Annotated in this window: 51 protein-coding genes and 1 pseudogene (2 of these 52 only partly in view); 20 read left to right on the top strand and 32 right to left on the bottom strand. The window is 73.0% G+C overall.

The genetic code is table 11. The annotated features are described in order from the left end of the window. Window positions 1-2,038 carry the 5' portion of a HelD family protein gene (locus ACNYC2_RS08415; protein WP_419706589.1) on the bottom strand. It extends 14 nt beyond the left edge of the window, so only the first 2,038 of its 2,052 coding nucleotides appear in the window; its start codon is at window positions 2,036-2,038; its stop codon lies beyond the left edge, outside the window. A gap of 125 nt (window positions 2,039-2,163) precedes the next feature. Next, window positions 2,164-2,592, bottom strand: coding sequence for a DUF1801 domain-containing protein (locus ACNYC2_RS08410; RefSeq protein WP_419706588.1), 429 nt, complete (start codon window positions 2,590-2,592; stop codon window positions 2,164-2,166). Between the two features lie 89 nt (window positions 2,593-2,681). Between ACNYC2_RS08410 and ACNYC2_RS08405 the strand changes: the two genes are divergently transcribed. Then, entirely contained in the window at window positions 2,682-3,572 is an 891-nt protein-coding gene (locus tag ACNYC2_RS08405) for an aminoglycoside phosphotransferase family protein (protein ID WP_419706587.1), read from the top strand. Between the two features lie 40 nt (window positions 3,573-3,612). Beyond that, window positions 3,613-4,323, top strand: a complete 711-nt coding sequence (locus ACNYC2_RS08400; RefSeq protein ID WP_419706586.1) for a DUF4241 domain-containing protein — start codon at window positions 3,613-3,615, stop codon at window positions 4,321-4,323. A gap of 16 nt (window positions 4,324-4,339) precedes the next feature. Here ACNYC2_RS08400 and ACNYC2_RS08395 read toward each other — a convergent pair whose 3' ends face one another. From ACNYC2_RS08395 to ACNYC2_RS08370, 6 genes and pseudogenes are all read right to left on the bottom strand, one after another. Next, the gene (locus ACNYC2_RS08395; protein WP_419706585.1) at window positions 4,340-5,272 is read right to left on the bottom strand and encodes a threonine/serine dehydratase; all 933 of its coding nucleotides are present in this window, start codon (window positions 5,270-5,272) and stop codon (window positions 4,340-4,342) included. Beyond that, window positions 5,269-6,024, bottom strand: a complete 756-nt coding sequence (locus ACNYC2_RS08390) for a nucleotidyltransferase domain-containing protein (RefSeq protein WP_419706584.1) — start codon at window positions 6,022-6,024, stop codon at window positions 5,269-5,271. The genes ACNYC2_RS08395 and ACNYC2_RS08390 overlap by 4 nt, the downstream gene beginning before the upstream one ends. Continuing rightward, a complete protein-coding gene (locus ACNYC2_RS08385) occupies window positions 6,021-6,707 on the bottom strand; it encodes an NUDIX hydrolase (RefSeq protein WP_419706583.1) in 687 nt (228 codons plus the stop codon). Before ACNYC2_RS08385 ends, ACNYC2_RS08390 begins: the two co-directional genes overlap by 4 nt. Before the next feature lie 62 nt (window positions 6,708-6,769). Beyond that, window positions 6,770-7,564 carry an alpha/beta fold hydrolase gene (locus tag ACNYC2_RS08380; RefSeq protein WP_419706582.1) on the bottom strand — a complete coding sequence of 265 codons (795 nt, stop codon included), beginning with the start codon at window positions 7,562-7,564 and terminating at the stop codon, window positions 6,770-6,772. A 107-nt stretch (window positions 7,565-7,671) separates the two neighbouring features. Next, window positions 7,672-7,926: a TetR family transcriptional regulator C-terminal domain-containing protein gene (locus ACNYC2_RS08375; RefSeq protein WP_419706581.1), complete on the bottom strand. Its 255-nt coding sequence runs from the start codon at window positions 7,924-7,926 to the stop codon at window positions 7,672-7,674. 65 nt (window positions 7,927-7,991) lie between these two features. Next, window positions 7,992-8,306 (bottom strand): annotated as a pseudogene (locus ACNYC2_RS08370) (TetR family transcriptional regulator); the annotation flags it as partial. 102 nt (window positions 8,307-8,408) lie between these two features. On the opposite strand from ACNYC2_RS08370, the gene ACNYC2_RS08365 reads away from it, so the two are divergent. The 5 genes from ACNYC2_RS08365 to ACNYC2_RS08345 all read left to right on the top strand — a co-directional run bounded on the left by ACNYC2_RS08365 (window position 8,409) and on the right by ACNYC2_RS08345 (window position 17,460). Further along, window positions 8,409-9,350: an alpha/beta hydrolase gene (locus ACNYC2_RS08365; RefSeq protein ID WP_419706580.1), complete on the top strand. Its 942-nt coding sequence runs from the start codon at window positions 8,409-8,411 to the stop codon at window positions 9,348-9,350. A 59-nt stretch (window positions 9,351-9,409) separates the two neighbouring features. After that, a complete protein-coding gene (locus ACNYC2_RS08360; protein WP_419706579.1) occupies window positions 9,410-10,027 on the top strand; it encodes a hypothetical protein in 618 nt (205 codons plus the stop codon). A gap of 342 nt (window positions 10,028-10,369) precedes the next feature. Beyond that, window positions 10,370-11,500, top strand: coding sequence for a multicopper oxidase domain-containing protein (locus ACNYC2_RS08355; protein WP_419706578.1), 1,131 nt, complete (start codon window positions 10,370-10,372; stop codon window positions 11,498-11,500). 33 nt (window positions 11,501-11,533) lie between these two features. After that, window positions 11,534-15,538 (top strand): ThuA domain-containing protein, encoded by a 4,005-nt coding sequence (locus ACNYC2_RS08350; RefSeq protein WP_419706577.1) that lies wholly within the window; start codon window positions 11,534-11,536, stop codon window positions 15,536-15,538. Between the two features lie 29 nt (window positions 15,539-15,567). Further along, window positions 15,568-17,460 (top strand): OmpL47-type beta-barrel domain-containing protein, encoded by a 1,893-nt coding sequence (locus tag ACNYC2_RS08345; RefSeq protein ID WP_419706576.1) that lies wholly within the window; start codon window positions 15,568-15,570, stop codon window positions 17,458-17,460. 93 nt (window positions 17,461-17,553) lie between these two features. On the opposite strand, the gene acnA is transcribed toward ACNYC2_RS08345, so the two are convergent. The 4 genes from acnA to ACNYC2_RS08325 form a co-directional block, all read right to left on the bottom strand. Next, window positions 17,554-20,295 carry an aconitate hydratase AcnA gene (acnA, locus tag ACNYC2_RS08340; RefSeq protein WP_419706575.1) on the bottom strand — a complete coding sequence of 914 codons (2,742 nt, stop codon included), beginning with the start codon at window positions 20,293-20,295 and terminating at the stop codon, window positions 17,554-17,556. 131 nt (window positions 20,296-20,426) lie between these two features. Further along, a complete protein-coding gene (locus ACNYC2_RS08335; RefSeq protein ID WP_419706574.1) occupies window positions 20,427-21,224 on the bottom strand; it encodes an SGNH/GDSL hydrolase family protein in 798 nt (265 codons plus the stop codon). Window positions 21,225-21,272: 48 nt separating this feature from the next. After that, a complete protein-coding gene (locus tag ACNYC2_RS08330; protein WP_419706573.1) occupies window positions 21,273-22,673 on the bottom strand; it encodes a class I SAM-dependent RNA methyltransferase in 1,401 nt (466 codons plus the stop codon). An 18-nt stretch (window positions 22,674-22,691) separates the two neighbouring features. Beyond that, window positions 22,692-24,689 carry an APC family permease gene (locus tag ACNYC2_RS08325; RefSeq protein WP_419706572.1) on the bottom strand — a complete coding sequence of 666 codons (1,998 nt, stop codon included), beginning with the start codon at window positions 24,687-24,689 and terminating at the stop codon, window positions 22,692-22,694. A gap of 86 nt (window positions 24,690-24,775) precedes the next feature. Between ACNYC2_RS08325 and ACNYC2_RS08320 the strand changes: the two genes are divergently transcribed. Both ACNYC2_RS08320 and ACNYC2_RS08315 read left to right on the top strand, forming a co-directional pair. Beyond that, window positions 24,776-25,429 (top strand): potassium channel family protein, encoded by a 654-nt coding sequence (locus ACNYC2_RS08320; protein ID WP_419707793.1) that lies wholly within the window; start codon window positions 24,776-24,778, stop codon window positions 25,427-25,429. After that, window positions 25,429-26,112 (top strand): potassium channel family protein, encoded by a 684-nt coding sequence (locus ACNYC2_RS08315; RefSeq protein ID WP_419706571.1) that lies wholly within the window; start codon window positions 25,429-25,431, stop codon window positions 26,110-26,112. Before ACNYC2_RS08320 ends, ACNYC2_RS08315 begins: the two co-directional genes overlap by 1 nt. Here the strand turns inward: ACNYC2_RS08315 and ACNYC2_RS08310 are convergent. From ACNYC2_RS08310 to dut, 4 genes are all read right to left on the bottom strand, one after another. Beyond that, window positions 26,109-26,870: a DUF3159 domain-containing protein gene (locus ACNYC2_RS08310; protein WP_419706570.1), complete on the bottom strand. Its 762-nt coding sequence runs from the start codon at window positions 26,868-26,870 to the stop codon at window positions 26,109-26,111. The two genes, ACNYC2_RS08315 and ACNYC2_RS08310, sit on opposite strands and share 4 nt — an antisense overlap. 55 nt (window positions 26,871-26,925) lie before the next feature. After that, window positions 26,926-27,306, bottom strand: coding sequence for an OB-fold nucleic acid binding domain-containing protein (locus tag ACNYC2_RS08305; RefSeq protein WP_377225539.1), 381 nt, complete (start codon window positions 27,304-27,306; stop codon window positions 26,926-26,928). 25 nt (window positions 27,307-27,331) lie between these two features. Beyond that, window positions 27,332-28,057 (bottom strand): DUF3710 domain-containing protein, encoded by a 726-nt coding sequence (locus ACNYC2_RS08300; protein ID WP_419706569.1) that lies wholly within the window; start codon window positions 28,055-28,057, stop codon window positions 27,332-27,334. A gap of 140 nt (window positions 28,058-28,197) precedes the next feature. After that, window positions 28,198-28,674 carry a dUTP diphosphatase gene (dut, locus tag ACNYC2_RS08295; RefSeq protein WP_419706568.1) on the bottom strand — a complete coding sequence of 159 codons (477 nt, stop codon included), beginning with the start codon at window positions 28,672-28,674 and terminating at the stop codon, window positions 28,198-28,200. A gap of 121 nt (window positions 28,675-28,795) precedes the next feature. Here dut and ACNYC2_RS08290 point away from each other — a divergent pair, with 121 nt between their 5' ends. Further along, complete coding sequence (locus ACNYC2_RS08290; protein WP_419706567.1) at window positions 28,796-29,239, top strand: DUF3093 domain-containing protein; 444 nt, start codon at window positions 28,796-28,798, stop codon at window positions 29,237-29,239. A 76-nt stretch (window positions 29,240-29,315) separates the two neighbouring features. Here the strand turns inward: ACNYC2_RS08290 and ACNYC2_RS08285 are convergent, their stop codons facing one another. Then, complete coding sequence (locus ACNYC2_RS08285) at window positions 29,316-29,615, bottom strand: DUF4193 domain-containing protein (protein WP_116675819.1); 300 nt, start codon at window positions 29,613-29,615, stop codon at window positions 29,316-29,318. A gap of 310 nt (window positions 29,616-29,925) precedes the next feature. Next, the gene (locus ACNYC2_RS08280) at window positions 29,926-30,789 is read right to left on the bottom strand and encodes an inositol monophosphatase family protein (protein ID WP_419706566.1); all 864 of its coding nucleotides are present in this window, start codon (window positions 30,787-30,789) and stop codon (window positions 29,926-29,928) included. Between the two features lie 135 nt (window positions 30,790-30,924). Between ACNYC2_RS08280 and sepH the strand changes: the two genes are divergently transcribed. Next, a complete protein-coding gene (gene sepH, locus ACNYC2_RS08275) occupies window positions 30,925-32,100 on the top strand; it encodes a septation protein SepH (RefSeq protein WP_419706565.1) in 1,176 nt (391 codons plus the stop codon). Window positions 32,101-32,103: 3 nt separating this feature from the next. Here sepH and ACNYC2_RS08270 read toward each other — a convergent pair whose 3' ends face one another. From ACNYC2_RS08270 to ACNYC2_RS08250, 5 genes are all read right to left on the bottom strand, one after another. Next, the gene (locus tag ACNYC2_RS08270; protein ID WP_419706564.1) at window positions 32,104-32,910 is read right to left on the bottom strand and encodes a hypothetical protein; all 807 of its coding nucleotides are present in this window, start codon (window positions 32,908-32,910) and stop codon (window positions 32,104-32,106) included. Continuing rightward, complete coding sequence (locus ACNYC2_RS08265) at window positions 32,907-33,776, bottom strand: transporter substrate-binding domain-containing protein (protein ID WP_419706563.1); 870 nt, start codon at window positions 33,774-33,776, stop codon at window positions 32,907-32,909. The genes ACNYC2_RS08270 and ACNYC2_RS08265 overlap by 4 nt, the downstream gene beginning before the upstream one ends. A gap of 102 nt (window positions 33,777-33,878) precedes the next feature. Beyond that, the gene (locus ACNYC2_RS08260) at window positions 33,879-34,520 is read right to left on the bottom strand and encodes a thymidine kinase (protein WP_419706562.1); all 642 of its coding nucleotides are present in this window, start codon (window positions 34,518-34,520) and stop codon (window positions 33,879-33,881) included. Between the two features lie 23 nt (window positions 34,521-34,543). Further along, window positions 34,544-35,737 (bottom strand): alkaline phosphatase family protein, encoded by a 1,194-nt coding sequence (locus ACNYC2_RS08255; protein ID WP_419706561.1) that lies wholly within the window; start codon window positions 35,735-35,737, stop codon window positions 34,544-34,546. Then, window positions 35,734-36,318, bottom strand: a complete 585-nt coding sequence (locus tag ACNYC2_RS08250; RefSeq protein ID WP_116675824.1) for a DUF5998 family protein — start codon at window positions 36,316-36,318, stop codon at window positions 35,734-35,736. The genes ACNYC2_RS08255 and ACNYC2_RS08250 overlap by 4 nt, the downstream gene beginning before the upstream one ends. Window positions 36,319-36,387: 69 nt before the next feature. On the opposite strand from ACNYC2_RS08250, the gene ACNYC2_RS08245 reads away from it, so the two are divergent. Further along, window positions 36,388-39,207, top strand: a complete 2,820-nt coding sequence (locus tag ACNYC2_RS08245) for a GNAT family N-acetyltransferase (protein WP_419706560.1) — start codon at window positions 36,388-36,390, stop codon at window positions 39,205-39,207. Between the two features lie 17 nt (window positions 39,208-39,224). On the opposite strand, the gene ACNYC2_RS08240 is transcribed toward ACNYC2_RS08245, so the two are convergent. Further along, entirely contained in the window at window positions 39,225-39,680 is a 456-nt protein-coding gene (locus ACNYC2_RS08240) for a hypothetical protein (protein WP_377133562.1), read from the bottom strand. Window positions 39,681-39,858: 178 nt separating this feature from the next. Here ACNYC2_RS08240 and ACNYC2_RS08235 point away from each other — a divergent pair, with 178 nt between their 5' ends. The 5 genes from ACNYC2_RS08235 to ACNYC2_RS08215 all read left to right on the top strand — a co-directional run bounded on the left by ACNYC2_RS08235 (window position 39,859) and on the right by ACNYC2_RS08215 (window position 45,413). Further along, complete coding sequence (locus ACNYC2_RS08235) at window positions 39,859-42,336, top strand: DNA gyrase/topoisomerase IV subunit A (protein WP_419706559.1); 2,478 nt, start codon at window positions 39,859-39,861, stop codon at window positions 42,334-42,336. A 90-nt stretch (window positions 42,337-42,426) separates the two neighbouring features. Beyond that, window positions 42,427-42,807: a YciI family protein gene (locus tag ACNYC2_RS08230; RefSeq protein ID WP_419706558.1), complete on the top strand. Its 381-nt coding sequence runs from the start codon at window positions 42,427-42,429 to the stop codon at window positions 42,805-42,807. A 13-nt stretch (window positions 42,808-42,820) separates the two neighbouring features. Continuing rightward, window positions 42,821-44,173, top strand: coding sequence for a DUF6596 domain-containing protein (locus ACNYC2_RS08225; protein ID WP_419706557.1), 1,353 nt, complete (start codon window positions 42,821-42,823; stop codon window positions 44,171-44,173). Window positions 44,174-44,400: 227 nt separating this feature from the next. Further along, a complete protein-coding gene (locus tag ACNYC2_RS08220; RefSeq protein ID WP_419706556.1) occupies window positions 44,401-44,889 on the top strand; it encodes a GNAT family N-acetyltransferase in 489 nt (162 codons plus the stop codon). Next, window positions 44,886-45,413 (top strand): O-acetyl-ADP-ribose deacetylase, encoded by a 528-nt coding sequence (locus ACNYC2_RS08215; protein WP_419706555.1) that lies wholly within the window; start codon window positions 44,886-44,888, stop codon window positions 45,411-45,413. The genes ACNYC2_RS08220 and ACNYC2_RS08215 overlap by 4 nt, the downstream gene beginning before the upstream one ends. Window positions 45,414-45,456: 43 nt before the next feature. On the opposite strand, the gene ACNYC2_RS08210 is transcribed toward ACNYC2_RS08215, so the two are convergent. From ACNYC2_RS08210 to ACNYC2_RS08200, 3 genes are read right to left on the bottom strand one after another with little or no spacing between them, the layout of a single operon-like run. Next, on the bottom strand, window positions 45,457-46,146 hold the full coding sequence (locus ACNYC2_RS08210; protein WP_419706554.1) for an HAD hydrolase-like protein: 690 nt from the start codon (window positions 46,144-46,146) through the stop codon (window positions 45,457-45,459). A 20-nt stretch (window positions 46,147-46,166) separates the two neighbouring features. Further along, on the bottom strand, window positions 46,167-47,723 hold the full coding sequence (locus ACNYC2_RS08205) for a multicopper oxidase family protein (protein ID WP_419706553.1): 1,557 nt from the start codon (window positions 47,721-47,723) through the stop codon (window positions 46,167-46,169). Next, a complete protein-coding gene (locus ACNYC2_RS08200) occupies window positions 47,720-48,166 on the bottom strand; it encodes a hypothetical protein (protein ID WP_419706552.1) in 447 nt (148 codons plus the stop codon). The genes ACNYC2_RS08205 and ACNYC2_RS08200 overlap by 4 nt, the downstream gene beginning before the upstream one ends. A gap of 146 nt (window positions 48,167-48,312) precedes the next feature. Between ACNYC2_RS08200 and ACNYC2_RS08195 the strand changes: the two genes are divergently transcribed. Together ACNYC2_RS08195 and ACNYC2_RS08190 are read left to right on the top strand one after the other, a co-directional pair. After that, a complete protein-coding gene (locus ACNYC2_RS08195) occupies window positions 48,313-49,482 on the top strand; it encodes a sensor histidine kinase (protein WP_419706551.1) in 1,170 nt (389 codons plus the stop codon). Between the two features lie 8 nt (window positions 49,483-49,490). Continuing rightward, entirely contained in the window at window positions 49,491-50,144 is a 654-nt protein-coding gene (locus ACNYC2_RS08190) for a response regulator transcription factor (protein WP_419707792.1), read from the top strand. A gap of 33 nt (window positions 50,145-50,177) precedes the next feature. Here the strand turns inward: ACNYC2_RS08190 and fgd are convergent, their stop codons facing one another. Both fgd and ACNYC2_RS08180 read right to left on the bottom strand, forming a co-directional pair. Further along, the gene (gene fgd / locus ACNYC2_RS08185; protein WP_419706550.1) at window positions 50,178-51,179 is read right to left on the bottom strand and encodes a glucose-6-phosphate dehydrogenase (coenzyme-F420); all 1,002 of its coding nucleotides are present in this window, start codon (window positions 51,177-51,179) and stop codon (window positions 50,178-50,180) included. A 78-nt stretch (window positions 51,180-51,257) separates the two neighbouring features. Continuing rightward, window positions 51,258-52,484, bottom strand: coding sequence for an MFS transporter (locus ACNYC2_RS08180; protein WP_419706549.1), 1,227 nt, complete (start codon window positions 52,482-52,484; stop codon window positions 51,258-51,260). A 92-nt stretch (window positions 52,485-52,576) separates the two neighbouring features. On the opposite strand from ACNYC2_RS08180, the gene ACNYC2_RS08175 reads away from it, so the two are divergent. Then, on the top strand, window positions 52,577-53,476 hold the full coding sequence (locus ACNYC2_RS08175; protein ID WP_419706548.1) for a LysR family transcriptional regulator: 900 nt from the start codon (window positions 52,577-52,579) through the stop codon (window positions 53,474-53,476). A gap of 7 nt (window positions 53,477-53,483) precedes the next feature. On the opposite strand, the gene ACNYC2_RS08170 is transcribed toward ACNYC2_RS08175, so the two are convergent. The 3 genes in view from ACNYC2_RS08170 to ACNYC2_RS08160 are tightly spaced (at most 5 nt apart) and all read right to left on the bottom strand, a layout consistent with a single transcriptional unit that may run on beyond the window. Beyond that, window positions 53,484-54,431 carry a hydroxymethylglutaryl-CoA lyase gene (locus ACNYC2_RS08170; protein WP_419706547.1) on the bottom strand — a complete coding sequence of 316 codons (948 nt, stop codon included), beginning with the start codon at window positions 54,429-54,431 and terminating at the stop codon, window positions 53,484-53,486. Beyond that, the gene (locus ACNYC2_RS08165) at window positions 54,424-56,514 is read right to left on the bottom strand and encodes a biotin carboxylase N-terminal domain-containing protein (protein WP_419706546.1); all 2,091 of its coding nucleotides are present in this window, start codon (window positions 56,512-56,514) and stop codon (window positions 54,424-54,426) included. Before ACNYC2_RS08165 ends, ACNYC2_RS08170 begins: the two co-directional genes overlap by 8 nt. Before the next feature lie 5 nt (window positions 56,515-56,519). Further along, window positions 56,520-57,179 carry the end of a carboxyl transferase domain-containing protein gene (locus tag ACNYC2_RS08160; protein ID WP_419706545.1) on the bottom strand. 906 nt of this gene lie beyond the right edge of the window, so the window shows 660 of its 1,566 coding nt (coding positions 907-1,566); its start codon lies beyond the right edge, outside the window; it ends in the stop codon at window positions 56,520-56,522.

The following is a 57,179-nucleotide window of genomic DNA, read 5'->3' as shown; positions in this document are numbered from 1 at the left end:
CGAGACGGCGGGTTGGGCGGGTGAGCGCGACGTAGAGGTCGCGCTCGCCGCCCGGCCGGGCGTTCCGGATGCCCTCCGGGTCGGCCACCACGACGGTGTCGAACTCCAGGCCGCGCACCTGGGAGACGGGCACCACACGGACAGCCGTGCCGTCGAGCGCCGCCGCCAACCCGGCGACCGCGGTGTCAGCGGCCACGACGGCGACGAGCGCCTCCGGGTCCGACTCCGCCTCGGCTCGCACCTCCGCGACGACGGCGGGCACCAGGTCGCCGTCCGCCGTCACCCGGCGCGGCTCGTCACCGTTGCGCACCGCCACGGCGGGCGCCTGGTGCGGGGCGATCTGCGCGAGCAGCGGCGCCGCCGCGGCCAGGACCTCGGCGGTGGTGCGGTAGCAGACGGTCAGGGTGCGCACGTCCGCCCGCTTGGCCAGGTCGCTGCCCAGCGCGTCGGCCCAGGACGCCGCGCCGGTGGCGGGCCCGGCCTGGGCGAGGTCGCCGACCACGGTCATGGACCGGCCGGGGCAGCGGCGCAGCACCGAACGCCACTGCATGGGCGTCAGCTCCTGCGCCTCGTCCACCACCACGTGCCCGTACGTCCGCGCGGGCGGGCCGTTGAGCAGGTGCTCCGCCTCGTCGAGCAGCGGCAGGTGGGCCGCGGTCCAGGCGCCCTCGGGTGCGCCTTCGACGGTGAGCTCCGGGCGCTGGTCGAGCACGTCGAGGACGACGTCCGCCGCCTCGAGCCGCGGCCAGGCGGCCTCGACCGCCCGCTCGAGCGCGAGGTCGTCGGCGAGCTCGGCCCGCAGGGCGCCGGGGTCGAGCTCCGCCACCGCGGCGGCGTGCCCGAAGGCGCCGCCCTCGTCCGGGCCGAACCCGAGCCGCTCGAGGTCCTTCGCCGCCGCCTTGTCGACGTTGACGCCGCCCGTCAGCACCTCGATGTCCTCGTCCAGCTTGGCGAGCATGATCCGGGCGCGCGCCTGCACCTCGTCGGACACGAAGTCCACGACGAGGTCCTTGAACAGCGACCGGGCCTGGTTGTGCGGCAGGCCGGCGCCGCCCGCGGTCGCCCGCGCCTCGGCCAGCGCGTGGGCGTCCATGGTGATCGCGTCGCCGTCGACCAGCACGGTCAGCGTGCCCGCCGGGGCCTGGTAGGAGCGGACCGTCTCGGCCAGCTCGTCGGCCAGCCGCACGTCGCCGGCGGCGCGGCGCAGCTCGTGGCCCACCGCCGGGACCGTGTCGACGTCCACGCCGAGGGCGTCGGCGACGAGGCGGTCGGCGGTGCTCATCGCCACGTCGTTCTCGCCGAGCGACGGCAGCACCTCGGCGATGTAGTCGAGGAAGCGCGAGTTGGGGCCCAGCACGAGCACGCCGTCGGCCCGCGCCTCCTCGAAGCCGGCGAGGACGTAGGCGGCGCGGTGCAGGGCGACCACGGTCTTGCCCGTGCCCGGTCCGCCCTCCACGACGGTGACGCCGCGGTGCGCGGACCGGATGATCGCGTCCTGCTCGGCCTGCAGCGTGGACACGACGTCGCGCATCCGGCCGGTGCGCCGGGCGCCGATGGCCTCGAGCAGCGGTCCGTCCCCGACGAGGTCCTCCGGGCCGGGCTCCGCGCCGTCCAGGAGCTCGTCGCTCACGCGGGTGACCTTGCGGCCCTCCAGGCGCAGGTGCCTGCGCCGGTGCAGCCCCATGGTGTGCGCGGCGGTGGCGGCGTAGAAGGGGCGCGCGGCGTCGGCGCGCCAGTCGACGAGGAGCTGGTCGTCGCCGTCGCTCAGGCCGGTGCGGCCGATGTGCAGGGTGCGGCCGTCGGCGTGGTCGATCCGGCCGAAGCAGAGGTGGTGCTCGGCAGACCCCAGCGTGCGCGCCCGGCGGTTGAGCATGCGGACACGCACCTCGCGGGTGAACGCCTCCTCCGGGTCCGTCGACGACGCGCGTACGGCGTCGTCGAGGTCCGCGCTCACGCGGGCCACCTCGCCGTCCAGCCTGGCGTACATGGCGTCGACGTGATCCTGCTCGGCGGACTGCTCGATCTGGCGTTGCTGCACCGGGTCTCCTTCGTGTTGGCCTGGGGGTCAACGCAAAGGAATCACGGAACGTTCCCGGCCATCTAACACACTCCTTGACAAGTACCGACACGCCTGAGACCGCACGACCACGGTCCCGGGAGCCGTCAGGACTCCGCTGCCCGCTGCCCGAACGTCCCGTCGGTGACGGTCGCCCAGGAACGGCGCACGATCTCCTCGAGCACCGCGAGATCGACCTGCTCCAGGTCCTTCAGGTAGAGGCAGCTGACGCCGGTGGTGTGCGGGCCGAGCCCGGCCAGCAGCTCCTCGTGGGCGCCGACGCCGTCCGCCAGGTACACGGTGGTGGCCGCCTTGCGGGGCGCGAACCCCGTGGCGGGCGCATGCCCGGAGCGGCCCGTCGGGTACTCGTACCGGTACTCGCCGAACCCGATGATCGAGGTGCCGAACATGCGTGGCGGCGCACCCGTGACGCGCTCCATGAGGTCCCGCAGGGTCTGCGCGTCGCGCCGCCGGACGGCGGAGGGCACGGCGTCGACGTAGGCGGCGGGGTCTTCGTCGGTCCAGGTGGTTGCCATGCTTCCAGTATGGCCATACCGGTACCGTTGACCGCTCGGCACGCACCGGCCGGGCCCCGCCGCGCACGACACCAGACGAAGGAGCCGCCGTGGTCGCCGCCGACCTCGACGTCACAGTCGACCTCAGCCGAGAGCTCCTCGAGGAGCAGCACCCGGACCTCGCCGGCCTGCCGCTGGAGCTGGTGGCGAACGGCTGGGACAACGTGATGATCCGCCTGGGTGACGACCTCGCGCTGCGCCTCCCCCGGCGCGAGCTCGGGGCGCAGCTCATGCGCAACGAGCACCGGGTACTCCCGCTGCTCGCCCCGCGGCTGCCCGTGCCGGTCCCCGTCCCGGTCCGCACCGGCGCGCCCAGCGCGGCGCTCGGCTACCCGTGGCCCTGGGGCGTCGTGCGGTGGGCCGACGGCGTCCCCGCGGCCACCGTCCCGGCGGCGGAGCGCACACCGTGGGCCGAGCACCTGGCGCGCGTCTTCGTCGCGCTGCACCAGCCGGCGCCCGAGGACGCCCCGGGGAACAGGTTCCGCGGGATCCCCGTCGCGGAGCGGACGGCGACCTTCGAGGACCGCGTCACCCTGCTCCCCGAGCGGTTCCGGGACCGGGCGGACGACCTGTGGGCCGACGCCGCCGACGCCCCCGGCTACGGCGGCGTCCCGGTGTGGCTGCACGGCGACCCGCACCCGGCCAACCTGGTGGCCGACGGCGACCGGCTCTCCGCCGTGATCGACTTCGGGGACGTGACCAGCGGCGACCCGGCGTCGGACCTCGGCGCGATGTGGCTGACCTTCGACGCCGAGGGCCGGGACCGCTTCCGCCGGGTGGTCGACGCCCAGGCGCGGGACGGCCGCGGCTGGGACGCCGGGATGTGGCGCCGCGCGCGGGGCTGGGCGCTGCTGTACACGACCATCTGCTTCTCCTACCCGGACACGCACCCGATCATGGTCGGCGTCGGGGAGCACGCGATGGAGCAGCTGTTCGGCTGAGCGATGCCTGGCTGTCAGTGACTCCGGCTACCTTCCTCGCATGTCCTACTTCAGGCCCCTCTTCGCCCTCCTGCCCGGCATCCCTGACGGCACGCCCTACCCCCAGACGGTGCACGACCTCGGCGTCCTGCACGTGCCGTCGGGGCGGGTCGAGGCGTCCGACCCGTACGTCACCCTGGGTGACGGCCTCGCCACCACCGTGCCGCCGGGCTCCTACCCGGTGCGGGTCACGGTCGCCGACGTCTCGGAGGACCGGGACGGCAGCCACCCGCGGGAGGCGTACCTGTCCCTCGTGATCTCCGACGCCGCTCCCGTCGCCGAGGTGCGGCTCGTCTCGCCCGACGGCGCCGAGCCGCCCACCGGCGACGAGTTCTACGGCGTCGGCGTCGACGCGGGGACGGTGGCCTTCGCGGACGCCGGGGCGGTCACCGCCTGCATGCCGCCCCGGGACGCCGACTGGTACGAGGACCTCTTCGACAACGGCACCGACCGGTCCTGGTTCGCGCTCCAGGACGACCCCGACCACTACCGGAACGGCTGCGCCAACATCACCCTGCCGCTGGCCACCGCCGGCGAGAACATCGTGCTCAGCCACTCCGGCTGGGGCGACGGCTTCTACCCGGTGGTCAGCACCCACGACGCCGAGGGGGCACTCCTGGGTCTGCACATCGACCTCCTGGTCGCCGGGCCGGAGGACGACGAGGACGAGGACGAAGGCGCCGAGGAGGCCGCGGTCACCGTCAGCGCGTGAACGGTACGGCCGCGGGTCAGAACCGCACGGCAGTCGTGTTGGCCCCGCACACCAGCACCGCTACCCGTTCCCCCGGCTCCGGCACGTAGCTCCCGGACAGGACGGCGGCGAGCGCCGCCGCGCCGCCCGGCTCGGCCACGACGCGGGCGGTGTCCCAGAGGGAGTGCTGGGCGGACGCGATGGCGTCGTCGGTGACCAGCACCGACTCGGCGACGAACTGCTGGGCCAGCGGGAACATGAGGCGGCCCACCTGCCTGGGTGCCAGCGAGTCGGCGGCGATGCCCTCGGTGGGCGCGTCGACCGGCTCGCCGGCGGCGAGCGCGCGGTGCAGCGTCGGCGAGCCCTCTGGTTCGACGGCGACGACCTTGACGTCGCCGCGGAACCAGGCGGAGATGCCGCCGATGAGCCCGCCGCCGCCGACCGCGACGAGCAGCGTGTCGACGTCGGGCAGGTCCTGGCCGATCTCCAGCCCGAGCGTGCCCTGGCCGATCAGCGTCTCGGGCTGGTCGTAGGCGTGCACCGTCATCGCGCCCGTGCCGGCGACGAACTCCTCGCTCGCGGCGAGCGCGTCGGCGTACCGGTCGCCGCCCACGACGAGCTTCGCGCCGTAGCCGCGGATGCGGTCGGCCTTGGCCGGCGAGGTCACGCTGGGCACGAAGATCGTGGCGAGGATGCCGAGCCGGGCGGCCGCGTAGGCGACGGCGGCCCCGTGGTTGCCGCCCGAGGCGGCCACCACACCGGCGTCGGGCACCTCGCGGGTGAGCAGGCTGGTGAACGCGCCGCGCGCCTTGAACGAGCCGGAGTGCTGGAGGCACTCGAGCTTGAGCGACACAGGGTGCGCGGGGCGGCCGAAGTCCGCCAGGTCGACGTCCAGCACGGGGGTGTGCCGCACGTGCGGGCGGATCAGGGCCTCGGCGGCGCGGATGGCGTCGCGGGTCACGTCGGTCATCGGGTGCTCCTGAGATCTTCGAAGGCTCCAGCCAGCCGGTCGGCCAGAGCGGGGTCGTGCCGCGCCGCCTCGGCGTGGATCGCATGGACGGCCGCCTCGTGGGTCGCCCGCAGCCCGGCGGTCCCGGTCCCGGTCACGGCCGCACGGATACCGGCGAGCACGTCCAGCTCGGCGGCGGGCAGTCCGTCGACGCCGCGGCCCTGGTGCGGGCTGAGCCCGTGCCGCAGGCAGGCGAGCGAGACGAGCTGTTCGCGGACGCCGTCGAGCATGGTCACGGCCTGCCAGCGGCGGCCACGGGCGATGGCGGACCGGGCGTGCAGCGCGTGCAGCCACGCCAGGCCGATCAGCCGTTCCGGGTCGGGCGGTGGCAGGTGCGCGGGCGGGTTGGTCTCGCCGAACAGGAGCCGGAATCCTTCGACCGTCTCGCGGAACCGCTCGTACGGCCAGAAGGACACGTCCACCTGCAGCGACCCGGCGAGCAGGAACACGCGGTAGAGCACGCCGTCGGCCACGACGTCGAGGTGGTGCACGGCCCCGTGGGCCGCGTACATGGACTCCGTCCACCGGGCCGCGACGTCGGCCGGGTCGGCGTCGGCGGCGACCCGGAGCACCAGGTCGATGTCCGACCACTCGTCCTCGCGCCCCGTGGCGCCGGAGCCGACGAGCGCGGCGGCCGCCACGGCGTCGTCCGCCCGGGCGGTCTCCACGAGGGCGTCGCGCACGGCGTCGCGGGTGCGGGTCGTGAACCTCACGAGATGCCGAGCTCCTTGGTGCGGTCCCAGTCCTCGGTCCAGCCGAGCTGGTCGAACATGGCGTCCAGGATCCCGGCGGTGAACCCCCACACGAGGTGGGTGAGGTCGCCGTCGTGCACGTGGAAGCCCGGGCCGCGCCAGGTCTGGTTGCCGCGGCGCAGCACGGTGGTGAAGCGGTTGGCGGGGTCCAGCAGGTCGGCCACGGGGGCGCGGAAGACGTGCGCGGACTCGGCGGCGTCGACGACGCCGACGGGTGTGGGCCGGGCCCACCAGCCGAGCACCGGGGTGACCACGTGGTTGCTGACCGGCATGGGCAGCTCGTCGAACGCGCCGAGCACCTCGACGCCTGCCGGGTCCAGCCCCGTCTCCTCGACGGCCTCGCGCAGGGCGGCGGCCACGGCGTCCTCCCCGTCGTCGGCGCGTCCGCCCGGGAAGGCGACCTGGCCGGCGTGGCTGCGCAGCGTCGCGGCCCGCGCGAGCAGCAGCACGTCGAGGTCGGCGGGCACCGCGAGGTCGTGGTCGTCCCGGTCGGTGGCCAGGTCGTCCAGGACGCCGAACAGCACGAGGACCGAGGCGGGACGGGCTTCGCTCGTGAAGCCACCGCGCGCGTGCCGCCACGGCCCGTCGAAGCCCTGTTCGGCGAGCGCGACCAGCTGCTTGCGTGCGGATGCGGAGGAGCTCACTGCCCGACCTTAACTCCGGTTCCCGAGGCCCCCGCACAGAGGAACGTTCGCAAGAGGAACGCTCACCAGAGGAACGACCGGATGGCGGCCGACACGGCGGCGGCACGGTCGCGGTGCACAGCGTGCCCCGCGCCCACCACCATCCGCACCCGCACGCTCGGGTTGCGGATCATGAGCTCGACGCCGGTGGGAGACGGGAACAGGGCGCCGTGCGCGGGGTCGGCGCTCAGCACGAGCGTGGGGACCACGAGGCGGCTGATGACGCCGGTGTACCGCCACGGCGTGTTGTCCCGCAGGGTGCGCGCCACCGCCGTGGCGTCGGCGGCCTTCGCGGCGTCCGCGACCGCCGTGACGTCGCGCCGGTCCCAGGCCGGGTGCGCCGCCTGCACCGCCCGGGGCGAGCGCGGGTGGACTGCCTCGGCGATCTCCACCGCCGCGCCGGTCTCGAACCGGTCGTCCGGGATGTCGAGCGCGGGGTCGAGCAGCACCAGGCGGCGCGCGAACCTGCGGTCGGAGCCGGCGTCGGCATCGGCGGCCAGCGCACCGAGCAGGCCCCCGAGGCCGTGTCCCACCACGAGGTCCCAGCCGGTGCCGAGAGCACGTACGTCGGCGACGTGGTCGGCGAGCAGGTAGGAGTCGGCGCGCGGGCTCGTCCCGTGGCCCCGCAGGTCGGGGGCGAGCACCTCGTAGCCGTCCGCCGCGAGGGTCTCCGCGAGCTGCCACCAGGTGGCGCCGGCCGACACGGTGCCGTGCAGCAGGAGCGCCCTCCCGGGTCCGGCGCCCCAGCGGGTGGTGGCGAGCGGGACGGCCGCAGGTGGGACGGACGCGTCGTCAGGACCTTCGTTCCGCAGCACCATGAACAGAGGGTAACGAGCACATGTATACCGGCTTGAAACATTTGGCCATCGCTCGACACCGCAGGTCAGAGCGGCAAGATCGGCGCCGCGGGATCAGCGCCGCAGGATCAGCGCAGCGCGGCCGGGGCAGCCCCGTGCGCCACCAGGAGCGCCCGGACCGCCGCTTCGGTCCGCCCGTACACGGCGTCGTCGCCGTACAGGAGCGAGCGGTCGTTGGCGGCGTTGAGCAGCGCGTTGACCTCGAACTCGACCTGGTCGGGGTCGGTCCCCGGGGACAGCTCGCCGGCGTCGACCGCCGTGCGCACCTGGTGCCGGACGTACGACTCCCAGGACCGCTGGGCCGCCACGACCGCCTCCCGCACGGCCCCCCCTCGCGCATGTCGAACTCGACCTCGACCGTGCGGAAGAAGCACCCCCCGCGGAACACGCGCGTGCGGGAGTACTCGGTCCAGGCCAGCACCAGTGCCCACAGCCGTGGCAGGCCCCGCGGAGCGGAGCGCGCCGGGACGACCACGTGGTCGCGGTAGATCTCCGCGGCCCGCTCCACGGCGGCGAGCTGGAGCTTCTCCTTGGACCCGAACAGCCCGGCGATAGCGCTCTTGTTCACGGGCGCGGAGGCGGCGAGCGTGCCGAAGGACAGCGCGTCGAGCCCGCTCACCGACGCCTCCTGCACCGCGTGGTCCAGCACCGCGCGGCGCGTGCGGTCACCCCGGGCACGGCGCAGGTCGGTAGTGAGATCCATGAAAGAGAGTGTACGACCGTTCGCACATCCGATAGTGTGCGAACGATCGTACAGATTGTTCAGCCAGCCGCAGCCAGTCTCAGCCAGCCCCGGAGGTCTTCCGTGTCCCAGACACAGCGCGCCACCCGCGCGACGTTCCGTACCCTCGGCCGCACCGCACCGCCGCTCGCCCTGGCCCTCGGCTCGGTCACCTACTGGCGGCCCGGCCCCCCGGTGCCGGTCCGGCTCGCCGACCGGCAGGTCCACGACTCCGCCCGCCGCGGCACTCTCGCACACCGCCCCACATTCCGCGGCGGCGTGCGTCGGACCGCCCAGGTCGCCACCTACTCCTGGGGCGAGCCGGGCGCGCCCGGCGTCCTGCTCGTCCACGGCTGGCGCTCCCGCGCCTCGGCGTTCGGCCGGATCGTCGAGGACCTCACCGCCGCCGGGCTCCGGGTCGTCACCTACGACGCCCCCGCCCACGGCGACTCCGGCGGGCGCGGCCGTACCGGGCTCGACGACCTCGACATCATCCGCCGGCTGTCCGACGCCGAGAACGCACCCTGGGCGGCAGTGGTCGGACACTCGCTCGGCGTGCTCGCTGCCGGGATCGCCTTGCACGAGGGTGTCCGGGCCGAGCGGTTCACCGGCATCTCCGCCCTCACGTCGGTCCGCTCCGCCACCGACTGGTTCGTCCGGGTGTCGGGACTCCCCCTGGGCGCTGCGGGACCGCTTCGCGACCGCCGTCCAGCGCTACGGACTGCCCGGCCACCCCGACGTCTACGAACGCTTCGACCTGCTGGCGCGCACCGTACCGGCGTCGGTCCCCGCGCTCTGGATCCACGACGCCGGGGACCGCATGAACCCGCACGTCCTGTCCGAGCAGCTCCACGAGGCCCACGCGGCGACGAGCGAGCTCTTCACGACCACGGGGCTGGGGCACAACAAGATCCTCGGCGACCCGGTGGTCCGGTCCAGGATCCTCGACCACCTGGCGGCCCCGGCGTCCGCGTGACCACCCGCTCGGGGGCCCAACCCCATCCAAATGCACAAATACTTCCCTGACCTGCGAAAACACCCTACGCTGATGCCCGGTCTGCGCCGGTTCTGCGAAGGGGATCACCATGCAGTACGCGAGCGACCACGCCCTCGCGGCGGCGGCTACGGGCGTCCTCGCGGCGCTGTGGTTCGCCTGGACCGTCCGGCACTCCGGGCCCTGGACCCGCCTCCTGCCGGTAGCGGGGGTCGTGGCCGCCTGGGGCGTCGTGGTGATCGCCGTCGTCACCGCCGTGCGCGCCTGGCCCGACGGCACGGTGGTGACGGGCCGGGTGGTGGCCATCTACGTCGCGGCGCTCCTGGCCCACGGCGGCCTGACCCGGCTGTGCACCGGGCTGATAGCCAGCAAGTACCGGCGGGCGGTGGCGGCCGCCAAGGACGAGGACAAGGCCGGCGTCACCGCGGGCAAGCCGCGGCTCCACCTGATCCCGACGGTCGTCGCGCTGTCCACGGCGATCCAGGTGGCGATCATCGCCAACACGCTCGACGTGCCCTTCCTGTACCTGGGCGCCGCGGCGGGGATCCTCGCGGCCCTGGCGGCCTGGCCGCTCGCCTGGGTGCTGCGCACCGTCACCAGACCGCGCGGCCCGCGTCCGACGGCGGCACTCGCCCACCCGCTGACCGGGCTGCTCACCGGCGCGATCCTGGTCGTGACCGCCGTGTGGGTGCTGCTACCTCCCCCGTAGCCGCCCACACAGAAGTCTGACGCTGTTCCTTCAACTTTTGCTTGACACTCGGCATAAGTCGCCATAGGTTCGCAAAGCCACCTTGTGGTGCACAACACGCATGCGAGCCATCTCATGTCTTTCCGACACGGGTGGCCGCATGGGTCATGAGGGCGTGACCGTCGCCGCTGACGGTCACGAGCCAACGTCCTTGGAGGGAACGACGATGTGGTCCACCTTCGTGACAACGCTGTCACCCACGGCGTCGCCGCCGACGGCCTCGCGCGCCTGAGCCCCCATACCTCCTGATCCCTGTCTCGCCGGGCCCGCATCCGCATGCCCGGCGGTGTCGAACGGAGACGCATGCCTGAGAACAACGCTGAAACCCGATCCCCGCAGAGCCCATCCACGCAGAGCGCCGTATCCCGCCGCTCGATCCTGACCGGCACGCTCGCCGGGCTGATGGCGCCGACCGCGGCGCTGGCGCTCGGCGCGGACACCGCCGCCGCGGCGGGGACCGGGATCGTCCGCCCGCTGGGCACCACCCGGCACATCACCATCTACGCGGAGCCGCTGCCCGGCGGCCTCTACGGCTACGGGCTCACGCCCGGCAAGGCGACCATCCCCGGCCCCCTGCTGGAGATGTGGGAGGGCGACACCCTCCAGATCGAGCTGGTGAACAACACCGACAAGCGCCTGTCCATCCACCCGCACGGTGTCGACTACAAGACCGAGTCGGACGGCAGCCCGTTCAACGACTCCTTCAACGAGCCCGGCGAGACCCGCACGTACACCTGGGGCAGCCACGTGCAGACCCAGCTGGACGACGGTCACTGGCTGCCCGGCAGCGCCGGCTACTGGCACTACCACGACCATGCGCTGGGCGGCGAGCACGGCACCGCGGGCCTGCGCGCCGGCCTGTACGGCGGGCTCGTCGTGCGGCGCAGGGGCGACATCGTGCCCGACCGCACCTACACGGTCGTGTTCAACGACATGACCATCAACAACAAGACAGCCCCCGACACCCCGATGTTCGAGGCGAACCTCGGCGAGACCGTCGAGTTCGTCGCGATCGGGCACGGCGACCAGCTCCACACCTTCCACCTGCACGCCCACCGCTGGGCGAACAACCGGACCGGCTACCTGACCGGACCGGACGACCCGAGCCAGGTGATCGACACCCGCGACCTCAACCCGGGCGACTCGTTCGGGTTCCAGGTGAAGGCCGGCCAGAAGGTCGGCGCGGGCGCGTGGATGTACCACTGCCACGTCCAGTTCCACTCGGACGGCGGCATGGCCGGGGTCTTCCTGGTCCGCAACGCGGACGGCTCCATGCCCGCCGGCGCACAGGACGCCATCGACAGGTTCCACGAGCACGGCGGCCACCTGACCAGCGGCGCCGCCCAGTCCTCCAGCCAGTCCTCCACAGAGACCAGCACAAAGTCCAGCACAAAGTCCAGCACAGAGACCAGCACGGCCCACTCCGGCCACTGACCGCACGCATCGATCACGCGCAAGGGAGCAGTGATGGAACGGACAGGAAGACGCAGGATCCTCGGGGCGGCAGCCCCGCGCAGGTCGGTACGCGGCGCACTCGCCGCGGCAGCCGGCACCGCACTCGTCATGGGGCTGGCCACGGTCCCCGCCCAGGCCCAGCGGACCACGACGGCCGACGCCGCCCCGGTGGCCGTCGCGCCCGTGGCACTCGCCGAGGACGCGGCAGACATCAACGTGCTCGTGTTCCACGGCGCGCCGGACAAGCAGGCCGACCCCGTGGCGGCCGCGACCAGGACGATCAAGGAGCTGGGCGCGGAGCACGGGTTCAGCGTGCGCACCGCGAGCGACCCGAGGGCCTTCACCGCGCAGAACCTCGCGGCGTTCCGCGGCGTCGTCTTCCTGTCCGCCGAGGGCGTCGAGCTCAGCACCGCGCAGGAGGACGCGCTCAAGGCCTACGTGCAGGACGGCGGCGGCTTCCTCGGCATCCGCGACGCCGCACGCGCGCAGGACCGCTCGCAGTGGTTCACGGGCCTGATCGGCACCCGCCCGGCGGGCAACCTGCCGGACCCGCTGGCCGTCGCGAGCGTCAGCGCGAACGCGGAGAACCCGCCGAACGAGGACGCCGAGAACCTGATCGACGGCGACTCGAACACCAAGTGGCTCGCCTTCGAGCCGACGGCGACCATCGACCTCGAGATGGAGGAGGCCGTCGTCGCCACGCGGTACGCGCTGACGTCGGCGAACGACTTCGCGGGCCGCGACCCAAAGAACTGGACGCTGCAGGGTTCCACCGACGGCGAGACGTGGACCGACCTCGACACCCAGGCGGACCAGGAGTTCCCCGACCGGTTCACCCCGATGGACTACCGGTTCGAGAACGAGACGGCCTACCAGCACTACCGGCTCGACATCACGGCGAACGCGGGTGACGACCTGACCCAGCTCGCCGAGATCCAGCTCTTCGACGGCACGGGCGAGGAGGAGCCCGCCCCCGAGGTCCCGGTGCAGGAGGCGACGGTCAACGTCGTCGACCGGGCGCACCCGGCCAACGACGGGCTGCCGCTGAACTGGACCCGCTCGGACCGCTGGCTGAACTGGTCGCCGAACCCGATCGGCGAGGTGCACACGATCGCGCAGGTGCAGGAGTGGGACTACGAGCCGGGCGAGAGCGCGAACGGCCCGTTCCACCCGATCTCGTGGTGCCGTGACTACGACGGCGGCCGGTCGTTCTACACCGGCATGGGCGGCACCGCCGAGACCTACGCGGAGGACGAGTTCCGCGACCACCTGCTGGGCGGCCTGCTCTGGTCGACGGGCATGGTGCGCGGCGACTGCCAGGCGACCATCGCGGCGAACTACGAGGCCGAGCGCCTGACGGTGAAGAACGCGGCGGGCAAGCTCGACCAGATCGGCGAGCCCCACGGCCTGACCGTGGCGCCCGACGGCGGCGTCTTCTACATCGGCAAGGCCGCCTGCCCGTCCGGTCCGGTGGTCTCGTGGGACGACCCGAAGGTGGGGCTCGGCTGCGGCACGGTCCACCGCTGGGACCCGGACTCGGGGACCACGAAGCTCCTGACCACCCTCGACGTCATGGGTAACCGCGGCAGCGGCAGCGAGCTGGTCAAGAACGAGGAGGGCCTGCTGGGGCTGACCCTCGACCCGAACTTCGACGACAACCAGTGGATCTACCTCTACTGGATGCCGCACGAGTCGATCGACCGCGAGCGCCGCGTCGGCAAGCGGACGGTCTCGCGCTTCACGTACGACGCCGAGGCGAACACGATCGACCAGTCCACGCGCAAGGACCTGCTGGAGTGGGAGACGCAGATCCACAGCTGCTGCCACGCGGGTGGCGGCATGGACTTCGACAACGACGGCAACCTGTACATCGGTTCCGGCGACGCCAACTCCTCGGGCGGTTCCGGTGGCTACTCGGGCAACAACTGGACCCAGGAGTACGCGGGCATCTCGTTCCAGGACGCCCGGCGCACGGCCGGTAACACGAACGACCTGAACGGCAAGATCCTGCGGATCCATCCGGAGCCGGACGGCACGATCACGATTCCCGAGGGGAACCTGTTCCCCGAGGCCGACGACCCGGGCGACAAGACGCGCCCGGAGATCTACGTGATGGGCGTGCGCAACATCTCGCGCCTGGCCTACGACAAGGAGAACGACTGGCTGACGGCGGCGTGGGTGGGGCCGGACGCTGGTCTGCCGGACCCGGAGCTCGGGCCGGCGAAGTACGAGACCGCCACGATCATCACCTCGGCGGGCAACCAGGGCTGGCCCTACTGCATGGGTAACGGGCAGCCCTACCGGGACCGCAGCAACGAGGACGCGACGGTCCTGACCGGCTGGTACGACTGCGACAACCCGAAGAACACCTCGCCGCGCAACACGGGCCTGGTGGACCTGCCGCCGGTGCGCGACAACATGATCTGGTACTCGCCGAGCGGCGGCGGACCGGTCTTCCCCGAGGGCGAGAACGGCATCCCGTCGTACGTGGACGCCGAGGCGACCTACACCCAGCCGTACCTGCGGGGTGGCGGTCAGGCGATCATGAACGGCCCGACCTACCACCGGTCCGAGGTGGACACCTCCAGCGGCGTCGCCTGGCCCGCGTACTGGGACAACAAGTGGTTCATCGGTGACCAGTCCAACTCGAACAACCGGATCGCCGTCACGGTGAACCCGGACACGGTGGACGAGGCAGCTCCCCCGGTCTTCGCCGAGGACCTGCGCCAGATCGTCCAGGGCGGCAACGGCAACGACGACGTCGACCAGTGGATGGACGCCAAGTTCGGTCCGGACGGGGCGCTGTACCTGCTCGACTACGGCGGCGGCTTCTTCTCGCTGACCGACCGGCAGAAGCTCACCCGGATCTCCTACAAGGGCGGCGCGCCGACACCGACGCCGGCCGGCTCCGGGGCCAGCGTGCAGAGCAGCCCGCTCACCGTCGCCTTCACGGGCGGCGAATCGGGCGGCGTCTCCTACGCCTGGGACTTCGGGGACGGGAGCACCTCGACCGAGGCGAACCCGCGGCACACCTACAAGAGGGTCGGCAGCTACGACGCGACCCTCACCGTGACCTACGCCGACGGCGACAAGACAACTCTCGACGTCCCCGTCGAGACGACGTGCACCATCCCGGACGACCGCAAGAACGTCTGGATCGGTACCACCAAGACCAGCGTGGCGAGCGTCGACCTGGGCGGCTGCACCATCAACGACCTGATCAACGACGAGCGTGACTGGGACACCAACGGCCGGTTCGTGAACCACGTGACCGCCGTGACCAACCAGCTCGTGGCGGACAAGGTCATCACGAAGGCCGCGCAGACGAAGCTGGTCCAGGCCGCGAAGGCGTCGGACATCGGGACCGACGCCCACTCCGGGTACCGGTGGCTCTTCGACGGTACGGCGGAGACGCTCGCCGACTGGCGGCAGGCACCGGGCGGGAACTTCGACCTCCGCGACGACGGGTCCATCCGGGCCCAGGGCGGGCTCGGGATGCTCTGGCACCCGGGCGAGGAGCTCGAGGACTTCTCCCTGAAGCTGGAGTTCAAGGACGTCGCGCCGGGCACCGGCTACGCGAACAGCGGTGTCTTCACCCGGTTCCCCGACCCGCGCGTGCCGCGGGACGAGCGTCCCGAGTGCGGTCAGCTGACCGACGCCGAGGCCTGGGTGGCGATCTACTGCGGCCACGAGATCCAGCTGTACGACGGGCCGACGGGCGAACCCCAGAAGACGGGGTCGGTGTACAACTTCGACTCGAACGGCCTGCCCCAGGCGGGGGTCACCCCGAAGGGCGAGTGGAACGAGTACGAGATCCAGGTGGTCGGCCAGCAGTACACGATCATCCGAAACGGCGCGGTCATCAACGAGTTCGAGAACTCGCCGGGCAAGGAGTCCTCGCGCGCCGGCGACCCGCCGACCGACCTGCGGCAGTTCCTCAGCGGCTTCATCGGCCTGCAGAACCACAGCGACGCCGACGCCATGGAGTTCCGCAACATCCGGGTGCGCGACCTGTGACCGCGTCAGCCAAGAAGAGAGGCGTCCCCATGTTCAGACACAGATTGTCTCGACAGAGAGTGGTCCGGCTCCTCGCCGGGGCCGCGGCCAGCGCCCTCGTGGTGCTGCCGCTGGCCCCGGCGGCCACCGCCGCGGAGTACCGCGGCGAGCTCTCGTCCGCGCGGTCCGCCACCCCGGCGGCCGCGGAGGCGACCGACCAGGCAGCGGACCAGGTACTGACCTGGACCGCTGACGCCAGCGTCTCGCGGTACGCCTCGGCGCCCGCCACGGCGACCGCCGGGGCGGCGACCATCGTGTTCGAGAACAGCGCGGCGACCGGCAACAACATCGGCATGTCGCACACGCTGACGTTCGACACCAGCACCCCGGGGTACAACCACGACATCACGCTGGACATCCTGGCCAACCCGTTCGACGAGAACGGCGGCCGCTACGAGGCCGAGGTGGTCCTCACCCCGGGCAAGTACCGGTACTTCTGTGCCATCCCCGGGCACAGCACGATGGTGGGCGAGCTCGTGGTCACGGAGGACCCGGGCGAGGACACCACGGCACCGGTGGTGACCGCCGACGTCGCGGGCCAGCAGGACGCCGACGGCGCCTACATCGGCTCGGCCACCGTGAGCCTCACGGCCGAGGACGCCGGCTCCGGCGTCGCCTCCGTCGAGTACTCGCTCGACGGCGGCACGTACGTGCCCTACGGCGAGCCCGTCGTGCTCGACGAGCCGGGCATGTACATGCTCGAGTACCGCGCCACCGACAACGCGGGCAACGTCTCGGAACCCGAGATGGCGCACGTGACGGTGGTGCCCTCCGACGGGGAGGACACGACGGCACCCACCGTCACCCCCGAGGTGACGGGCGAGCTCGACGACAACGGCGCCTACGTCGGCACCGCCACCGTGAACCTGAGGGCGGTGGACGCCGGCTCGGGCGTGGCGAGCGTCGAGTACGCGCTCGACGGTGGCGAGTACGCGCCCTACACCGACCCCGTGGTCGTCGACACGGTCGGTGAGCACACCGTGGCCTACCGGGCCACGGACAACGCCGGCAACGTCTCCGCACCCGGTTCCGCGACGTTCACCGTCGTGGAACCCTCGCAGGAGGACACCACCCCGCCGTCCGTCACCGCGGAGGTCACGGGCGAGCAGGACGCCGACGGCACGTACGTCGGCTCCGCGACGGTGAGCCTCCTGGCCGAGGACGCCGGAACGGGCGTCAAGAGCGTGGAGTACAACCTGGACGGCGCCGGCTACAAGGCCTACACGGCTCCCGTGGTGGTCGATGTGACGGGCCCGCACACGCTGACCTACCGGGCCACCGACAACTCCGGGAACGTCTCGCAGCCCGGCAAGGTCGACCTGGTGGTCGTCGGCGGCGCGGACCCGCCGGACACGACGCAGCCGATCGCGTCGGCACAGGTCGACGGGGAGCAGGACGACGAGGGGTTCTACATCGACTCGGCGACCATCACCATCAATGCCCGCGACGGTGAGTCCGGGGTGGCGTTCATCGAGTACGCGCTCGACGACTTCATCTTCCGGGAGTACACGGGGCCGATCGTGGTCACGGCGGGCGGAGCGCACGAGCTCGGGTACCGGGCGACCGACAACGCCGGGAACGTAACGCGGACGGGGACGCTCAGGTTCTCGATCGCCCGTGAGGGGATCGACGCGTGCCCGGTCTCCGACGAGCGCCCCACGGTGATCATGGGGGACGTCGACAGCAAGGTCGCCAACGTCGACACGGGTAACGGGTGCACGATCGCCGACCTGATCGACGCCGACGGGCAGTGGGTGAGCCACTGGGCGTTCGTGCGCCACGTCACCCAGGTCGCCGACCAGCTCCGGGCGGACGGCGTCATCACCGAGACGAAGCGCGTCAAGCTGATCAACGTAGCCAAGCGCAGCGACGTCGGTCGGTAGCCGAACGGCCTGCCGAAGTAGAGCGCCTGTCCGGGTCTCCCTGGCGAAACCAGGGAGACCCGGACAGGCGCTCTACTTCGGCAGGCCTTTGGGTCAGGCGACCAGCGAGCGGAGGACGTACTGCAGGATGCCGCCGTTGCGGTAGTAGTCCGCCTCGCCCGGGGTGTCGATACGGACGACGGCGTCGAACTCGACCTTGGTGCCGTCGGCCTTGGTCGCGGTGACCTTGACCGTCTCGGGCGTGACGCCCTCGTTGAGCGCCGTAACGCCGGTGACGTCGAAGACCTCGGTGCCGTCCAGGCCCAGCGAGTCGGCGTTCTGGCCGGCCGGGAACTGCAGCGGCAGCACGCCCATGCCGATGAGGTTCGAGCGGTGGATCCGCTCGAAGCTCTCCGTGATGACGGCCTTGACGCCCAGGAGCGCGGTGCCCTTGGCGGCCCAGTCACGCGACGAGCCGGAGCCGTACTCCTTGCCGCCGAGCACCACGAGCGGGGTGCCGGCCGCCGCGTAGTCCTGCGCGGCGTCGTAGATCGTGTCCTGCGCGTTCTTGACGAAGTTGAAGGTGAAGCCACCCTCGACGTCGTTCAGCAGCTGGTTGCGCAGCCGGATGTTCGCGAACGTGCCGCGGATCATGACCTCGTGGTTACCGCGGCGCGAGCCGTAGGAGTTGAAGTCGCGACGGCCCACACCGTGGTCGGCGAGGTACTTGCCCGCCGGGCTGTCCGGCTTGATGGAGCCGGCCGGGCTGATGTGGTCGGTGGTGACCGAGTCGCCGAGCTTGGCGAGCACGCGGGCGCCCGAGAAGTCGGTGACGGGCTCCGGCGTCATGCCCATGCCGTCGAAGTACGGGGGCTTGCGCACGTACGTCGACTCCGGGTCCCAGGCGAACGTGTCGCCCTCGGGGGTCTCCAGGGCGGCCCAGCGCTCGTCGCCCTTGAACACGTCGGCGTAGTCGGACTCGAACATCTTGCGGTCGATGGACGACGCGATGGTCGCCTCGACCTCGTCCGGCGTGGGCCACAGGTCCCGCAGGAACACCGGGTTGCCGGCCTCGTCGCGACCCAGCGGGTCGTGCTCGAAGTCGAACTCCATGGTGCCGGCCAGGGCGTACGCGATGACCAGCGGCGGGGACGCCAGGTAGTTCATCTTGACGTCCGGGTTGATCCGGCCCTCGAAGTTACGGTTGCCCGAGAGCACCGAGACGACCGACAGGTCGTGCTCGTTGACGGCCTCGGAGACCTTCTCGTCGAGCGGGCCCGAGTTGCCGATGCACGTGGCGCAGCCGTAGCCGACCAGGTGGAAGCCCAGCTTCTCGAGGTACGGCCACAGGCCGGCCTTCTCGTAGTAGTTCGTCACGACCTGCGAGCCCGGCGCCATGGACGTCTTGACCCACGGCTTGGACACGAGGCCCTTCTCGACGGCGTTCTTGGCGAGCAGCGCCGCGGCGATCATGACCGACGGGTTCGAGGTGTTGGTGCACGACGTGATCGACGCGATCGCGACGGCGCCGTGGAACAGCTCGAACTCCTTGCCCTCGCTGTTCGTGACGTGCACGTGCTTGCGGCCGTTCGCGGCGGGCGCCGGCGAGTCGGACGCGGGGAACGACTCGCGGCCGGCCTCGTCCACGTCCGCGAAGTCGGGGGCGTAGTTGGGCAGGTCGTGCAGGAACGCCGACTTGGCGTTCGTCAGCTCGATGCGGTCCTGCGGGCGCTTCGGCCCGGCGATCGACGGCACGACCGTCGACAGGTCGAGCTCGAGGTACTCGGAGAACACCGGCTCCGGGGAGTCGGCGTCGAGCCAGAGGCCCTGCTCCTTGGCGTACGCCTCGACGAGCGCGAGCTGCTCCTCGGAGCGGCCGGTCAGGCGCAGGTAGTCGACGGTGACGGAGTCGATCGGGAAGATCGCGGCCGTCGAGCCGAACTCCGGCGACATGTTGCCGATGGTGGCGCGGTTCGCGAGCGGCACCTGGGCCACGCCCTCGCCGTAGAACTCGACGAACTTGCCGACGACGCCGTGCTGGCGCAGCATCTGCGTGATCGTGAGCACGACGTCGGTGGCCGTCACGGCCGCCGGGATCGAGCCGCTGAGCTTGAAGCCGACCACGCGCGGGATCAGCATCGACACGGGCTGGCCCAGCATCGCGGCCTCGGCCTCGATGCCACCGACGCCCCAGCCGAGCACGCCCAGGCCGTTGACCATCGTGGTGTGCGAGTCGGTGCCGACGCAGGTGTCGGGGTACGCGCGCAGCGCGCCGTCGACCTCACGGGTCATGACCGTGCGCGCCAGGTACTCGATGTTGACCTGGTGCACGATGCCGGTGCCCGGCGGGACGACCTTGAAGTCGTCGAACGCCGTCTGGCCCCAGCGCAGGAACTGGTAGCGCTCGTGGTTGCGCTGGTACTCGAACTCGACGTTGCGCGCGAATGCGTCCGCGCGGCCGGCGACGTCGATCTGCACGGAGTGGTCGATGACCATCTCGGCGGGGGCCAGCGGGTTGATCCTGGTGGCGTCGCCGCCGAGCGAGGCGACCGCCTCGCGCATGGTGGCGAGGTCGACGACGCAGGGCACGCCGGTGAAGTCCTGCATGATCACGCGCGCCGGCGTGAACTGGATCTCGGTGTCGGGCTGTGCGTCCGGGTCCCAGGACGCGAGGGCGCGCACGTGGTCGGCGGTGATGTTCGCGCCGTCCTCGGTGCGCAGGAGGTTCTCGGCGAGGATCTTCAGGGAGTACGGGAGGCGCTCGACCCCCTCGACCGCGTTGAGCCGGAAGATCTCGTAGGACTTGCCGGAGACCTCCAGCGTTCCCTTCGATCCGAACGTGTCCACGGTGCTCACTGTGGCTCCTTCTGCGGGGCTGACGGTGCGTCGGCTCTCACAGGCGCGGTCATCGCGCGAAGGAGCCTTCGCATGGGTTCCAGGGGGCTTCACCCAGCCTAGGCCGGGCTGCTCAGGCCAGCATAACGCACTTATCTTGACGTCAAGATATCTGCCGGCCGGGCACCCGTCTGCGGCTGGTCGGCCTGCAGCGTCGCCAGCACCCGCTCCGCGATCCGCGCGTTGCCCGTGTCGGTCGTGTGGACCCCGTCGGCGTGCACCAGGCCGCCCTGGACGATGTTGGGGTCCAGCAGCGAGACGTACGCCGCCCCGCGGGCGGCCGCCGCGGCGCGCACCGCGCTGTCCAGGGCACGCGCCTCCAGGCCGACCGCCCGCGGGGTGGAGGGCCCGACGGCCACGATCTCGGCGTCCGGGAACCGCAGCGCGGCCAGGGCGTACGTGTCGGCCACCGCGTCGAAGACCCGCGCGGGGTCCCTCCGCAGCGTCTTGAAGTCGTTCTGCCCACCGGCGATCACCACGATGTCCACGCTGCCCGGGGCTACCGACCGGAGCTGGGTGGGGTAGTTGTCGCGCTTCGCGTTGCCCTTGACGAACCCGGTGCCGCCGACGGCCACGTTGAGCTCCTGCCAGCCCAACTCCTCGGACACGCGGGTGCTCCACCGCAGCTCGGGCGACGTCGTGCCCTGCCCGACGGTGTAGGAGTCGCCGACGAAGAGGACCACCGGCTCCTGCTCGACCACCGGGGACGGCGACGGCGAGGGCGACTGGGCCCAGACCGAGGGCGCGCTCCTCGGTGCGGGCGCGAGCGCCCCGCCCGCCCCGCCGAGGGCGATGCCGCCGGCCCCCAGGACCATACCCACCAGGACGGCGACCGCGAACGCCGCCACCACCGACACGGCGATGCCGCCGCCCACCAACCACCGCTTCACGATGCGCATCCTATGCGCTCCGACCTGGGAGTTTTCGCCATAGATCCGTCAGTCCTGACGGTCCAGCACCGCTACCGCCTCGACGTGGTGCGTGTGCGGGAACAGGTCGAACCCGCGCACTCCGGAGAGCGTGTAACCGTGCGCGGCGAGATAGCCGACGTCACGCGCGAGCGCCGCCGGGTCGCACGCCACGTACACGATGCGGCGCGGGGCGCGGGCGGCGATCGCGTCGACGACCGCCCGTCCGGCGCCCGAACGCGGCGGGTCCAGCACCACGACGTCGGCCGTCGGCACGCTGCTGTCCTCCCCCCGCCCTCCCTCCATTACCCGCTCGACGGCGCCCACCTCGAGCGACACCTGCTCGTACGCGTGCGCGTTGCGGCGGGCGTCCTTCGACGCCTGCTCGTCGCCCTCGACGGCCACCACCCGGCCGTTCGGCCCGACGGCCTCCGCGAGCGGCAGCGTGAACAGCCCGGCGCCGGAGTAGAGGTCGAGGACGGTGGCCCCGACGAGCTCGCCGGCCGTCGCGCCGGACGCGTCCAGCACGGCCCGCGTCAGCAGGGACGGCGCCTCGCGGTGCACCTGCCAGAACCCGCCGGCCGCCACGCGGAAGCGGTGCGTGCCCCACGGCCCGGCCACGAACTCGCTCACGGAGCGGCGGGCGTTGGGCCGGGTGTCGGGCTTGCCGCGGCGCCACGGTTCGCCGTCGACCAGCAGCACGGGCTCGCCCTCGGACGGCGCCACCAGCTTGAGCTGCGCGCCCGGCGTCCAGATCCGCGTGAAGACGTCCTCCGCCACGGCGAAGTCCATGAGCTCCGGGGTGGCGAGCGGCATCTTCTTCAGCGCGATCACCCGGTGCCCGCGGTGGGCACGCTGGCCGGCGTGCCCGTCGGCGTCGGCCACGAGCTCGATGCGAGTGCGGTAGTGCAGGCCGCGCCGCTCGTCGTCGCCGGGCGCGGCCTCGACGGTGACCTCGCTCGCCAGCCACTCGGGATCGATACGGGCCAGGCGCTGCAGCTGCTCGACGAGCACCGTCTTCTTCCAGTGCCGCTGCGCCGGCATCGCGACGTGCGACAGCTCGCCGCCGCCCGCGCCGTCAGGCCCGGCCGCGGGCCAGGCGGGCTCCACCCGGTCGGGCGAAGCCTCCAGCACCTCGACGGCGTCGGCGCGCCAGAAGCTCGGGCCGCCCTCGGTGACCCGGGCGCGGACGCGTTCGCCGGGCAGGGTGTGCCGCACGAAGACGACGCGGCCGTCCAGGCGGGCCACGCAGTGGCCGCCGTGCGCGACGGGGCCGACCTCCAGCTCGACCTCGGTCCCCACCTCGGGGGCGGGGACGTCGCTCACGCGGCGGCCGCGGTCCGGCCGCGGGGAGCGCTGCGGACGACGGCGCGGGCGACCGCCCGAATCGGGGTTGGCAGGCGCGGAACGACGGTCGGGGTTGCGGGGCATGCCCCCAGTATCCCCTGGTTACATCCGCCTGCCGTTCAGGAAGGTGTCGTCCTCAAGGCCGGTGTGGCCGCGGGACGAGGCGAGCTGCCACGGCACCGACGCCACGACGACGCCCGGCGTGAACAGCAGGCTGCCCTTGAGCCGCAGCGCCGACTGGTTGTGCAGCAGCTGCTCCCACCAGTGGCCCACGACGTACTCGGGGATGTAGACGATCACGAGGTCGCGCGGCGACTCGCGACGCACGGACCGCACGTACTTCAGCACGGGCCTGGTGATCTCGCGGTACGGCGAGTCGAGGATCCGCAGCGGGACCGGCAGGTCGAGGGCCTCCCACTCGGCGACGAGACCGTCGATGTCCTCCCGGTCGACGCCGACGGTGACCGCCTCGATCACGTTGGGGCGCGCGGCGCGCGCGTACGCCAGGGCCCGCATCGTCGGCTTGTGCACCTTGGAGACCAGCACCACGGCGTGCACCCGGCTGGGCAGCGCGCGGGCGGCGGAGACGTCGTCGAGCGCGAGCTCGTCGCGCACGCGGTCGTAGTGCTTGCGGATCCCCCGCATGAGGACGAACAGGATGCCCATCGCCAGCAGCGTGATCCAGGCGCCGTGGGTGAACTTGGTGATCAGCACGATGACCAGCACGGTCCCGGTGAGCCCGAAACCCACGCCGTTGACCAGCCGCGAGCGCTTCATCCGGCTGCGCACCACGGGGTTCGGCTGGGTGCGCAGCTCCCGCGTCCAGTGCCGCAGCATGCCCAGCTGGGACAGCGTGAACGACACGAACACGCCCACGATGTAGAGCTGGATGAGGCGCGTGGACTCGGCGTCGAAGACGACGATCAGGACGATCGCGGCGACCGCGAGCGCGACGATGCCGTTCGAGAACGCGAGGCGGTCGCCGCGGGTGTGCAGCTGGCGCGGCAGGTAGCCGTCGCGCGCGAGGATCGAGCCGAGCACCGGGAACCCGTTGAAGGCGGTGTTCGCCGCGAGCACCAGGATCAGGCCCGTGACCGCGGAGACCGCGTAGAAGGCCGGCGAGAAGCCGGAGAACACCGCCTCGGCGAGCTGCCCGATCACGGGGATCTGCACGTAGGACGACGAGACGGCCTCGCCGTTCAGCTCGAGCTGCTCGTGCGGGTCCTCGGCGAACTTGACCCCGGTGGCCTGGGCGAGCAGCAGGATCGAGATGATCATCGTCGAGGAGATGCTGCCGAGCAGCAGGAGCGTGGTCGCGGCGTTGCGCGACTTCGGCTTGCGGAACGACGGCACGCCGTTGCTGATGGCCTCGACGCCGGTCAGGGCGGCGCAGCCCGACGCGAACGCGCGGGCCAGGAGGAACGCGCCGGCGACGCCGACGAGGCCCTGGTCGAACGCGGCCTCGCCGGTGAGCTCGAACTCGGCGCTCTGGGCCTTCGGCAGGTCCCCGGCGAAGAACCGGAACGCGCCGGTGACGATCAGGGCCCCGATGATCGCCATGTAGCAGTAGACGGGGATCGCGAACGCGGTGCCCGACTCCTTGACGCCGCGCAGGTTGATCAGGGTGAGCAGCACGACGGCGACCACCGCGGCGGCCGCCTCGTGCCCGCGCAGGCCGGGGATGGCGGCGGACGCGTACTGGGCCGCCGACGAGATGGACACCGCGACGGTGAGCACGTAGTCGACGAGCAGCGCCGACGCCACGCCGACGCCCGCCTTCGGGCCGAGGTTGACGGTCGCGACCTCGTAGTCGCCGCCGCCGGACGGGTACGCGTGGACGTTCTGCCGGTAGGACGCGACGACGATGAGCAGCACGACGACGACCACGAGACCCACCCATGGCGAGAACGCGACTGCGGCGATACCGGCCAGGGAGAGGGTCAGGAGGATCTCGTCGGGCGCGTACGCGACCGAGGAGAGGGCGTCCGAGGCGAAGACCGGGAGGGCGATCCGCTTGGGCAGCAGCGTGTGCCCGAGGCTCTCGCTGCGCATGGGGCGGCCGACCAGTAGTCGTTTGGCCGCATCGACGATGTCCGACACGTTGGAAGACTCTATGCCTGCCGGTAGCCGGTGGCGCACCAAAGCCCGGACGGCGCGGTAGCGTTCCGTACGTGCACTTCGTGATCATGGGCTGCGGCCGTGTGGGTTCGAGCCTCGCCCAGGAGATCGAGGGCCGCGGGCACTCCGTGGCCGTCATCGATCAGAACCCCGACGCGTTCCGGCGTCTTCCCGCGGACTTCTCGGGCAAGAAGGTGACCGGCGTGGGCTTCGACCGGGACATGCTGGTCCAGGCCGGGATCGAGGACGCGTACGGGTTCGCCGCGGTGTCCGACGGCGACAACTCGAACATCCTGTCCGCCCGGGTGGTGCGCGAGACCTACGGCGTCGACAACGTCGTGGCCCGCATCTACGACCCGCACCGCGCGGAGATCTACCAGCGCCTGGGCATCCCGACCGTCGCCACCGTGCGCTGGACCGCGGACCAGGTGCTGCGGCGGATGCTGCCCATGGGCGCCACCTACGAGTACCTCGACCCGTCGGGTACGGTCCGCCTCGCGCAGATCGACTACCACCGGCGCTGGGTCGGCCGGCCGGTCCTCCACATCGAGGCCGCCACGGGCGCGCGCGTCGCGTTCGTCACCCGGTACACCTCGGCGGTGCTGCCCACCCCCGACATCGTGCTCCAGGAGAACGACGTGCTGCACATGCTCATGACGGCGGACAGCTCCGCCGACGTCGAGCGGATCCTCACCGCCGCGCCGCCCGCCGAGGAGGACTGATGCGCGTAGTCATCGCAGGGGCCGGGTCCGTGGGCCGGTCGATCGCCCGTGAGCTGCTGAGCCACGACCACGAGGTGACCCTCATCGACAAGAACGCCTCGGCCATGCGGGTCTCGCAGGTGCCGGAGGCGGAGTGGGTTCTCGCGGACGCGTGCGAGCTCCCGGCGCTGGAGGCCTCCGAGCTGGAGCAGGCCGACGTCGTCGTGGGCGCCACCGGCGACGACAAGGTCAACCTCGTCTTCTCGCTGCTGGGCAAGACGGAGTTCGGGGTGCCGCGCACCGTCGCGCGCGTGAACAACCCGAAGAACGAGTGGATGTTCGACCAGTCGTGGGGCGTGGACGTCGCGGTCTCGACGCCGCGCATCATGACGGCGATGGTCGAGGAGGCGGTCGCCGTGGGCGACCTGGTGCGGATCTTCAGCTTCCGCCAGTCGCGCGCCGACCTGCTCGAGCTGACGCTGCCCGCCGACTCCCGTGTCGCGGGGACCCGGCTGGGCCGCGTGGTGTGGCCGGCCGACGTCACGCTCGCGACCATCGTGCGCGACGGCCGTCCGCTCGTGCCGAGCCAGGACGACACCCTGGAGGCCGGCGACGAGCTGCTGCTGGTCGCCGGCGCGGAGGCCGACACGGACGCCCTCCAGGAGCTGCTGGTCCCGAAGGGCGAAGCCGTCCCGGAGGGTTAGGCCTGGGCCGGGGCCTGCGTCTTCGGCGTGCGCACGACGTACCAGGTCAGGTACAGCACCAGTGCCCACAGCGGCACGCCGAGCAGCAGGTGGAAGGTGCCGAGCCACGCGATGTCGCCCGCGAAGTACAGCGGCGTCTTGACGGCCAGGCGCAGGGCGAACAGGCCGACCCACAGCCAGGTGGCGATGGCGTAGGTGCGCATCTTGGCCGGGTCCTCGCGCCAGGCCGTCATGGCGGCGAACGGTGAGGTACCGGCCTCCGCGTCGGCCTTGACCCGCTCCGGCGTCAGCCCCGCGCGCAGCGCCTCCACCACGTAGCCGACGGCGGGGCGGCGGATCAGGATGCTGGCGAGCAGCACGACGAGGTACGCGGCGTTGACCAGCAGGCCCCCGGCGTAGTAGTTCTCCGCCTCGCCGGACGTCCAGGCCCACACCACGCCGATCGCGATGCCGAGCAGGCCGCCCAGCGCCTGCGTGACGGGGGTGCGCTGCACCAGCCGCGCCACCACGAGCACGAGGGCGGCGACGACCGACGCGACGAGCGGGATCACCAGGTTGGGGGTGAAGATCACGAACGCGACCACGAACACCAGGCCGGGCAGCACCGCCTCCACCAGGCCGCGCACACCGCCGATCGCCTGGGCGGCCGAGAACTCCTCGCCGGTGAGGGCGCGCATGCCGCGCGCGGGTGCCTGGTCGGGCTGCTCGTGCTGCTGCTCGGACTGCTGTGGCACGTCGGGACGTGCGGGTTCGCTCATGGGGCTCATTCTGCCGTGCTCGCCTGGGTGCTCATCCACCCGGCCACGCGGCGTCTCATTCGCCGGGCCGGGGCCGCAGCTCGTAGCGGGGGTTGAACATGGTGCGCCGCCCGTCGACGTCGCACACCATGCCCTCGACGCGGATGCGCCGGCCCGGCTCGATGCCGTCGATGGTCCGCCGGCCGAGCCAGACGAGGTCCAGCGCGCCGGAACCGTCGAACAGCTCGGCCTCCACGGTGGGCACGCCCTCCCGCGGGCGCAGGACCACCGAGCGCAGGACGCCGGCCACCTTGCCGCGGGACCGGACCGGCACGGACGCGACCGCCGCGCAGCCCACGTTCCGGGAGGCGTCCGCACGCTCCTCGATGTCACGGACCTGCTCGTTGGAGGCCAGCGACTCCGCGATACGGGACGCCAGGCTCGAGCGCAGCGACATCAGCGGTTCACCTCGTCAACCGATCTCATCCGATCTGCGTGATCTCGGGGCCACGGCGCAGCGGGTCGAAGTCAGACATCTGCGGTACCGCGCCCTCCGGACCGGCAGCGGGTGCTGCCTGCTCCGCACCATCCTTGCGCGCCGACTTCGGCAGCGCCAGGGGCAGCAGGTCACGAGGCGGTCGCGGGCTCTGGTCGCGCACCACGACGATGTTCGCGAACACCGACTCGAGCGCCTTGGCCGCCTCGGCGTCCAGGGCCGCCCGGCCGGCGAGCACGCCGCGGATGAACCAGCGCGGACCGTCCACCCCGATGAACCGCGCGGGGCGCTGCCCGGCCTGACCCTCCGGGCCCTTCACGGGCATCCGGACCAGCAGCTCGCGGCCGAACACGCCGGGCACGTCGTCGACGATCCCGCCCTGCCCGCTCACGGACTGCGCGATCTCGTGCCGGATCTCGTCCCAGATGCCCTCGGTGCGCGGCGCGGCGAAGGCCTGGATCTGGAGGTTCGACCCCTCCAGCGCGGCCGTCACCCCCGTCACCTTCTGCGTCTTCTTGTCGATCTCCATGCGGAGCTCGAGACCCGGCATCACCGGCAGCCAGATGGCGCCGAGGTCGACGCGGGGACCCATCTCCCCCACCTGCGACCGGTCGAAGGGTCCGTGCGGCCGCTTCTGCTGCTCGGCCTCCACCGACGCCCACTCGACCGGTGCGGGCTCATTCGCCGTGCCTCGTCGGCTGAACAGACCCACAGCCACGCTCCTTCGTAGTTCGTCGTCCTGCGTGCGCGGTCGATTGCGGCGCACGGCAGCGTTATCCGCTCGTTACTTACAGACTAGACCCGTCCGGGGCGGTACCGGTACGGAAGTCGGGACGGCTCGGGAGCCGGCGTTCAGCGCCCCGCGAAACCGCCGCTGGAGCCGAAGCCACCCTCGCCCCGGTGCGAGCCCGGAAGCGTCTCGGCGGGCAGGAACCGCGCCCGCTCGACCTTCTGGATGACGAGCTGCGCCACGCGGTCGCCACGCACCAGCTTCACCGGCTCGGTGACGTCGGTGTTGAGCAGCGTCACCTTGATCTCGCCGCGGTAGCCCGCGTCGACGGTGCCGGGGGCGTTGACGATGGTGACGCCGTGCTTCGTGGCCAGCCCCGACCGGGGGTGCACGAACGCCGCGTAACCGTCCGGCAGGGCTATCGAGACGCCGGTGGGCACCAGCACCCGGCCCTGCGGCGGGATCTCGACGTCGATGGTGGTCACCAGGTCCGCGCCGGCGTCGCCGGGGTGCGCGTAGGCGGGGACGGGGACGTCGTCGAGCAGGCGGATGAGCACGTCTACGGTGCTGCCGTCGTCACTTGGCACAGGGGTGGGCACGCCGGAAGAGTACGCCACCTCGGCGCGCACCGCCGCAAGAGCGGCAGGTTGGCGCTCCGGCAGTTCTCCCGCGCTTCTCCCGCGGTGCTTCGGCAGTGCTCGGGGCTGGGATGATGTCCTCATGACGGCGACCACCCTCACCTTCCACGAGCGTCTTCTGCCCGGTCCCGGTGGCTGGCTCGGCACGGTCGGTCTGGGCGCCATCGCGGCGATCGCGCTGTGGCCGGTGCACGCGACGGCGGCGATCGTCGTCGGGCTGCTGGTCTGCCTGGGATCGGCGGCCGCCCTGGCGGCCACGGCGCCCGTCGTGGAGGTGTCCGACGGCGTCCTGCGGGCGGGCAGCGCCCGGATCCCGGTCGCCCTGCTCGGCCCCGCCCAGGCCCTGGACGTCGCCGCGATGCGGCACGAGCTGGGCCCCGGCCTCGACGGACGCGCGTACGTCTGCCTGCGCGCGTGGGCCCGGACCGGGGTGCGGGTCGCGCTCGACGACCCGGCGGACCCCACCCCCTACTGGCTCATCTCCACCCGCCGGCCGCAGCTGCTGGTCGAGGCTCTGGGAGCCTGACCCCGGACACGACGAAGGCTGCCACGCACTTGCATGACAGCCCGGTCGTGTCGTCAGTGCCGAACGCCTGGTGGAATCAGGCGGCGCACTCCGTGCAGATCATCTGGCCGGCCTTCTCGTAGGCCAGCTGACTGCGGTGGTGCACGAGGAAGCAGCTGGAGCACGTGAACTCGTCCGCCTGTCGCGGCAGCACGCGGACGGCGAGCTCCTCGCCGGACAGGTCGGCACCCGGGAGCTCGAAGCCCTCGGCCGCCTCGGTCTCGTCCTCGTCCACAACGCCCGAGGACTTGTCGGAGCGACGAGCCTGCAGCTCCTGGATCGAATCCTGCTCGACATCCTCATCGGTCTTACGTGGGGCGTCGTAGTCAGTTGCCATGTGGTGTTCTCCGTCGGTAGTGGTCGCGCCGGAAGGGTTTCGGGTCATCCGGGGGTTCGACGCCGCCCCGGCCGGGTCACCGCAAGCGCCGTCGAACGGCGTCCGTTGCGGGTGTACGCGCTGATAATGCACACGGCCCCGGTTTTGTTCCCGAGTCGGCCCACGGATTGTGCACCATTTCTGTCAGGCGCGCTACATCTGTCGGTGTAACCCAGGTCACGTATGCTCTGACCTGCGTTGATATACCGATATTTGCCTTTGGAGCCGGTTCAGCGGTGACTTCTCCCGCGATACCGTGTCAGAAAAAGGATCACCCGATCTCGGGCGAGCTCGCACCATCTGCGTCGGCCGCCTCGAGGATCCCGGCCAGCTGCGCGACGAGCTCGGCCGGCCCCGCCACCGTCATGGCGCTGGTGGCCGGAGCACCGCGCAGGCCGGTCACGACCGCGCCCGCCTCGGTGGCCACCACTGCCCCGGCCGCCATGTCCCACGGGTTGAGCCCGCGCTCGTAGTACAGGTCGAGCGAGCCGTCCGCCAGGAGGCAGAGGTCGATGGCGGCCGAGCCGAGCCGTCGGATGTCCCGGATCTTGGGCAGCACCTGGGCCAGCACCTGCGCCTGGTGGGCGCGGCGGCCGGCGTCGTACCCGAAGCCCGTGCCGACCAGGGAGGTGCCCAGCGAGGTGGGGGCGCCCACCCGGATCGGCTCGCCGTCGCGGGTCGCGCCCTCGCCGAGCCCCGCCGACCAGGTGCGGCCGTCGGCCACGCTGTGCACGCAGCCGGCCAGGACCGTCCACGAGGCGGGCTCCGGCGGACCTGCCACCACGGCCACCGACACGGCCCAGGACGCGACGCCGTAGAGGTAGTTCACGGTGCCGTCGATCGGGTCGAGCACCCACGTGAGGCCGCTGGTGCCCGCCACGTCGTCGCCCTCCTCGCCCAGGATCGCGTCGTCGGGCCGCTCGGCGGCGATCATCTCGCGCAGCAGCTCCTCCGAGGCGCGGTCCATGACCGTGACCGGGTCGACGTCGCTCGACTTGGTGGCCGCGACCACCACGCGTTCAGGTCTACCCTCACGGACCAGGGCACCGGCGGCTGTCGCGAGGCGGACGGCGAGGTCGCGGAGGGCGGTGACGGTGACGCCGTCGGGCAGCTCGGGCGGTGCGGGTGAGATCACGCACCCATCCTGCCGCACGCGCAAGTGACCGACTATCCGACGGCCGGCTATCCGGCGGCGCACCGACGCGCCTGCGCCGCTGGGCCGCCCCGCGGTGGCAGGCTCGGCCCACAGGACTACCCCGGGAGGACTGGCATGGACGAGCTGGAGCTGGTACGGCTGCACGAGGACGGTGAACGACTCGTCCTTGCTGCGCGCGACGGCGCCCAGAGCACCCTGCCCATCACCGATGCCCTGCGTGCCGCGATCCGCGGCGACCGCCCGCGTACCGAGTCGATCCGCGCCCAGGAGGCGTCGGCGCTGCGTCCCCGCGAGATCCAGGAGCGCCTGCGCGCGGGCGAGACGTGCGAGATGCTCGCCGAGGCCTCGGGCCTGCCGATCGAGCACGTGCGGCGCTTCGAGTACGCGGTCCTCTCCGAGCGGGAGCACTCGATCGCGCGCGTCCGGGCCAGGTCCGTCCTGACGGACGACGGCGGCGCCACCACCCTGGGCGAGATCGCCGACGACCGGCTCCGCTCCCGCGGCGTCCGGCCCGCCGACGCCCGGTGGACCGCTACGCGTGAGGGCACCCACCCGTGGATCGTGCGGGTCGAGTTCGAGGCCGGCGACCGCCCGCGCCAGGCCCGCTGGTCCCTGGAGCCGCGCGGCGGCTTCGTGACGGCGCTCGACGACGAGGCGCGCTGGCTCGGGCTTCCGGAGGAGGACGAACGCCCGGTCATCGCCGGGGTGTCGGCCCTGCCGCCGCACCGGAGCAACCACCCGTCGTCCCGGTCGGCGGCGCCCGAGCAGGACGACACCGACCTGCTGCTCGACAACCTGTCGGAGCGGCGGGGACAGCGGCCTGCCCGCAGGCTCACCCCGGACAACGACCTGCCGGACATGATGGAGCTCGACCTCGACGGCCCTGGCGGACCTGACGGCCCCGGCGGCCCGACGGCCGAGGAGCCCGAGCCGGACCCGGAGCCCTCGGCCGCCGTCGTGGACATCGGTGCGCGCCGCGGCGGGTCCCGCGCGCGCATGCCCTCGCCCCTGGTGCCGGACTCCCCCGCCGATCTCGAGTGGGAGGGCCCCAGCCAGTGGGAGATCGAGGCGCCGCGGCCCGGCCCGGTGCAGGAGACCGACGCCGGTCCGACGGCGGAGGCCTCGCCTGCGGACGACCCCGCGCCCCAGGCCGAGCCGGAGCAGGTCCCGGAGAAGCCGCCGGCCGAGCCCGCGCAGTCCAAACGCCCGGCGGCGAAGCGCGGCCGCAAGTCGCGCGCGCAGGTGCCGAGCTGGGACGAGATCGTGTTCGGGTCGCGTCCGGAGGTCTAGCCCTCAGTCGTGCAGCACGGCCCGCGTCACGGTCAGCGACACGCGGCACGCCAGGTCGTCGTGCCGCTGGTCGACCTCGGCCAGCACGTGCACGGCGCTGGTGCCGCCGCCGATCGGGACGTCGACCGGCTTGCCCGACGAGCCCCTGACCGCGACGCGCGGGACGTTGTCGACGACCGGCGTCAGGACGATCTCGGCCCCGGCGACGCACGACCCGGTCGCCGCCGGGTTGTGCAGCACGGGCAGGAACGTGACATGACCCCGCTGCGGCGGGTCTCCCGGCAGGCTGATCCGGAGCTGGGTGCAGTCGGCGGCCGGGGCACCGGTGCCCTCCTCGGTGCGGCGCTCACCGTCGACGTAGCAGTCGGTGAGGCCGGCGGGCGCGCCGCCGTCGGCGGGCTCCTCGGACTCGGCGGTGACCTTGATGTCGCCGGTGACCGGGATCGAGGACGCCGAGGTGTAGTACCACGTCAGGTACGTCGCGGCGGCGAGGATGATGGCCAGGCCGGCGACCGTGGACCGCGGCCGGGCGGTGAGCACGGCGACGAACCGGCTCCACAGGCCGGGTCCGTCGTCGCCGGCGCGGTGGGTCTGGATCTCCTGGACGCCCTGCCGCACGGCGAGGCAGATGCTCACGTAGCTCAGGAGCATCGCCGCGGCGTCGATGGTCGACCGGCCGTCCGACGGCTCGAGGACGAACGCGACGACGCAGACCACGCCGCCCGCGACGAAGATGGTGAGGTCTCCGCGGCGGCTGCGCGGCCTCGCGGAGCGTTCGGCCGCGAGCGCCGGGTCGCCAGGTCCGGTCACGGCTCGGCGTCCGGGTCGGGGCACTCGGTGAGGTCGCCGTCGTCGGGCTTGAAGTCCGCCGGGTCGAGGTAGTCGGGGAAGTTGTTCTCGAAGGTCTGCACCCACCAGCCGCTGATCAGCGCCTCGAGGACGGCGTCGTTCAGGAACGCGCACAGCTCGGCGTCGCCGTGGTCGATCCCGATGCCGTAGAGCTCGGCGTTGCCGAACTGCTCGTCGGGCAGCACCCGCAGGCCGCCGAACTCCTCGGCGTAGCCGTACAGGAGCAGCTGGTCGGTCGAGACCGCGTCGACGGTGCCGTCCAGGAGCTTCCGGGTGCAGACCCCGAACCCCTCCTCCTGGACCGCGACGATGCCCGCGAGGTTCTCGTTCATCTGGCTCCACGACGTGCTGCTCCGGGCCGCGCAGACCTTCTTGCCCACGAGGTCCGCGGCGGACTCGATGCGGGAGTCCGAGCGGACCATCACGCCCTGCTTCGTCTTCATGTACGGGCCGGCGAAGGAGACGTCCTCCTTGCGCTCGTCGGTGATCGAGTAGCTCCCGATGACGATGTCCGCGCCGTCCTCGTCCTCCAGCTCACCTTCGCGCTGCGTGGTGCCGAGGTTCTGCTCGACCACGTTCAGCCCGCAGTAGCTGCCCAGCCACTGGGCGAGGTCGTAGTCGAACCCGCCGCGCGTGGAGTCCGTCTGCTGGTAGTTCAGCCCGGGCTGGTCGCTGTGCATCCCGACGACGACGCGGCCCTGCACGCCGAGGAGCGATGCGCACTCCTCGTGCGTCTCGGACTCGGGGTCCGGGCCGCACCCGCTCGCGACGACGAGCGTCGCCACACACATGAATGCGATGAGGGCTCGCCTGCCGGCCGTCGCCATGTGCGACAAAATATCATTTGAGCGATTTGTTCCGCATCAGTCGAGTGATTTGTGCGTGCGATCAACGCGCGATCGACGGGTGCCGTCGGACGGCGGCTCCGATCAGCCCCAGAGCGACTCGTCGGCTGATCGCCGCCGCGCGGTGAGCGCCGTCATGCGGCGCATGTGGTGGCGGCGGCACAGCACCTCGTACGCGACGTCGGCGGACTCGAACGGGCCGACGTCGCCGATCACCACCTGCTCGCCCTCGGTGACCATCACGCCGTCGACCGTGCGCGCGTTGTGCGTGGCGCGCGCGCCGCACCAGCACAGCGACTGCACCTGGAGCACGTCGATCCGGTCGGCGAGCTCGATGAGCCGGGCGGAGCCGGGGAACAGCCGGGTGCGGAAGTCGGTGGTGATGCCGAACGCGAAGATGTCGATCTCCATCTCGTCGACGAGGCGGGCGAGCTGCTCCACCTGCTCGGGCGAGTAGAACTGCGCCTCGTCGCACACGAGGTAGTCGACCGCCTCGCCGCCGGCACGCCGGCCGCTGATCTCCACCCAGAAGTCGGTGTCGTCGGTCACCTCGTGGGCGGCGACCTCCAGACCCAGGCGGCTGGAGACCCTGGCCTCCCCCGCCCGGTCACCACGGCTGAAGATCAGCCCCTCGCGCCCGCGGGCACGATAGTTGTGGTCCGTCTGGAGGGCGAGGGTGGACTTCCCGGAGTCCATGGTCCCGGAGAAGAAGACGAGCTCTGCCACTGTTCCTTACCTCAGGTCTCGGCTCAGGCGACTGCGGTGAGCAGGGGCACGAGCATCTCGTGCGGGGTCAGCGATCCGTGCACACCGGGCAGCGCGCGCGCGTTCGCGGAGTGCACGCGCGAGTCGACGACGGTGGCCGCGCCGGTCATGGCGACCACCACGTCCCCGATCGCCGGCAGCACGTGCTCGGCGACCGGCCCGAACCAGCCGCCCGCCACGGCGTCGTCCCGCAGCAGGACGAGCGCGTGCTCGCCCAGCCGCTCGGCCCACCGCCGCGCGACGTCGGCCGGGTCGGTGCCCTGGTCGGCGTAGACGTGCAGGGCGCGCGGCTCTCCCCCGACCAGCGCGACGCCGGGCTTCAGCGCCGGGTCGGAGGCGACGTCCCACTGGGTGGTCAGGTCGGCCTTGATCTGGCCGTGGTCCGCGGTGACCACCACGAGGGTGCCGCGCGGGACGCCGCGCATCAGCCGGCTCAGCTCGCGGTCCGTGGACTCCAGCGCGTCGCCCCACTGCCACGAGTCCCAGCCGTGGCCGTGCCCCGTCTTGTCGACGTCGCCCTGGTACAGGTAGACGAGGCGCTGCGCCTCGCCGGGCTGCCGGAGCGCGGTGACCGTGGCGTCGACCCGCTGCTCGAAGGTCTCGGCGGCCACGTAGGCCGGGCCGCGCAGCGCGGCCTGCGTCATGCCGGAACCGGCGAACTTGCCCGGGCCGGGCGCCGTAACCCGCACGCCGGCCGCGGCGAGCGTCTCGAAGACCGTGGGCTCGCGCTGCAGGTCGGCCGGGTCGCCGAGCTCCCGCCACTGCACCAGGGACGCCAGCCTGCCCGTCGCCGGGTTGCGCTGCGTGTAGCCGAGCATGCCGGTGCGGCCCGGGGCGGTGCCCGTGCCGAGGGTGCTCAGGCCCGCCGCCGTCGTCGAGGGGAAGCTCGACGTGAGCGTCGCGGCCGGCTCGTCCCGCTCGCGCAGGAGCCCGCGCAGGAACGGCGCGTGCCCGCCGCGTTCGGCGAGGTTGCGGATGCCGAGCCCGTCGACCAGGACGACGACCACCCGGTCGGCGTCCGGCAGGCCAAGGGCCGTACGACAGCCGCCCGAGGTGAGGCCGGTGGCGGTGGTGAGGTCGTGGCCCATCGCGCCCGCCACGGCGGGCATGACCGCGGCGAGGCTCGTGGTGTCGTAGGACGGCTCGACCAGGCCGTCGGGGAGGTTCGGAACGGTCACTTCGGCGCGGACGTCGCCCGGGACAGGGCGCGCGCGAAGCCGACCGCGGCGCGGACCGCGGCGTCACCCTCGGCCTCGCTGGACACGCGGACGACGACGTCGTCGGGCGTGACCTGGCCGGTCAGGCCGTGGTCGGCGGTGCAGTTCGGGTCGACGCACGTGGCGGGCTCGAGGTCGACGCGCGACACGGCGCCCCAGCCGATCGCCAGGGTGACCTCACGCGTCGACGCGCGCTTCGGGTACCGCTCCGGGTCCGCGATCACGTGCGTGAGCGCCACCGAGCGGATCTCGCGCACCGGCACGACCTCCGTGGTGGCCGACGCCGATCCGGGCCGCTCCGGGTCCTCCCCCGCGTGGTCGTCCACGTGCGCGGTGACCAGGCGGGTCGGCGTCAGCACCAGGACGGTGAGGTGCCTGCGCACCTCCGAGTCGAAGGTGGTCTCGGCCTGCACGAGGTGGGCCACGACCTCCTCGTCGGCCAGCGCAACGTCGAGCACGTCCGCGACGAGCTCCGGGTAGTAGCCGGCCCGGTGCAGATGGGCGGTCAGGTCGTCACGGGCATCGGTAGGGGCATGGGGCACGGTTGGCATCATCCCATCCGTGTCGCGCTCAGGTCCACACGCGCCGCGGCGGTCGTTAGCCTTGGTCCCGTGGACCAGCCAGAACGGGCCGACCGACCGGTGGGCACTGTGCGCCTGCCGTACTCGACGGAGTATCCGGTCGAGTGGGAGGCCGACGTGGTGCTGCGCGACGGCTCCACGACGCACGTGCGCCCCATCCGCCCGGAGGACTCCGACGCGCTCCAGCGCTTCCAGATGGCCCAGTCGGAACGGTCCACCTATCTCCGGTTCTTCGCCGCGCTGCAGCGCATCCCCGACCGCATGCTCACCCAGCTCGTCACCGTGGACCATGTGAGCCGGGCGGCGCTGGTCGCCGTCCGCCCGGGTTCGGCGCCAGAAGCGGACGGCGCGGAGGCCGACGGCGCGGACCTGGCCGAGGACATCATCGGCGTCGCGCGGTACGACGTCATCGACGACCGGCCCGGGCGCCGCACCGCCGAGGTCGCGTTCAACGTCGCGGACGCGGTCCAGGGACAGGGCCTGGGGTCCGTGCTGCTGGAGCACATCGCCGCCGCCGCGCGCGAGCGGGGCGTGCACCGGTTCATCGCGGAGGTGCTGCCCCAGAACCGGGCGATGCTCGGCGTGTTCCGGGAGGCCGGCTACGCCGTCGAGCAGCACCTGGACGACGGCGTCGTCACGGTCTCGATCGACCTCGACCCGACCGACCGGTCCCGCGAGGTCATGGCGGACCGCGAGCACCGCACCGAGGCACGCTCGATGCAGGCCCTGCTCTCGGCCCGGCGCGTGCTCCTGGTGGGCCCGGCGCAGGGCGGCACCGTCGACGAGCTGCTCGCCGCGCGCGTCCGAGAGGCGCACGCCGCCGATCCCGGCGACACCGAGCTGCTGGTGCTCGGCGACGACGTGACCTGGGCGGACCTCGGCAACGGTGGGCCGGGCGGCAACGGGTCGGGCGAGAGCGCCCCGGTCGACCTCGCGGTCGTCGCCGCGCCCCCGGACGAGGTGATCGACGCGGTCCGGCGCCTGCGCGGCACGGGTGCGCGCGGCGTCGTCGTCCTGTCGGCAGGGTGGGCCGAGGTGGGGCCCGACGGCGTCGCCCGCCGCCGCGAGCTGCTGCGCACCGCGCACGCCGAGGGCATGCGGGTGGTGGGCCCGGCGAGCTACGGCCTGCTCACGAACGTCCCCGGCGCGAGCCTGCGCGCGAGCCTCGCGCTCACGGCCCCCAGGCCCGGCCGGGTGGGCCTGTTCAGCCAGAGCTCGCCCGTCGCCGTCACGGCCGCCGAGACGGTCAAGCGGCGCGGCCTGGGGCTCTCCACGCTCGTCTCGGCGGGGCACCGGGCCGACGTGTCGGGCAACGACGTCATGCAGTACTGGCAGGACGACCCGCACACCGACGTCGCCTGCCTGTACCTCGAGACGCTCGGCAACCCCCGCAAGTTCTCGCGGATCGCCAGGCGCCTGGCGCAGGTCAAGCCCGTGATCGTGGTCGTGGCGGGTCGTCACGGGAGCGTCGTGCCGCCCGGGCACACCGTGCGCGCCACGCGCGCGCCGCGCCGGATGCTCGACGAGGTGCTGCGGCAGTCCGGCGTGATCCGCGCGGAGAACACGCACCAGCTCATGGACGTCGCCCAGGTACTGGCGCACCAGCCGCTCCCGACCGGTGGCCGGGTAGGGATCCTCGCGAGCTCGCCGTCGCTGGCGGCGCTCGTGGCCGACGCCGTCGCCGCAGCGGGCCTGACCGTCGTCGGGCCGCCGGACCCGCTGTCCGCCGCGGCGCCCGACGACGAGATCGCCGCCGCCGTCGACGCCCTGTACGCCCCGGGCGCGTGCGACGCCGTGGTCGTGGTGTCCGTGCCGGTGGTGCTGCCGCGCACCGACGCGATAGCGCGCGCGGTGGCCCAGGCCGCTGCCCGCACGGGTCGCACCACCGTCGTCAGCGCGCTGGGCCTGCACGGCATGCCCGACGAGCTGGCGGCGAGCGACGACGGCCGCGAGATCCGGATCCCCGCGTTCTCGACGCCCGAGGACGCCGTCTGGGCGCTCGGCGCGGTGGTGCGCTACGCGCAGTGGCGCACCCAGGACCACGGCACGCCGGTCCGGCCGGCGCTGCGGGAGGACATGTCCGACGGCGCCGCGCGGGCCCAGGCACGCACGCTCGTGGAGGCTCTGCTGACCCAGGAGCCGGCGCAGGAGCCCGACGGCGCCGAGCTGGACCAGGCGACCGCCACCGAGCTGCTGGCCTGCTACGGCCTCAGCCTGTGGGGCTCGCGGAGCGTCCGCACGGCGGACGAGGCGGTCGCCGCCGCCGAGGAGCTGGGCTGGCCCGTGGCGCTCAAGACCGCCGCGCCCGCGCTGCGGCACCGGGCGGACCTGGGCGGCGTGCGGCTCGACATCGCCGACGCCGAGGACCTGCGGGAGGACGCCGAGCGGATGCTCGCGGCGGCGGCGTCCCTGCTCCCTGCGCCCGACCCGGTGCTGGAGGTGCAGGCGATGGCGCCCACCGGCGTGGCGTGCGTGGTGCGCTCCGTCGAGGACGAGCTGTTCGGCCCGGTGGTGTCGTTCGGACTGGCGGGCGACGCCGTCGACCTGCTCGACGACGTGACGCACGGCGTGCCGCCCCTGACCGACGTCGACGTGGCGCGCATGGTGCGCGGCGTCCGCGCGGCCCCGCGCCTGTTCGGCTACCAGGGCGCGCCCGCCGCCGACGTGGCGGCGCTGGAGGACGTGCTGGCGCGCGTCTCGGTGATGGCGGAGGACCTGCCGGAGCTCGCGTCCCTGGAGCTGTACCCCGTCGCGGTCGCGGAGCGCGGGGCGGCGGTGCTGCACGCGACGATCCGGCTGCGGCCGGCGGAGCGCCGGACGGACGCGCCGCGGCGGGCGCTGCCGGGTTAGCCGGGATCAGCGGACGGTCAGCGGATCAGGACCATGCCGACGAGGAGCATCACGGCGAAGCCGACGAGCACCAGGCGCTGACGCCGGTTCGGGCCCGAGGCGGTGAGGATCGCGGCGACCGCCGGTCCGGTGGCGAGCATCAGCCACGCGCCGGGCGCGGGGGCGATGTTCGCCGACACCGCCGCCACCGCTACGACCACCAGGCCGTGCACCACGCCGAGCCCCACCCGCATCGAGATGACCACGTGCAGCACGGCGGCGACCACCGCGAGGCCCGCCCACATGGTGATGCCCTCCTCGAGGCAGCCCCACTCCTGCTCCGCGCACTGCCAGGACTGCATCCACCAGGTCACCAGGGCGCCCAGCACCATGACGGGCACCACGCTGAGCCCGGCGACGCCGTAGGCCAGCCCGATACGGACCAGCCAGCCCGGCAGGGTGGTCGACCTGCTGAGCAGCGGCATTTCGGGCATGGCTGAATAGTGCCAGGTGTAGCGAGGAATGTGCACATGCTCACGCCGTGACCTGGCTGGACGCCAGCACGGCGCGCACCGGAGTGTGAGCGGCCGGAGTGTCGGTGGCGCGGGGTACCGTTTGCCTGTTCGATCCACCCCCAGATTCCAGCCCCAGATTCCAGGAGCCCCACGAACCATGGCGCGCAAGCCGTCGCAGCCGCTCGACGAGAGCGAGATCCACGAGAAGGTCGTGGACATCGACGTCGCCTCGGAGATGGAGGCCTCGTTCCTCGAGTACGCCTACTCCGTCATCTACTCGCGGGCCCTCCCTGACGCGCGCGACGGCCTCAAGCCGGTACAGCGCCGCATCCTCTACATGATGTCCGACATGGGACTGCGTCCCGACCGCGCGCACGTGAAGTCGTCGCGTGTGGTGGGCGAGGTCATGGGAAAGCTCCACCCGCACGGTGACGCCCCCATCTACGACGCCCTCGTGCGGCTCGCGCAGAGCTTCTCGCTGCGGCTCCCGCTCGTGGACGGGCACGGCAACTTCGGCTCGCTCGACGACGGTCCCGCCGCGCCCCGGTACACGGAGGCACGCCTGGCGGCGTCGTCGATGGCGATGACCACGGGGCTCGACGAGAACGTCGTGGACTTCGTGCCGAACTACGACAACAAGCTCACCCAGCCCGAGGTGCTGCCCTCCGCGATCCCGAACCTGCTGGTCAACGGCGCGTCCGGCATCGCGGTCGGCATGGCCACGAACATGGCTCCGCACAACCTCGTCGAGGTCGTGGCGGCGGCGCAGCACCTGATCAAGAACCCCGAGGCCACGCTCGAGGACCTGCAGCGGTTCGTGCCGGGCCCGGACCTGCCGACGGGCGGCAAGATCGTCGGCCTCGAGGGTGTGCGCGACGCGTACCGCACCGGCCGGGGCAGCTTCCGCACCCGGGCCACCGCGCGGATCGAGAGCGTGACGCCGCGCCGCAAGGGCATCGTCATCACCGAGCTGCCCTACCTGGTGGGCCCGGAGAAGGTCGTCGAGAAGATCGCCGACGGCGTCAAGGCCAAGCGCATCCAGGGCGTCACCAACGTGCAGGACCTCACGGACCGCACGCACGGGCTGCGCCTGGTCATCGAGGTCAAGACCGGTTTCGACCCCGACGCCGTGCTGGAGCAGCTCTACCGCGTCACGCCGCTCGAGGATTCGTTCGGCATCAACAACGTGGCCCTCGTCGACGGCCAGCCGCGCACGCTCGGCCTGGTCGAGATGCTGCGGGTCTGGGTGGACCACCGCATCTCGGTGGTCCGGCGCCGGTCGCAGTACCGCCTGGACAAGCGCCTCGAGCGGCTGCACCTGGTGGACGGCCTGCTCGTCGCGATCGTCGACATCGACGAGGTCATCCAGGTGATCCGGTCGTCCGACGACGCCGGTATCGCCCGCGACCGCCTGCGCGAGGTCTTCGACCTGTCCGAGCCCCAGGCGTCGTACATCCTGGACCTGCAGCTGCGCCGCCTCACCAAGTTCTCCCGCATCGAGCTGGAGAAGGAGGCCGAGGAGCTGCGCCGCGAGATCGCCGAGCTGGAGCAGATCCTCGGCGACGAGAAGCTCCTGCGCCGCGTCGTCAGCACCGAGATGAGCGAGGTGGCCAAGACGTACGGCACGCCGCGCCGCACCGTGCTGCTCGACTCCGCCGGCGGGTCCGTCGGCTCGGTGGCCGAGGCCCCGGCGAACGGTCGCAAGAAGGCCGTCGAACCCATCGACCTGCAGATCAAGGACCTCCCGACCCGCGTGGTGCTGTCCGCGACGGGCCTGCTGGCCCGCCTCCCGGACGACGTCCCCGCGTCGCGCGAGGGCAACCGTGCGGCGCACGACGCCCTGCGGGGTGACACCGCCGCGACGACCCGCGGCCAGGTCGGTCTGGTGACCTCGGCCGGCCGCATGCTGCGCATCTCCGTGCTCGACCTGCCCTCGCTGCCGCCGACCGACGGCGCGCCGTCGCTGTCCGGCGGTATCCCGGTCAGCGAGCTCGTGGAGCTGGAGCCCGGCGAGACCGTGCGGGCCGTGACCGCGCTCGGCGCGGACGCGCCGACCATCGCCGTCGGCACCGCGCAGGGCATCGTCAAGCGGATAGCGCCGTCGGACGCCCCCGCGAAGGGCGACGAGTGGCCGGTGATCGCGCTCAAGGAGGGCGACACCGTGGTGGGCGCCGCCGTCGTGTCCGACGACGACGAGCTGGTCTTCGTGGCCGACGACTCGTCGCTGCTGCACTTCCCGGCCTCGTCCGTGCGGCCTCAGGGTCGCGCCGCGGGCGGCATGGCGGGCATCAAGCTGGCCGCGGACCGCAAGGTGGTGTTCTTCGGCGCGGTCCCGGCCGGGGTCGACGCCACGGTGGTGACCATCGCCGGGGCGGGCGACGCACTGCCGGGGATCGAGCCGGGCGCCGGCAAGGTGACGCCGTTCTCGCTGTACCCGGGCAAGGGCCGGGCGACGGGCGGTGTGCGGTCCCAGCGGCTGCTCAAGGGCGAGGACGGGCTCATCTTGGCCTGGGTGGGCGCTACTCCCCCGCGGGCTCTCGGCGCCGGCGGCCAGCCGGTCGAGCTGCCCGAGGTGGACGAGCGGCGCGACGGGTCCGGGACCCCGATCTCGGTCCCGATCGCGGTGATCGGCTGACCAGGCGGGACCAGTTTTGTCGAGGGTGTCGATTCTGGCGTCGCTCGCCCGTCCAAGGCGTGTCAACATTCCAGTAACGAGGAGCTCGACATGACTGACAGCTGGGTTTTCCTGATCCGCGAGAACGACTGGGACTCGGACGCGTACCTGCCGGAGAAGCTGCAGGGCCGCGACCGGAGCGAGGACCCGGACATGGCGGCGCACGGGCGGTTCATGCAGGCCGTCGAAGAGCTCGGCGTCAAGATGGTCGGCGCCGCCGCTCTGCAGAACGCCAAGTACGGCGGGTGGGTGGCGCCCGGGAAGGACGGCGCCGAGCCGGTCTACACCGACGCGCCGTTCACCGACACCAACGAGGTCATCACCGGCTTCTACCAGTTCGAGTGCGACGAGGCGACGGCGCGCAAGATCGCCGCGCTCGTGCCCACCGGCAACGTGATCGAGTGGCGCAAGGTCCACGACTTCGGTTCCTAGGAGGGACCTCTGCGTGCCGATCGACCCCGCGGCGTTCCGCACCGCCTGGCCTCAGGTGGTGCGGTCGCTCGCCGTGACGACGCGCAGCCTGGACTCCGGTGAGGAGTGCGCCGCGGAGGCGTTCGCGCGGGCCGCGGCCCAGCCCGACGGCGCCATCGACGACCTGGTCGCCTGGTGCGTCCAGGTCGGGCGCCGGACGTGGCTCGACGCGGTGCGCCACCAGGCGGTGTTCACGCGGCTCCAGTCCCAGATCGCCCGCCCGGAGGTGGCCGCAGTGGACGTGCCGACCGGCCCCGGCGCGCCCGGCGGCGACCTCGACGACCGGCTCGCGCTGCTCTTCGTCGCGTGCGACGACGCGCTCGCCTCCGGCGCTCAGCTCGTCCTGGCGATGCGGGTGGTCTGCGGCCTCACCATCCGGCAGATCGCTGCCCACCTCGGCATCGCGGAGGCGACCGCAGCGGCACGGCTCACCCGCGCGAAGTCGGCACTGGCCAGGGCCCGCGGCGAGTTCGCCGTCCCCGACGGCGCCGCACGGGCCGCGCGGCTGCCCGTCGTGCTCGCGTGCGTCGCGGGCCTGTTCACCGTGGGGCAACGGGACGGGATCGAGCCCGCTGACGCCACGCAGGACCCGGCCCGCGACGCGCTGACGCTCGCCGAGGCGCTCGTCGCGGAGTACCCGGACGACCCCGAGGTGCTCGGCCTGCGCGCCGTGTGCCGCCTCGGCCTGGCCCGGCGCCCGGGCCGCGTGCGCGACGGCGTCGCGCTCCCCCTCGACGAGGTGGACCGCTCGGCGTGGGACCAACGGCTCCTGTCGGCAGGCCTGGACGACGCCACGGCGGCGATCACCGCCGGCGGTGCGGGTGCCGGGCGTCCGGGCCGCTTCGCGCTGGAGGCCGCGATCTCGGGGGTGCACGCGGCGGCTCGTACCGCGGCGGAGACCGACTGGACCCGGCTGGCTCAGCTCTACGACGCGCTGCTCCAGGTCTGGCCGTCTCCGGCGGCCCGGGTCGCGCGCCTCGTGGTGCTGGGGCGGATCGCGCTGCGCGCCGGTGGCGCCGGCGCTGGTGCTGGTCCTGGTGCTGGTCCTGGTGCTGGTCCTGGTGCTGGTCCTGGTGCTGGTCCTGGTGCTGGTCCTGGTGCTGGTCCTGGTGCTGGTCCTGGTGACAGCGTCGGCGAGATCGAGCGCGAGCTCGAGGAGCTGGTCGCCGACGGGCCGCCGTACGCCGCCCGGGACGCGAGCCTCGCTCTCGCGGACCTCGCCCGCCACACCGGCCGGACCGACGAGGCAGCCGCTCGCTACCGCGAGCTGCTGGACGTGATCCCGGCCGGCCCGCTGCGCGAGTTCTGCCGCAGGCACGCCGGATAGGTCCCTGGCCTCGGTTCCTGCTGACGACGAGTTCGGTCGGTTGCACGGCCGGCCCGCTGAGATCGGTCCCTTGCTCTGAGATCGGTCGGTTGACTGACCGATCTCAGAGCAACGGACCGAAGTCGCTGAGTTCGGCCCGTTGCACGGAGCCAGCGCAGGGCGCTCAACAAGGCCCCCGGCCGCGATTCCCCCGGACACTGTCGGTGACCGGTGGTTGACTCCGTTCCATGAACGACTCGACCTACGAGTTCTCCACCGACCCTGCCCGCGTCGATCCCGCCCGCGTGCACGAGCTCATCGCCGACACCTACTGGGGAGCGGGCCGCACGCGCGAGCTGATGGACGCAGCGATCGCCGGCTCCCGGCCCTACGGCGTCTACCGCAGCGGCACGGTCGAGCAGGTGGCCTTCGCGCGCGTCGTGACGGACGGCGTCACGTTCGCCTGGCTCGCCGACGTCGTCGTCGACCCGGCCGTGCGCGGCCAGGGCGTCGGCAAGCTCCTGATCGCGGGCGTGGTCGCGGAGCTCGAGCCGCTCGGGCTGCGCCGCACGCTCCTCGCGACCGCCGACGCCAGCGGCCTCTACGAACAGTTCGGCTGGGTACCGGTCGACCCGCAGTACTCCTGGATGGAGCGCCCGGGCCGCGGAACGATCACCCCAGCCAGCACCACCACACCTGTCAGCACAGCAGCCAGCCCGTCAGGAGCGCACGCATGACACTGTCCGTCGAGATCGGTGACCTGACCCGCGTGGAGGCGGATGCGATCGTCAACGCCGCGAACTCCCTGCTCTTGGGCGGAGGCGGGGTCGACGGCGCCATCCACGCCGCGGCCGGGCCACGCCTGCTCGAGGCGTGCCGGCGGCTGCGAAACACGACGCACCGGGACGGCCTGGAGGTGGGCGACGCCGTCGCGACCCCCGCGTTCGAGCTGCCGGCCTCGTGGGTGATCCACACCGTCGGGCCGAACCTGCACCGTGGCCAGGACGATCCCGCCCGGCTCGCGTCATGCTTCGCCCGCTCGCTCGACATCGCCGCCGAGCTGGACGTGCGGACCATCGCCTTCCCGGCGGTGAGCGCGGGCGCCTACGGCTGGCCCGCCACCGACGTCGCACGCATCGCCGTCATGACCTGTCGCGGCTGGCTCGCCGAGCATCCGGAGGCCAGTCCCCAGGAGGTGCGGTTCGTGGTGCTCGACGAGCGGTTGCGGGACGTGTTCACCGAGGCGCTCGGTACGGCCTGACGGCGACCTGGCACTCGCGCGAGCCGGCCGGCCGGCAGGCAGGTCAGCTCGTGAGCAGCTTGGCCAGCTCCGCCGGCGTCGCCGCGAGCGCCGCGGCGCCGGCGGCCTCCAGCTCGCCGGGTGCCGCGTAGCCCCAGGTGACGCCGACGGTCGGGACGCCGTGGTGGGCGGCGGCGTGCACGTCGTGCTCGCGGTCGCCCACCATCACCGTCTGCCCGACGTCGGCGCCGAGGGCCACCACGTGCGCCAGCGCGCGCTCCACGACGACCTCCTTGCCCTCCACGAGTCCGACCGCCTCGCCCGCGGCGCCGTGGACGCCGTCGAGCCCGCCCTCCAGGTAGCGGTCGAGCCCGAAGTGCTCGACGATCTGCCGCGCGTAGTGCTCGGGCTTGGCGGTGGCCACCAGGAGCGTCACCCCGGCCTCGCGCAACTCCGTCAGCGCCTCCGGGAACCCGGGGACGACGGAGTTGTCGAACATGCCGTGCACCTCGAAGTCGCGGCGGTAGGCGGCGATCGCGGCGCCGGCGTCGGCGTCGGACAGGCCGATGCCGGTCATGCTCGCGCCCAGCGGCGGGCCGACGAAGGTCCGTAGGACGGCGTCGGTGGGGACGGCGAGCCCGGCGTCGGCGAAGCCGACACGCAGGGACGCGATGATGCCGGGCGCCGAGTCGGTGAGGGTGCCGTCGAGGTCGAGCAGGACGTGCGTGATGCGGCGGGGAAGGGTGAGGGTCACGTCCCGAGCGTGCCACACGTTCAGTGGTGCCCCGCGTGGGCGTCCGTGTCGCCGCCGTCCGCCCCGCCACCTCCCGCGCCCTCGTGCCCGTCCCCGTGCCCGCCCGGCGGCGTCCCCGCCTCCTGCCCCGGTCCGACGACGACGAACTGCCCCATCATCCCCTCGTCCTCGTGCAGCAGCATGTGGCAGTGGAACATGTAGGGCACGTCGGGGTCGGTGTAGTCGTCGAACCGCATGAGCAGCCGGTAGGTGCGGTTCGGCTCGAGGTACACGGTGTCCTTGCGCCCGGCCAGCTCGGGCGGCGGCGCGTCGCCGTCGATCGACAGGACCTGGAACTGCACGTCGTGCACGTGGAAGCTGTGGGGCATCGGCACGATGCTGCGCACCTCCCAGATCTCGGTGTCGCCCTCGGCGACGACCTCGTCGATGCGGCCCATGTCCATCCGGCGTCCGTTGATCTGGCGGTCGTCGAGCTCGAACGTGCGCGTCACCGCGGCGTCGTCCTCGTGCAGCGCGTCCTGAGCGGCGTGGACCGACGGCTCCCAGGCCGGCTCCGGTGACGGCGTGAGCTCGTCGGCGGCCCGGAGCTCCAGCACGTCGAACGCGTCGTTGCCGCCCATCGCGAACGGGACGACGACGCCGCCCAGGTCGGCCTCGAACGAGTGCAGACGCGTGGTCTCGCCCGGCTCGATCTCGACGACGACCTCGGCGCGCTCGCCGGGCGCGAGCCGCACCCGGTCGAGGGTCACCGGCGCGTCGAGCAGCCCGCCGTCGGACGCGACGAGCTGCATGTCCCGGTCCTCGAACCCGAGCTGGTAGGTCCGGGCGGTCGACCCGTTGAGCAGCCGCAGCCGCACCCGCTCGGTGGTGACCTCGTGGTACGCGCCCACCGTGCCGTTGGCCAGGACGGTTCCGCCGAGCGTGCCGGGCTCGCTGCCGTTGTCCTCGAGCTCGAGCTGCCCGTCGTCGTCGAACACCTTGTCCTGCACGATCACCGGCACGTCGTCGACGCCGTACTCCTGCGGCAGGGCGGCGGCGCGCGAGGCGTCGTCGTCCAGGAGGAACATGCCCGCGAGGCCGCGGTACACGTGCTCCTCCGTGGCGCCGTGCGGGTGCGGGTGGTACCAGAGGCTGGCCGCGGGCTGGTCGATCTCCCAGGTGGGGCGCCAGGTGGCTCCCGGTTCGACCTCCTGGTGCGGCCCGCCGTCCATCGCGGCGGGCAGGTGCATGCCGTGCCAGTGCACGCTGGTCGGCTCGCCGAGGTCGTTGGTGACCTCGACGGCGACCCGCTCGCCGCGTCCGGCCCGCAGCGTCGGCCCGAGATAGGAGCCGTTGAAGCCCCACGTCTCGGTCCGCACGCCCGGCCGGAACTCCGTGGTCCCCTCCTGCGCGGTCAGCTCGAAGACCCGCGTGCCGTCCACCATCCGTGACGGCGCCAGCGGCGGGATGGCGAGCTCGTTGGTGAACTCCGTCTCGTCGACGGGCGTGACCGAGCCGGGGACCAGGCCGCAGCCGGCGAGCGCGAGGACGAGCGCCAGGGCGGCAGGGCCTGCCGCCAGGGCGCCGGCCCGCCTCATCGGCCGGCCCCGCGCAGGCGCTGCACGCCGGCCGCGACCAGACCCGCGAGCAGACCCACGAAGGTGTCGATCAGCAGCGCCGGGATCATGGTCCAGGCAGGCTCGACGCCCGAGCCGCCGGGTCCGCCGAAGCCGGCGAGCGCCGGGACGAGCTGCCCCAGCGCGACGCCGACGAGCCCGTAGGCCAGACCGGTCAGCGTGAGGGTGAGCACGGGCCGGGGCACACGGCCCAGGCCGACGACGCCGATCCACACGGCGGCGGTGATGCCGATGACGGCGAACGCCCGGGGAGCGCCCGTGCCGAGCACGCCGGTGAGGCCGGTCAGCGGCCAGAGCAGGGCCAGCGCGGAGAGACCGGCGACCACCGCCCACGGGACGGCGGGCGGCTGCGGCGCGGGCCCCGGCCGGGGCGAGGACTGAGGGGGAAGGTGCTGGGATGTCATGCCTCGACGGTGCCCGCCGGGGCACCCGTCCCACATCGGCCCTGGATCGTCTCCCGGTGTCGCCCGGAGGCGACACAAACCCTGACTTCGCCGCCGGAGGGCTCCGGGACGATGCCTCGGGGGCGGCTCGTCCGTAGGGTGACGGTGTGTCCGAACCGAGCGCCGCCCCGCGAGCCGTCGAACCACGCGCCGTCGAACCACGCGCCGTCGACCCGCGCGTCACCGACGTCGTCCTGGCGCTCGCCATGGCCCTGGTGGTCGCCGTGGTCATCGCCGCGGACCCCGCCGCCGTGCGGCACGCCGGCCCGGGGGCGTACCTGTTCGCGGTGGGTTTCGGGGCGCTGGTCCTGCTCCGGCGCAGGGCGCCGCGCGTCATGCTCGTGATCACGGTGCTCGCGGTGTTCGTCTACTACGCGTTCCAGTTCGCGCCCATCGGCATGGCGCTGCCCGCGGTCGCGGCGCTGTACTCGGCGGCGGAGATGCGGCGTACCGGCTGGGCCATCGGTGCGGGCACCGTGCTGATCGCCGTCGCGACCTACTACCGGACGGTGGGCAACACCCCCGAGGAGGCCCTGACGCCGTACGAGCTCGTCTCCGACGTGGCACTGGTCGCGGCGGCGATCGCGCTCGGCGTAGCCGTCCGCCTCTCGCGGGAGGCGCGCGGGCACGAGGCACGGGCCGCGGAACAGCGGCTGCAGGCGGAGCGCCTGCGCATCGCCCGGGACCTGCACGACGTCGTCGGGCACAACCTGTCGGTGATCGCCCTGCACTCGGGCGTGGCCGCCGAGGCAGTCGGCCGGGACGACGACGCGGCCCGGCGCGCGCTCGGGCACGTGCGCGAGGCGACGTCGGGCACGCTGCACGAGCTGCGCTCCACGGTCCGGCTGCTGCGCGGCCCGGCGGGCGGGCCCGACTCCGCGCCGACGGGCCTGGCCGGCGTCGACGCCCTCGCCGCCTCGGCGCGGGCGGCCGGGCTCGTCGTCGACGTCGAGCTCGACGTACCCGCCGGGGCCCTCGACGGGGCCGTCGACGCCGCCGCCTACCGGGTGGTGCAGGAGTCGCTCACCAACGTGCTGCGGCACGCCGCGGCCGGCCGGGTCAGGGTCTCCGCGGAGGCAGCCGTCGGCCGCCTGGCCCTCCAGGTGGCCGACGACGGCCGCGGCGCCGGCCCGGGCCTCGTGCCCGGCACCGGGATCTCGGGCATGCGCGAACGCGTCACCCTGCTCGGCGGCACCCTCACCGCGGGCGACGCACCCGGCGGCGGGTTCGTCGTGGCCGCCGACCTGCCCCTCCGGCTGGAGACGGGAGAAGCATGACCGGCCCACTGATCCGGATAGTCCTGGTGGACGACCAGGAGCTCGTGCGCGCGGGGCTGCGCGCCCTGGCGGAGAGCGAGGGCGACATCACCGTCGTCGGGGAGGCCGCCGACGGACAGGCCGGGGTGTCCCGTGTGCGGGAGCTGCGGCCCGACGTCGTGCTCATGGACATCCGGATGCCGCGCCTGGACGGCCTGGCCGCGACCCGCGAGATCGTCGCGGACCCTGCACTGGCGGACGTGCGGGTGCTGATCCTGACCACGTTCGACGAGGACGAGCACGTCTTCGAGGCCATCCGGTCCGGTGCCGCCGGCTACCTGCTCAAGGACGTCGCGCCGGCGGAGCTGCGCCGCGCCGTCCGCGTGGTCGCGGCGGGCGAGTCGCTGCTCGACCCGGGAGTGACGGCGACGGTGCTGCGCGCGGTCGCGGCCGCCCCGGCGCCCCGGACCGACGACCGCCGGCTCGCCGGGCTCACCGAACGCGAGCGCGAGGTGCTGCAGCAGCTCGGCCGAGGGCTGACGAACGACGAGATCGCCCGCGAGCTCTACCTCAGCCCGGCCACCGCACGGACCTACGTGAGCCGGCTGCTCGCCAAGCTCGGCGCCCGGGACCGCGCGGCGCTGGTGATCCTCGCCTACGAGACGGGGCTCGTGCGGCCGTGAGCCGCACGAGCCCCGCTCGGTCAGGGTGTCAGGTCAGAGCGCCTTGAGGCGCGGCAGCACGTCCTCGCTGAACTGGGTGAGGAACCGCTCCTGGTCCTGGCCGGGGCCGTGCACCACGAGGTGGTTCAGGCCGGCGTCGACGTAGGGCTTGATCTGCTCGAGTGCCTGCTCCGGGTCGGACGCGACGATCCAGCGCTTCGCGACCTGCTCGATCGGCAGCTCGTCCGCCAGCTGTTCCATCTCGGTGGCCGAGGTGACGCTGTGCTTCTGCTCCGGGGTCAGCGAGAGCGGCGCCCAGAACCGGGTGTTCTCCAGCGCGGCGGCCGGGTCGCGGTCGTACGAGATCTTGATCTCGATCATCTTGTCGACCTGCGCGACGTCGCGCTCCGCCTTGGCCGCACCCTCGGCGACCGCGGGCAGCAGCTTCTCCGTGTACAGGTCCATGCCCTTGCCGGAGGTGCAGATGAAGCCGTCGCCCGCGCGCCCGGCGTACTTGGCCACGAGCGGGCCGCCCGCCGCGATGTAGACGGGCACCGGGTTCTCGGGCCGGTCGTAGATCTGGGCGCCGACCAGCTCGAAGTAGTCGCCCTTGAAGTCCACGCTGTCCTCGGTCCAGAGGGCCCGCATGAGCTGCACGGCCTCGCGCAGCCGCGCGAACCGCTCCTTGAACTCGGGCCACTCGCGGCCCGAGACGGCGATCTCGTTCAGGGCCTCGCCCGTCCCGACCCCGAGGATCACGCGGTTCTCGGTCAGCAGCGCCAGGCTAGCGAACGTCTGCGCGATCACGGCGGGGTTGTAGCGGAACGTCGGGGTCAGCACGCTCGTGCCGAGCTGGATGCGCGAGGTGCGCTCCCCCGCTGCGGCGAGCCAGGCGAGGGCCGACGGCGCGTGGCCACCCTCGTGCCGCCACGGCAGGAAGTGGTCGGAGACCATCGCGCTGTCCAGTCCCACCTCCTCGGCGCGTACTGCGAGCTCAACCAGCTCGCGCGGCCCGAACTGCTCGGCGGACGCCTTGTACCCAATCTTCAGAGTCACATCTGAGACCCTACGCTCGATCGCCGTCCGGCGAACCCCCGCGTCGCGCACGTCACATCCGACCTGGTCAGCCCCCGATCAGGAGCGCCTCATCGCCGACGCCGACCATCCGCCGGCCACCGCGACCAGCACCGCGAAGACGCCGAGGACCATCGGCGCCGGCAGGTACACCAGGCCGACGCCGACCGCGAGCACCGGGACCACCAGCCCGGCGTAGGCGACGAGGAAGATCAGCGCCAGCGCCTCGGCCCGCTCCTGGGGCGCCACCATGGCCGCCGTCCGGCCGAGAGCCGCCTTGAACAGCAGCCCCGCACCCCCGCCGGCCAGCACGCCACCCGCCACGAAGAGCCACACCGAGGCCAGCGCGACGCCGCCGAACAGCGCGACGGGGCCCGCGACGATCAGGGCCGCCGCCCAGCGGAGCTGGACCTGCTGCGTACCGGCGGCCAGCAGGGTCTGGCCGAGCGCGCCGGCCAGGAACGGCGTCCCCGCGACCGCACCCGCGACGATCAGCGACGGCTGCCCCAGCTCGTCGCGGACGAACGACGCAGCCACCGAGCTGAACAGGCCGAGGACGGCGAACCCGGTGAACGCGCCGACGGCGCCGGCCACGAACCGGCCGCGGACCTCGCTGCCGATCGCCGCCCGCTGCGGCCGGTAGGGCCGCAGCCCCGGCCGGTGGAGCACGGTCTCGGGCACGAACGGCGTGGCGGCCAGGAGCACCGCCATCGCCACCCCGAACACCGCGTACGGCACCACCAGCGGGTGGGCGGACGGCGCCGCGAGCAGCCCGGACAGGACCGGCCCCAGGCCGATCCCGCCCAGGTTCGCCACCGTGGCGACGACGGCCGCACGTCCCGGGGCCGGCCTGGTGCGCGCGCCGTCGAGCTCCGCGAGGTACGCGGTGGCCGTGGCGGTCAGCGCGCCGATCCCGACGCCCGAGACCACGCGAGCCACGAGGAGACCCGCCAGGTCGTCCCGGACCAGGAAGCCCACGGCGGCCAGGAGCTGCAGCGTCACGGCGAGCAGGATCAGCGGGCGGCGGCCCACCCGGTCGCTCAGGTGCCCCACGAAGAACAGGCTCGCGATGACCCCCACCGCGTACGCCGCGAAGATCACCGTGACCGTGAACGGGCCGTACCCGTCCCGCGCCGCGTAGAGCGTGTAGAGCGGGCTCGGCACCGCCGCGAACGCCATGAGCAGCAGGAAGGTGAGGCCGGTGACCCAGAACCCGGCGCCGTGTCGGCGCGGGCCGGCGGAGGTGGGTCGAGCGGCGGGCAGGGAGACAGGGCGCGCAGTGGTCACCTCCGCAGTCTGCGACCGCCCATTGATCCACACAAGCGAATCATTCCGATCGCGCTTATCGCGATCCGCGATATATGACCGATACTCGACGGATGGACACCCGGCACCTGGAGTACTTCATCGCCGTCGCGGAGGAGGGCAGCTTCACGCGCGCCGCGCAGCGGCTGCAGACCGTCCAGTCGGCCGTGTCGGCGGGCGTGCGCACGCTCGAGCGCGAGGTCCGCGCCACCCTCTTCGTCCGCACCACCCGGCGGGTCGAGCTGTCCGACGCCGGGCGGGCGCTCCTGCCCGAGGCGCGCGCCGCGATCGAGTCCGTGGACCGCGTGTTCGACGCCGTGGCCGCGGCCGAGAGCGGGCTGCGCGGGCGGCTGCGCCTCGGCGTCTTCGCCAACTCCGACGTGGTCGACGCCCCCACCTTCGCCGGGCGGTTCCACGAGCTCTACCCGGGGGTCACGCTCAGCGTCGTGGCCTCCCCCACCGGTTCCACCGGCCTGGCCGACGACGTCCGCGCCGGCCGCCTCGACGTCGCGATCACCGGGCTCCCGCTCGCCGACCTCAAGGGCCTGCGCACGCACGAGATCCTGGTGGACACGTTCGTGGCGGTGGTCCCCGAGTCCCACGAGCTGGCGCGACGCGACGTGCTCTCGCTCGACGAGCTCATCGACGAGCCGTTCGTCGACGGCCCGCCCGGGTTCGGCCACCGGGTGGTCGTCGAACGGGTGCTGGCCGCACGCGGGCTGCGCCGGGACGTCGTCGTCGAGAGCCCGGACATGGGGCTCGTCTCGCGGTTCGTCGCCGCCGGGCTGGGCGTCGCCGTGGCGCCCACCTTCGTGCTGCGCCCGGCCCCGGGTGCGGTGACCCGGCCCCTGGACCCGGCGCTCCCCTTCTCGCTGCACTCCGTCAGCCGGCCGCGCGCCACGCGCCCGGTCGAGGCTGCGCTGGCGCTGCTGCACCGGCTGACGGCGGAGGCGCCCGTCCCGGAACGGGCCTAGCCGGGCCTCAAGGCCGCAGCGCCTGCAGCACCCGGCTGGGCGACGGGCGCCCCAGGTGCCCCTCCAGCCAGGTGCCCGTCTCGACCAGCCGCGGCATCGAGACGCCGGTGGTGATCCCGAGCCCGTCGAGCATCCAGAGCAGGTCCTCCGTGGCGAGGTTCCCCGTGGCCGACTCCGCGTACGGGCACCCGCCGAGCCCGCCCGCCGACGTGTCGAAGGTCGTCACGCCGTGCCGGAGGGCGGCGGCCACGTTGCCGAGGGCCTGGCCGTAGGTGTCGTGGGCGTGCAGCGCCAGCACGTCGTCGGGCAGACCCGCGGCGTTCAGCGCGTCCAGGAGCGCGACGACGTGCCCCGGCGTCCCGACGCCGATCGTGTCCCCGAGCGAGAGCTGCTCCGCCCCGAGGTCCATGAGCCGCTTGCCCGCCGCGACCACCTGGTCCAGCGGCACGTCGCCCTCCCACGGGTCGCCGAAGCACATGGACACGTAGGCCCGCACGCGCATCCCCGCCGCGCGGGCGCGCGTCATGACCGGCTCGAACATCGCCCACTGCTCGTCCAGCGAACGGTTCAGGTTCCGCCGCGCGAAGGTGTCGGTGGCGCTGGCGAAGACCGCGATGTGCCGCAGCCCGAGGTCGTACGCCCGCTCCAGCCCGCGTTCGTTGGGCACCAGCACGGGCAGGTCGCGCGCGCGGTCGCCGAGCCGGTCCACCAGCGCGGCGAGCACCTCCTCGGCGTCGGCCAGCTGGGGCACCCAGCGCGGGTGCACGAGGCTCGTGGCCTCGACGTACGGCAGGCCGGCGTCGAGCAGCCGCTCGACCAGGCCCACCTTCACCGCCGCCGGGACCACCGCCTTCTCGTTCTGCAGGCCGTCGCGCGCGCCCACCTCGTAGATGGTCACGCGGTCGGGCAGGCTCGGGTCGGGCACCACCTGGGGGCGCCGGAGCTGCTCAGACATCGCTCTCCTTCTCCTGCTCGGGCTCCATCTCGAAGAGCACCTGCCGCGCCGCGACCTGATCGCCGGCCGCCGCCCGGACCCGCACCACGCCGTCCGCCGGGGCCAGGAGCGCGACCTCCATCTTCATCGCTTCCAGCACGCCGAGCGGCTGCCCGGCGACCACCAGGTCGCCGTCCCGCACCTCGACGCGGGCGAGCGTGCCGGGCATCGCGGCGAGCACGACGCCGTCGGACAGCTCGGCCGCCGCGACGCCCGAGGCACTCGGCCGGACGAACCGGAACGTGTGCCCGTGGGTGCTCACCTCGACCGAGCGCGGGCCGACGTCCACCGTGAACCGCGCGGTCACGCCGTCCAGCGCGAGCAGCCCGTCGCCTGGACCCCCGCCCACAGCGCTGCCCACCGGACCGCCCACCGCTCGGCACGACGTCGGCGGCTCGCCCGCGCGGCGCACCTCGCCCCGGGCGGTGCTCACGCGGAGCACCGCGTCGTCCAGCTCGACCCAGGTGTCGGCGGGCGGCCCGCCGAGGCGCCAGCCGTCTCCGCCGTCGGCTACCGCGGCCGTCGCGACGGTCCAGGCTGCCGCCACCATGGCGGACGCCGGGTCCGGGGCAGGCAGCGGGTGGGAGTCCAGCCAGGCGGTGTGCACCTCGCCGTCGCGGAACGCGTCGGAGTCCGCGAGCGCCCGCACGAACCCGGTGTTGGTCACCAGGCCGCCGATGGCGGTCGCGTCGAGGGCCGCGACGAGGCCGCGCCGGGCGGCCTCGCGGTCGGCGCCGCGGGCGATGACCTTGCCGACCATGGGGTCGTAGGCGGCGGGGACGACGGTGCCGTCCTCGATGCCGGCCTCGACCCGAACGCCGTCGCCGGCCGGCCACCGCACCCGCGTCGCCGTCCCGGCCTGGGGCAGGAACCCGCCGAACGCGTCCTCGGCGTAGATGCGCGCCTCGATCGCGTGGCCGGTGACGGCGACGTCGTCCTGGGCAAAGCCCAGCGGCTCCCCCGCCGCGACGCGGAGCTGCTGCTCGACCAGGTCGATGCGTTCGCCGCGGACCGTGACGACCTCTTCGGTGACGGGGTGCTCGACCTGGAGGCGGGTGTTCATCTCGAGGAACCAGGCACTGCCGATCGAGCCCCCACCGCCGGTCGAGCCACCACCGCCGGTCGGGCCACCGTTGGTCGAGCCTGTCGAGACCCCCGGAACCTCCACCAGGAACTCCGCCGTCCCGACGCCCGTGTACCCGACCTCCCGGGCCAGCCGGACGGCCCACTCGTGGAGCGCGTCGCGCAGGGCCGGGTCGAGGCCGGGTGCGGGCGCCTCCTCCAGGACCTTCTGGTGCCGGCGCTGGGCCGAGCAGTCGCGCTCGTGCAGATGCAGGACGTTGCCGTGCTCGTCGGCGAGGATCTGCACCTCGACGTGCCTGCCGCGTTCGACGTACCGCTCCAGGAGGACCGTGTCGTCGCCGAACGCGGCGGCGGCCTCGCGGCGGGCGGCGGCGATCGAGGAGCCGAGCTCCTCCGGGCTGCGCACGATCCGCATGCCCTTGCCGCCACCACCTGCGGCGGCCTTGACGAGCAGCGGGAACCCCGCCCCGTTGGTCGAGCTTGTCGGGGCCCCGGTCTCGACAAGCGGAGTGGTTTCGACAAGCTCAACCAACGGAGGGGTCTCGACAGGCTCGGCCACCGACAGCGCCAGCATCGGCACGCCCGCCGCCTCCGCGATCTTCCGCGAGGTGTCCTTGCGCCCCATCGCGTCCATCGCGTCGGGCGGCGGCCCCACCCAGGTCAGCCCGGCGCCGATGACGGCGCGCGCGAAGTCGGCCTGCTCGGACAGGAACCCGTAGCCGGGGTGGACGGCGTCGGCGCCGGTCTCCTTCGCGGCCGCGAGCAGGGCGGGGATCGACAGGTAGGACTCGGCGGCAGGCGTCGGGCCGATGCGGACGGCGACGTCGGCGGCGCGGGTGTGCGGCGCGGCGGCGTCGGCGTCGGAGTAGACGGCGACCGTGCGCAGCCCGAGGCGGCGCGCGGTGCGGATGATCCGCAGGGCGATCTCGCCGCGGTTGGCGATCAGCAGAGTGTTGGGCATGTTGGTCACATCCGGAAGATGCCGTAGGACGGCTCGGCGATCGGGGCGTTCGCTGCGGCGGCCAGGCCGAGCGCGAGGACGCGGCGGGTGTCGGCGGGGTCGATCACGCCGTCGTCCCAGAGGCGGGCGGTGGCGTAGTAGGGGTTGCCCTGGGTCTCGTACTGGGCGCGGATCGGGTCCTTGAACGCCTCGACCTGCTCGGGCGGGGCGTCGGCGAGGTCGCGCTGCACGGTCGCGAGGACGGACGCCGCCTGCTCGCCGCCCATGACGGAGATGCGGGCGCCGGGCCACATCCAGAGGAACCGGGGGTCATAGGCGCGGCCGCTCATGCCGTAGTTCCCGGCGCCGAACGAGCCGCCGAGCACCACCGTGAACCGCGGCACCGACGTGCAGGCCACGGCGGTGACGAGCTTGGCGCCGTCCTTGGCGATGCCGCGGTGCTCGTACTCCTTGCCGACCATGAACCCGGCGATGTTCTGCAGGAACACGATCGGGATGCACCGCTGGTCGCAGAGCTGCACGAAGTGCGCGCCCTTGAGCGCCGACTCGGAGAACAGGATGCCGTTGTTCGCGACGATCCCGACCTGGTACCCGTCGATGCGGGCGAAGGCGCAGACCAGGGTCTCGCCGTACCGGGCCTTGAACTCGGTGAGCTGCGAGCCGTC

Source organism: Promicromonospora sp. NFX87, assembly GCF_048564965.1.
Taxonomy (GTDB): domain Bacteria; phylum Actinomycetota; class Actinomycetes; order Actinomycetales; family Cellulomonadaceae; genus Promicromonospora.
Note: the sequence above shows the minus strand (reverse complement) of the source record. Positions and strands in the feature narration are given on the sequence as shown.

What these genes read in the sequence shown, in the direction of transcription:
- ACNYC2_RS08215 (WP_419706555.1), top strand. Translation starts at nt 44,886, where the DNA reads ATGACACTGTCCGTCGAGATCGGTGACCTGACCCGCGTGGAGGCGGAT.
- ACNYC2_RS08175 (WP_419706548.1), top strand. Translation starts at nt 52,577, where the DNA reads ATGGACACCCGGCACCTGGAGTACTTCATCGCCGTCGCGGAGGAGGGC.
- ACNYC2_RS08240 (WP_377133562.1), bottom strand. Translation starts at nt 39,680, where the DNA reads ATGCCCGAAATGCCGCTGCTCAGCAGGTCGACCACCCTGCCGGGCTGG.
- ACNYC2_RS08220 (WP_419706556.1), top strand. Translation starts at nt 44,401, where the DNA reads ATGAACGACTCGACCTACGAGTTCTCCACCGACCCTGCCCGCGTCGAT.
- ACNYC2_RS08330 (WP_419706573.1), bottom strand. Translation starts at nt 22,673, where the DNA reads ATGCCCCGCAACCCCGACCGTCGTTCCGCGCCTGCCAACCCCGATTCG.
- ACNYC2_RS08205 (WP_419706553.1), bottom strand. Translation starts at nt 47,723, where the DNA reads ATGAGGCGGGCCGGCGCCCTGGCGGCAGGCCCTGCCGCCCTGGCGCTC.
- ACNYC2_RS08350 (WP_419706577.1), top strand. Translation starts at nt 11,534, where the DNA reads ATGGAACGGACAGGAAGACGCAGGATCCTCGGGGCGGCAGCCCCGCGC.
- ACNYC2_RS08345 (WP_419706576.1), top strand. Translation starts at nt 15,568, where the DNA reads ATGTTCAGACACAGATTGTCTCGACAGAGAGTGGTCCGGCTCCTCGCC.
- ACNYC2_RS08265 (WP_419706563.1), bottom strand. Translation starts at nt 33,776, where the DNA reads ATGGCGACGGCCGGCAGGCGAGCCCTCATCGCATTCATGTGTGTGGCG.
- ACNYC2_RS08170 (WP_419706547.1), bottom strand. Translation starts at nt 54,431, where the DNA reads ATGTCTGAGCAGCTCCGGCGCCCCCAGGTGGTGCCCGACCCGAGCCTG.
- ACNYC2_RS08360 (WP_419706579.1), top strand. Translation starts at nt 9,410, where the DNA reads ATGCAGTACGCGAGCGACCACGCCCTCGCGGCGGCGGCTACGGGCGTC.
- ACNYC2_RS08320 (WP_419707793.1), top strand. Translation starts at nt 24,776, where the DNA reads ATGGGCTGCGGCCGTGTGGGTTCGAGCCTCGCCCAGGAGATCGAGGGC.
- ACNYC2_RS08410 (WP_419706588.1), bottom strand. Translation starts at nt 2,592, where the DNA reads ATGGCAACCACCTGGACCGACGAAGACCCCGCCGCCTACGTCGACGCC.
- ACNYC2_RS08305 (WP_377225539.1), bottom strand. Translation starts at nt 27,306, where the DNA reads ATGTCGCTGCGCTCGAGCCTGGCGTCCCGTATCGCGGAGTCGCTGGCC.
- ACNYC2_RS08380 (WP_419706582.1), bottom strand. Translation starts at nt 7,564, where the DNA reads ATGGTGCTGCGGAACGAAGGTCCTGACGACGCGTCCGTCCCACCTGCG.
- ACNYC2_RS08285 (WP_116675819.1), bottom strand. Translation starts at nt 29,615, where the DNA reads ATGGCAACTGACTACGACGCCCCACGTAAGACCGATGAGGATGTCGAG.
- ACNYC2_RS08395 (WP_419706585.1), bottom strand. Translation starts at nt 5,272, where the DNA reads ATGACCGACGTGACCCGCGACGCCATCCGCGCCGCCGAGGCCCTGATC.
- ACNYC2_RS08200 (WP_419706552.1), bottom strand. Translation starts at nt 48,166, where the DNA reads ATGACATCCCAGCACCTTCCCCCTCAGTCCTCGCCCCGGCCGGGGCCC.
- ACNYC2_RS08315 (WP_419706571.1), top strand. Translation starts at nt 25,429, where the DNA reads ATGCGCGTAGTCATCGCAGGGGCCGGGTCCGTGGGCCGGTCGATCGCC.
- ACNYC2_RS08355 (WP_419706578.1), top strand. Translation starts at nt 10,370, where the DNA reads ATGCCTGAGAACAACGCTGAAACCCGATCCCCGCAGAGCCCATCCACG.
- ACNYC2_RS08310 (WP_419706570.1), bottom strand. Translation starts at nt 26,870, where the DNA reads ATGAGCGAACCCGCACGTCCCGACGTGCCACAGCAGTCCGAGCAGCAG.
- ACNYC2_RS08165 (WP_419706546.1), bottom strand. Translation starts at nt 56,514, where the DNA reads ATGCCCAACACTCTGCTGATCGCCAACCGCGGCGAGATCGCCCTGCGG.
- ACNYC2_RS08230 (WP_419706558.1), top strand. Translation starts at nt 42,427, where the DNA reads ATGACTGACAGCTGGGTTTTCCTGATCCGCGAGAACGACTGGGACTCG.
- ACNYC2_RS08235 (WP_419706559.1), top strand. Translation starts at nt 39,859, where the DNA reads ATGGCGCGCAAGCCGTCGCAGCCGCTCGACGAGAGCGAGATCCACGAG.
- ACNYC2_RS08290 (WP_419706567.1), top strand. Translation starts at nt 28,796, where the DNA reads ATGACGGCGACCACCCTCACCTTCCACGAGCGTCTTCTGCCCGGTCCC.
- ACNYC2_RS08400 (WP_419706586.1), top strand. Translation starts at nt 3,613, where the DNA reads ATGTCCTACTTCAGGCCCCTCTTCGCCCTCCTGCCCGGCATCCCTGAC.
- sepH (WP_419706565.1), top strand. Translation starts at nt 30,925, where the DNA reads ATGGACGAGCTGGAGCTGGTACGGCTGCACGAGGACGGTGAACGACTC.